The sequence below is a fragment of the Shewanella mytili genome (assembly GCF_046765975.1).
GTDB classification, from domain to species: domain Bacteria; phylum Pseudomonadota; class Gammaproteobacteria; order Enterobacterales; family Shewanellaceae; genus Shewanella; species Shewanella mytili.
The window spans coordinates 1-56,836 of the sequence record NZ_JBKOUD010000009.1; the positions used below are offsets into that span (position 1 = coordinate 1).

56 protein-coding genes are annotated in these 56,836 nt (G+C 55.2%); 40 read left to right on the forward strand and 16 right to left on the reverse strand.

Annotated features, from left to right (window positions below):
* Positions 1 to 328 precede the first annotated feature (328 nt).
* Genes ACIDEJ_RS09895 through ACIDEJ_RS09910 form a run of 4 tightly spaced genes read right to left on the reverse strand, consistent with a single transcriptional unit; the run spans position 329 to position 3,975 of the window.
* The gene (locus ACIDEJ_RS09895; RefSeq protein WP_411987908.1) at positions 329 to 928 is read right to left on the reverse strand and encodes a TlpA disulfide reductase family protein; all 600 of its coding nucleotides are present in this window, start codon (positions 926 to 928) and stop codon (positions 329 to 331) included.
* Positions 925 to 1,401, reverse strand: a complete 477-nt coding sequence (gene nrfF, locus ACIDEJ_RS09900) for a heme lyase NrfEFG subunit NrfF (protein ID WP_411987909.1) — start codon at positions 1,399 to 1,401, stop codon at positions 925 to 927. Before nrfF ends, ACIDEJ_RS09895 begins: the two co-directional genes overlap by 4 nt.
* Positions 1,398 to 1,976 (reverse strand): DsbE family thiol:disulfide interchange protein, encoded by a 579-nt coding sequence (locus ACIDEJ_RS09905; protein WP_411987910.1) that lies wholly within the window; start codon positions 1,974 to 1,976, stop codon positions 1,398 to 1,400. The genes nrfF and ACIDEJ_RS09905 overlap by 4 nt, the downstream gene beginning before the upstream one ends.
* 16 nt (positions 1,977 to 1,992) lie before the next feature.
* Positions 1,993 to 3,975, reverse strand: a complete 1,983-nt coding sequence (locus tag ACIDEJ_RS09910) for a heme lyase CcmF/NrfE family subunit (protein ID WP_411987911.1) — start codon at positions 3,973 to 3,975, stop codon at positions 1,993 to 1,995.
* A 458-nt stretch (positions 3,976 to 4,433) separates the two neighbouring features.
* Here ACIDEJ_RS09910 and ccmI point away from each other — a divergent pair, with 458 nt between their 5' ends.
* Entirely contained in the window at positions 4,434 to 5,708 is a 1,275-nt protein-coding gene (gene ccmI, locus ACIDEJ_RS09915; RefSeq protein WP_411987912.1) for a c-type cytochrome biogenesis protein CcmI, read from the forward strand.
* Between the two features lie 65 nt (positions 5,709 to 5,773).
* Here ccmI and ACIDEJ_RS09920 read toward each other — a convergent pair whose 3' ends face one another.
* Positions 5,774 to 6,073 (reverse strand): c-type cytochrome, encoded by a 300-nt coding sequence (locus ACIDEJ_RS09920; protein WP_411987913.1) that lies wholly within the window; start codon positions 6,071 to 6,073, stop codon positions 5,774 to 5,776.
* Positions 6,074 to 6,396: 323 nt separating this feature from the next.
* On the opposite strand from ACIDEJ_RS09920, the gene ccmA reads away from it, so the two are divergent.
* From ccmA to ccmE, 5 genes are read left to right on the forward strand one after another with little or no spacing between them, the layout of a single operon-like run.
* A complete protein-coding gene (gene ccmA, locus ACIDEJ_RS09925) occupies positions 6,397 to 7,044 on the forward strand; it encodes a cytochrome c biogenesis heme-transporting ATPase CcmA (protein ID WP_411987914.1) in 648 nt (215 codons plus the stop codon).
* A 9-nt stretch (positions 7,045 to 7,053) separates the two neighbouring features.
* Complete coding sequence (gene ccmB / locus ACIDEJ_RS09930) at positions 7,054 to 7,740, forward strand: heme exporter protein CcmB (protein WP_411987915.1); 687 nt, start codon at positions 7,054 to 7,056, stop codon at positions 7,738 to 7,740.
* A gap of 1 nt (position 7,741) precedes the next feature.
* Entirely contained in the window at positions 7,742 to 8,485 is a 744-nt protein-coding gene (locus ACIDEJ_RS09935) for a heme ABC transporter permease (protein WP_411987916.1), read from the forward strand.
* Positions 8,482 to 8,691, forward strand: coding sequence for a heme exporter protein CcmD (ccmD, locus tag ACIDEJ_RS09940; RefSeq protein WP_411987917.1), 210 nt, complete (start codon positions 8,482 to 8,484; stop codon positions 8,689 to 8,691). Before ACIDEJ_RS09935 ends, ccmD begins: the two co-directional genes overlap by 4 nt.
* Positions 8,688 to 9,179: a cytochrome c maturation protein CcmE gene (gene ccmE, locus ACIDEJ_RS09945; RefSeq protein WP_411987918.1), complete on the forward strand. Its 492-nt coding sequence runs from the start codon at positions 8,688 to 8,690 to the stop codon at positions 9,177 to 9,179. Before ccmD ends, ccmE begins: the two co-directional genes overlap by 4 nt.
* Positions 9,180 to 9,273: 94 nt before the next feature.
* Here ccmE and ACIDEJ_RS09950 read toward each other — a convergent pair whose 3' ends face one another.
* Positions 9,274 to 10,377 (reverse strand): phosphotransferase enzyme family protein, encoded by a 1,104-nt coding sequence (locus ACIDEJ_RS09950; RefSeq protein ID WP_411987919.1) that lies wholly within the window; start codon positions 10,375 to 10,377, stop codon positions 9,274 to 9,276.
* 3 nt (positions 10,378 to 10,380) lie between these two features.
* On the reverse strand, positions 10,381 to 11,610 hold the full coding sequence (locus tag ACIDEJ_RS09955) for a hypothetical protein (protein WP_411987920.1): 1,230 nt from the start codon (positions 11,608 to 11,610) through the stop codon (positions 10,381 to 10,383).
* A gap of 166 nt (positions 11,611 to 11,776) precedes the next feature.
* Between ACIDEJ_RS09955 and gmk the strand changes: the two genes are divergently transcribed.
* From gmk to ACIDEJ_RS09975, 4 genes are read left to right on the forward strand one after another with little or no spacing between them, the layout of a single operon-like run.
* Complete coding sequence (gene gmk / locus ACIDEJ_RS09960; RefSeq protein WP_411987921.1) at positions 11,777 to 12,400, forward strand: guanylate kinase; 624 nt, start codon at positions 11,777 to 11,779, stop codon at positions 12,398 to 12,400.
* A gap of 58 nt (positions 12,401 to 12,458) precedes the next feature.
* Positions 12,459 to 12,740, forward strand: a complete 282-nt coding sequence (rpoZ, locus tag ACIDEJ_RS09965) for a DNA-directed RNA polymerase subunit omega (protein WP_133040421.1) — start codon at positions 12,459 to 12,461, stop codon at positions 12,738 to 12,740.
* A 32-nt stretch (positions 12,741 to 12,772) separates the two neighbouring features.
* Entirely contained in the window at positions 12,773 to 14,893 is a 2,121-nt protein-coding gene (gene spoT / locus ACIDEJ_RS09970; protein ID WP_411987922.1) for a bifunctional GTP diphosphokinase/guanosine-3',5'-bis pyrophosphate 3'-pyrophosphohydrolase, read from the forward strand.
* 19 nt (positions 14,894 to 14,912) lie between these two features.
* The gene (locus tag ACIDEJ_RS09975) at positions 14,913 to 15,296 is read left to right on the forward strand and encodes a RidA family protein (RefSeq protein ID WP_411987923.1); all 384 of its coding nucleotides are present in this window, start codon (positions 14,913 to 14,915) and stop codon (positions 15,294 to 15,296) included.
* Positions 15,297 to 15,360: 64 nt separating this feature from the next.
* Here ACIDEJ_RS09975 and ACIDEJ_RS09980 read toward each other — a convergent pair whose 3' ends face one another.
* A complete protein-coding gene (locus tag ACIDEJ_RS09980; RefSeq protein WP_411987924.1) occupies positions 15,361 to 15,852 on the reverse strand; it encodes a hypothetical protein in 492 nt (163 codons plus the stop codon).
* A gap of 220 nt (positions 15,853 to 16,072) precedes the next feature.
* Between ACIDEJ_RS09980 and ACIDEJ_RS09985 the strand changes: the two genes are divergently transcribed.
* The 21 genes from ACIDEJ_RS09985 to ACIDEJ_RS10085 all read left to right on the forward strand — a co-directional run bounded on the left by ACIDEJ_RS09985 (position 16,073) and on the right by ACIDEJ_RS10085 (position 37,409).
* A complete protein-coding gene (locus tag ACIDEJ_RS09985; protein ID WP_411987925.1) occupies positions 16,073 to 17,731 on the forward strand; it encodes an AMP-binding protein in 1,659 nt (552 codons plus the stop codon).
* Between the two features lie 141 nt (positions 17,732 to 17,872).
* Entirely contained in the window at positions 17,873 to 18,802 is a 930-nt protein-coding gene (locus tag ACIDEJ_RS09990) for a calcium/sodium antiporter (RefSeq protein ID WP_411987926.1), read from the forward strand.
* 90 nt (positions 18,803 to 18,892) lie between these two features.
* Positions 18,893 to 20,971 carry an ATP-dependent DNA helicase RecG gene (gene recG, locus ACIDEJ_RS09995; RefSeq protein WP_411987927.1) on the forward strand — a complete coding sequence of 693 codons (2,079 nt, stop codon included), beginning with the start codon at positions 18,893 to 18,895 and terminating at the stop codon, positions 20,969 to 20,971.
* Between the two features lie 171 nt (positions 20,972 to 21,142).
* On the forward strand, positions 21,143 to 22,015 hold the full coding sequence (locus tag ACIDEJ_RS10000) for a DUF3014 domain-containing protein (RefSeq protein ID WP_411987928.1): 873 nt from the start codon (positions 21,143 to 21,145) through the stop codon (positions 22,013 to 22,015).
* A gap of 197 nt (positions 22,016 to 22,212) precedes the next feature.
* Positions 22,213 to 22,941, forward strand: coding sequence for a beta-ketoacyl synthase chain length factor (locus ACIDEJ_RS10005; protein ID WP_411987929.1), 729 nt, complete (start codon positions 22,213 to 22,215; stop codon positions 22,939 to 22,941).
* Positions 22,925 to 23,716, forward strand: coding sequence for a lysophospholipid acyltransferase family protein (locus ACIDEJ_RS10010; RefSeq protein ID WP_411987930.1), 792 nt, complete (start codon positions 22,925 to 22,927; stop codon positions 23,714 to 23,716). The genes ACIDEJ_RS10005 and ACIDEJ_RS10010 overlap by 17 nt, the downstream gene beginning before the upstream one ends.
* Entirely contained in the window at positions 23,703 to 23,957 is a 255-nt protein-coding gene (locus ACIDEJ_RS10015; RefSeq protein WP_411987931.1) for a phosphopantetheine-binding protein, read from the forward strand. The genes ACIDEJ_RS10010 and ACIDEJ_RS10015 overlap by 14 nt, the downstream gene beginning before the upstream one ends.
* A 9-nt stretch (positions 23,958 to 23,966) precedes the next feature.
* A complete protein-coding gene (locus ACIDEJ_RS10020) occupies positions 23,967 to 24,215 on the forward strand; it encodes an acyl carrier protein (RefSeq protein ID WP_411987932.1) in 249 nt (82 codons plus the stop codon).
* A complete protein-coding gene (locus ACIDEJ_RS10025; protein WP_411987933.1) occupies positions 24,215 to 24,763 on the forward strand; it encodes a COG4648 family protein in 549 nt (182 codons plus the stop codon). Before ACIDEJ_RS10020 ends, ACIDEJ_RS10025 begins: the two co-directional genes overlap by 1 nt.
* 9 nt (positions 24,764 to 24,772) lie before the next feature.
* Entirely contained in the window at positions 24,773 to 26,146 is a 1,374-nt protein-coding gene (locus ACIDEJ_RS10030; RefSeq protein ID WP_411987934.1) for an AMP-binding protein, read from the forward strand.
* Positions 26,139 to 26,498, forward strand: a complete 360-nt coding sequence (locus ACIDEJ_RS10035) for an ApeI family dehydratase (RefSeq protein WP_411987935.1) — start codon at positions 26,139 to 26,141, stop codon at positions 26,496 to 26,498. Before ACIDEJ_RS10030 ends, ACIDEJ_RS10035 begins: the two co-directional genes overlap by 8 nt.
* On the forward strand, positions 26,495 to 28,189 hold the full coding sequence (locus ACIDEJ_RS10040) for a glycosyltransferase family 2 protein (RefSeq protein ID WP_411987936.1): 1,695 nt from the start codon (positions 26,495 to 26,497) through the stop codon (positions 28,187 to 28,189). The genes ACIDEJ_RS10035 and ACIDEJ_RS10040 overlap by 4 nt, the downstream gene beginning before the upstream one ends.
* Positions 28,186 to 29,721: an HAL/PAL/TAL family ammonia-lyase gene (locus ACIDEJ_RS10045; protein ID WP_411987937.1), complete on the forward strand. Its 1,536-nt coding sequence runs from the start codon at positions 28,186 to 28,188 to the stop codon at positions 29,719 to 29,721. The genes ACIDEJ_RS10040 and ACIDEJ_RS10045 overlap by 4 nt, the downstream gene beginning before the upstream one ends.
* Positions 29,718 to 30,158, forward strand: coding sequence for an acyl-CoA thioesterase (locus tag ACIDEJ_RS10050; RefSeq protein ID WP_411987938.1), 441 nt, complete (start codon positions 29,718 to 29,720; stop codon positions 30,156 to 30,158). The genes ACIDEJ_RS10045 and ACIDEJ_RS10050 overlap by 4 nt, the downstream gene beginning before the upstream one ends.
* A complete protein-coding gene (locus tag ACIDEJ_RS10055) occupies positions 30,155 to 30,823 on the forward strand; it encodes an outer membrane lipoprotein carrier protein LolA (RefSeq protein WP_411987939.1) in 669 nt (222 codons plus the stop codon). Before ACIDEJ_RS10050 ends, ACIDEJ_RS10055 begins: the two co-directional genes overlap by 4 nt.
* Entirely contained in the window at positions 30,823 to 33,177 is a 2,355-nt protein-coding gene (locus ACIDEJ_RS10060) for an MMPL family transporter (protein ID WP_411987940.1), read from the forward strand. Before ACIDEJ_RS10055 ends, ACIDEJ_RS10060 begins: the two co-directional genes overlap by 1 nt.
* A complete protein-coding gene (locus tag ACIDEJ_RS10065) occupies positions 33,174 to 33,752 on the forward strand; it encodes a DUF3261 domain-containing protein (RefSeq protein WP_411987941.1) in 579 nt (192 codons plus the stop codon). Before ACIDEJ_RS10060 ends, ACIDEJ_RS10065 begins: the two co-directional genes overlap by 4 nt.
* A 30-nt stretch (positions 33,753 to 33,782) precedes the next feature.
* On the forward strand, positions 33,783 to 34,973 hold the full coding sequence (locus ACIDEJ_RS10070; protein ID WP_411987942.1) for a beta-ketoacyl-[acyl-carrier-protein] synthase family protein: 1,191 nt from the start codon (positions 33,783 to 33,785) through the stop codon (positions 34,971 to 34,973).
* The gene (locus tag ACIDEJ_RS10075; RefSeq protein ID WP_411987943.1) at positions 34,970 to 35,461 is read left to right on the forward strand and encodes an ApeP family dehydratase; all 492 of its coding nucleotides are present in this window, start codon (positions 34,970 to 34,972) and stop codon (positions 35,459 to 35,461) included. The genes ACIDEJ_RS10070 and ACIDEJ_RS10075 overlap by 4 nt, the downstream gene beginning before the upstream one ends.
* Positions 35,458 to 36,183 (forward strand): 3-ketoacyl-ACP reductase FabG2, encoded by a 726-nt coding sequence (locus ACIDEJ_RS10080; RefSeq protein ID WP_411987944.1) that lies wholly within the window; start codon positions 35,458 to 35,460, stop codon positions 36,181 to 36,183. Before ACIDEJ_RS10075 ends, ACIDEJ_RS10080 begins: the two co-directional genes overlap by 4 nt.
* The gene (locus ACIDEJ_RS10085) at positions 36,180 to 37,409 is read left to right on the forward strand and encodes a beta-ketoacyl-ACP synthase (RefSeq protein WP_411987945.1); all 1,230 of its coding nucleotides are present in this window, start codon (positions 36,180 to 36,182) and stop codon (positions 37,407 to 37,409) included. The genes ACIDEJ_RS10080 and ACIDEJ_RS10085 overlap by 4 nt, the downstream gene beginning before the upstream one ends.
* Positions 37,410 to 37,495: 86 nt before the next feature.
* On the opposite strand, the gene ACIDEJ_RS10090 is transcribed toward ACIDEJ_RS10085, so the two are convergent.
* The 4 genes from ACIDEJ_RS10090 to ACIDEJ_RS10105 all read right to left on the reverse strand — a co-directional run bounded on the left by ACIDEJ_RS10090 (position 37,496) and on the right by ACIDEJ_RS10105 (position 40,507).
* Positions 37,496 to 38,089, reverse strand: coding sequence for an FMN-dependent NADH-azoreductase (locus ACIDEJ_RS10090; protein ID WP_411987946.1), 594 nt, complete (start codon positions 38,087 to 38,089; stop codon positions 37,496 to 37,498).
* 150 nt (positions 38,090 to 38,239) lie between these two features.
* Complete coding sequence (gene dtd / locus ACIDEJ_RS10095) at positions 38,240 to 38,677, reverse strand: D-aminoacyl-tRNA deacylase (protein ID WP_411987947.1); 438 nt, start codon at positions 38,675 to 38,677, stop codon at positions 38,240 to 38,242.
* Positions 38,674 to 39,630, reverse strand: coding sequence for an alpha/beta fold hydrolase (locus ACIDEJ_RS10100; RefSeq protein WP_411987948.1), 957 nt, complete (start codon positions 39,628 to 39,630; stop codon positions 38,674 to 38,676). The genes dtd and ACIDEJ_RS10100 overlap by 4 nt, the downstream gene beginning before the upstream one ends.
* Positions 39,605 to 40,507, reverse strand: coding sequence for a virulence factor BrkB family protein (locus tag ACIDEJ_RS10105; protein WP_411987949.1), 903 nt, complete (start codon positions 40,505 to 40,507; stop codon positions 39,605 to 39,607). Before ACIDEJ_RS10105 ends, ACIDEJ_RS10100 begins: the two co-directional genes overlap by 26 nt.
* 125 nt (positions 40,508 to 40,632) lie before the next feature.
* On the opposite strand from ACIDEJ_RS10105, the gene ACIDEJ_RS10110 reads away from it, so the two are divergent.
* Together ACIDEJ_RS10110 and ACIDEJ_RS10115 are read left to right on the forward strand one after the other, a co-directional pair.
* A complete protein-coding gene (locus ACIDEJ_RS10110) occupies positions 40,633 to 40,851 on the forward strand; it encodes a hypothetical protein (RefSeq protein WP_411987950.1) in 219 nt (72 codons plus the stop codon).
* 15 nt (positions 40,852 to 40,866) lie between these two features.
* Complete coding sequence (locus ACIDEJ_RS10115; protein ID WP_411987951.1) at positions 40,867 to 41,511, forward strand: DUF2959 domain-containing protein; 645 nt, start codon at positions 40,867 to 40,869, stop codon at positions 41,509 to 41,511.
* Between the two features lie 26 nt (positions 41,512 to 41,537).
* Here the strand turns inward: ACIDEJ_RS10115 and ACIDEJ_RS10120 are convergent, their stop codons facing one another.
* Entirely contained in the window at positions 41,538 to 42,911 is a 1,374-nt protein-coding gene (locus tag ACIDEJ_RS10120) for a diguanylate cyclase (protein ID WP_411987952.1), read from the reverse strand.
* A 256-nt stretch (positions 42,912 to 43,167) separates the two neighbouring features.
* On the opposite strand from ACIDEJ_RS10120, the gene ACIDEJ_RS10125 reads away from it, so the two are divergent.
* On the forward strand, positions 43,168 to 44,379 hold the full coding sequence (locus ACIDEJ_RS10125; protein WP_411987953.1) for a 4Fe-4S binding protein: 1,212 nt from the start codon (positions 43,168 to 43,170) through the stop codon (positions 44,377 to 44,379).
* Positions 44,380 to 44,714: 335 nt separating this feature from the next.
* Positions 44,715 to 45,692: an SLAC1 anion channel family protein gene (locus tag ACIDEJ_RS10130; protein ID WP_411987954.1), complete on the forward strand. Its 978-nt coding sequence runs from the start codon at positions 44,715 to 44,717 to the stop codon at positions 45,690 to 45,692.
* Positions 45,693 to 45,794: 102 nt separating this feature from the next.
* On the opposite strand, the gene typA is transcribed toward ACIDEJ_RS10130, so the two are convergent.
* Positions 45,795 to 47,618 carry a translational GTPase TypA gene (gene typA, locus ACIDEJ_RS10135; RefSeq protein WP_411987955.1) on the reverse strand — a complete coding sequence of 608 codons (1,824 nt, stop codon included), beginning with the start codon at positions 47,616 to 47,618 and terminating at the stop codon, positions 45,795 to 45,797.
* Between the two features lie 759 nt (positions 47,619 to 48,377).
* Here typA and glnA point away from each other — a divergent pair.
* From glnA to glnG, 5 genes are all read left to right on the forward strand, one after another.
* Positions 48,378 to 49,790 carry a glutamate--ammonia ligase gene (glnA, locus tag ACIDEJ_RS10140; RefSeq protein WP_411987956.1) on the forward strand — a complete coding sequence of 471 codons (1,413 nt, stop codon included), beginning with the start codon at positions 48,378 to 48,380 and terminating at the stop codon, positions 49,788 to 49,790.
* A gap of 227 nt (positions 49,791 to 50,017) precedes the next feature.
* Positions 50,018 to 51,949: an FUSC family protein gene (locus ACIDEJ_RS10145; protein WP_411987957.1), complete on the forward strand. Its 1,932-nt coding sequence runs from the start codon at positions 50,018 to 50,020 to the stop codon at positions 51,947 to 51,949.
* A gap of 128 nt (positions 51,950 to 52,077) precedes the next feature.
* Complete coding sequence (locus ACIDEJ_RS10150) at positions 52,078 to 52,608, forward strand: DUF4124 domain-containing protein (RefSeq protein ID WP_411987958.1); 531 nt, start codon at positions 52,078 to 52,080, stop codon at positions 52,606 to 52,608.
* Between the two features lie 117 nt (positions 52,609 to 52,725).
* The gene (gene glnL / locus ACIDEJ_RS10155) at positions 52,726 to 53,790 is read left to right on the forward strand and encodes a nitrogen regulation protein NR(II) (RefSeq protein WP_411987959.1); all 1,065 of its coding nucleotides are present in this window, start codon (positions 52,726 to 52,728) and stop codon (positions 53,788 to 53,790) included.
* Positions 53,791 to 53,809: 19 nt separating this feature from the next.
* Positions 53,810 to 55,213: a nitrogen regulation protein NR(I) gene (gene glnG / locus ACIDEJ_RS10160; RefSeq protein ID WP_411987960.1), complete on the forward strand. Its 1,404-nt coding sequence runs from the start codon at positions 53,810 to 53,812 to the stop codon at positions 55,211 to 55,213.
* Between the two features lie 76 nt (positions 55,214 to 55,289).
* On the opposite strand, the gene fieF is transcribed toward glnG, so the two are convergent.
* Positions 55,290 to 56,177, reverse strand: a complete 888-nt coding sequence (fieF, locus tag ACIDEJ_RS10165) for a cation efflux pump FieF (protein ID WP_411987961.1) — start codon at positions 56,175 to 56,177, stop codon at positions 55,290 to 55,292.
* A gap of 47 nt (positions 56,178 to 56,224) precedes the next feature.
* Entirely contained in the window at positions 56,225 to 56,797 is a 573-nt protein-coding gene (locus ACIDEJ_RS10170; RefSeq protein ID WP_411987962.1) for a Spy/CpxP family protein refolding chaperone, read from the reverse strand.
* Positions 56,798 to 56,836: the final 39 nt, after the last annotated feature.

Genomic DNA, 56,836 nt, shown 5'->3' on the forward strand with positions numbered 1-56,836 from the left:
GCTTGTCTCATTAATTGTTAAAGAGCAGGTTCAGGGTTTGCCCTGAACAGGGATGTGCATTCTACACTTTCCCGCTTTGGCGTCAAGTGGCTTGGCCACTCTTTTTTAACGCCGCTGATTAAGCTGCGTTTACGCTGTTTAATCAACCCTGTCACACCGTTAGCGTGTCGCTGTTGCCGTGTCAGTGGGTGCGCATTATAGGGGGCTGAAACTTTTGTGCAAGGGGTATTTTAAAGAAAAAAGATCGCTTGCTGATCTTTTAATCAGAAGCGATCTTTTCAAGATCTTGCTTATTGCCTGGAAACAGCCTTCAGGCCGCGGTTTGAAGCTATTTGGCTAGGGCTGCAACCGATGCCTGGCGCTGCTGCTCCTTGGCAATAAAGCCCTCGATTAACTCCACAGCCTGTGGGTCATCCCAATCAACAAAACTGCGCACGAACGCAATCAAGGTGCCTTGTCCATCCAGAATGAAGGTGGCAGGGATTGTATCCAGCGGGAAGATGGCGTCCAATGCCATCTGCGGATCATAGAAACTGCTAAAATCCGTTATCCCCCTGTCAGCAAGAAAGGCATCTACTTGCGGTTTACCGCCCTGGTCGATGGAAATCGGTAGCATGACAAATTGGCTTGGGTCAAATTTGTGGGCAAAGCGCTGCAATGCTGGCAGCTCTCGTACACAAGGCGGACACCAAGTAGCCCACATGTTGACGAGGACAATTTTGCCATGGTACTGCTCAAAGGTATGAGGCTGCCCTTGGCCGTCGGCAAACGCCACCTGCTGCAAGGGAAAACCATGAGCCAAGACATTAATCTTGTCAATGGTGGACTGGGACGCTGACGAGACTTTGGGCTGCATCCCCGGATAGGCACTGCTGGCAAATGCCAGCAGTGAAAATCCTACAATACCCAGTACTTGGATTAATTTCATTTTTGCTGTTTCAACAATTCTGCGATTTTCTGCTCGTCTTCAGCAGACAGTTCTGCGGGTTTGGCGGCACTTTCTCGCTGTTTACGCAGGAAGAAAAAGGCTATCAGCCCGCCCAGCAGCAATAATGCCACCGGCCCCAGCCACAGAACGTAGGTTTTTGTTTCCAGCCGGGGTTTGTACAGGACAAATTCGCCGTAACGACTGGTCATGAACTCGATAATTTCATTATCGGTTTTCCCTTCATCCACCATCTGGTACACCTGCATGCGCAGATCTTTGGCCACAGGGGAGTTGGAGTCCACAATATCCTGGTTTTGACATTGGGGGCAGCGCAGACTGCGGGCCAAGTCCATGGCATGTTGCTGGTTGGCTTCGTTTTTAAACTGATAGGTATCCACGGGTGTGGCATTCACCTGGCAAACCATTGCGAATGCCAGTACCGCGCTGCTGATAAACGTAAGCAGTGTTTTCATGACGCTTTTCCTTCTGTCACGGCACCCTGCTTCGCTGTTGCGGCTTCTTGCTGCAACTGTTTCACTAACGGGTAGAGCGTGTTATTCCAGGCATTCATATCCACCGGGCCGGCGTAGCGAAAGCGGATAATGCCGTTATGATCCACGATAAAACTTTCCGGGGCGCCGTAAACCCCCAAATCCAACCCCAGCTTTCCGTCCGGGTCAAAAATGTTAAGGGTGTAGGGATCGCCCTGACGGGTGAGTTCCCGCATGGCCAGTTCCCGTTGATCCCGGTAGTTAATCCCGTAAATCGGGACAATATCCTGTCTTGCAAGACGCAGCAGGTAGGGATGTTCATATTTACAGCTGGGGCACCAGGTGGCCCAGACGTTCATCATGTACACCTGCCCTTTCAGATCATGATTGCTGATCATGATCTGTGCATCTTCCAGACTCGATAGGCGGAATTCCGGAACGGGTTTACCTTCCAATGCCGAGTCCAGTTGCTGGGGATTCAGGTACAGACCCCTGTACAGGAAAATCCCCATCACCAAAAACAGCGCCAGTGGAATAAACAGTATTAACTTCTTCATACTTGCATTATCCGTATCAAGCCGATGCCAAATTGGCTTTCTTTTCACCATTTACTGTATCAGTGGCTTTCTGCTTAATCCGATAACGTTTATCGGAGGCTGCAAAAAAGCCGCCAATCATCATGAATACACCACCAAACCATATCCAGCGCACAAAAGGTTTGTAATTCAGGCGCACGGCAAATTCAGTACGACTGACAGGGTCGCCCATGGTGATATACAGATCCCGGAAGAAGCCCCAGTCAATGCCCGCTTCGGTCATATCCATGGTACGCACGTTATAGATGCGGCGATCAGGTTTCAGGAAGGCGATTTCCTTGCCATCTTTGGTCACCTGCACTTGCCCCTGCTTGGCGGTATAGTTGGGGCCAACCACATCTTTGGTTTCCAGGTAATTAAAGGTATATCCCGCCAGCTCCTGTGAAATGCCAGGGCCCATGCGGACACTTTTTTCCTGGGAGTAGTTAGACACCATGGTGGCCCCCACTACCGACACGGCAATGCCAAAGTGCGCAACCAGCATCCCCAGTTGGCTACGGCCGATACGCGTCAGGCTAAAGGCGGCATCCTTGTTGGGTTTTGCCATATTGTAAGCGGCACGCAAGGTGGCCAATGTCACCCACAAAGCCATGCCCAAACCAAACATAACCCAAGGATTAAACTCTCCATCAATCACGAACGGCATTACCAGGCCGAACACCAAGGCGATGGCAGCGGGGATCAGCAGTTGGCGTCTCAGCTCACCCTGTTTGGCTTTTTTCCAGCGGATGATGGGACCAATCCCCATAAAGCCGAACAGCACCAACACGATGGGGACAAACACGGCGTTGAAGTATGGAGGACCTACGGAAATCTTGCCCATGTTCAGCGCGTCAATCAGCAATGGATACAGGGTACCGAGCAACACGGTACCGGCAGCAACCGTCAGCAGCACGTTACACACCAGCAACATGGTTTCTTTGGATAACAGCTCAAAGCGGGCCGGGCTGCTCATTTCACTGGCACGGAAGGCAAACAGCGTAAGCGAACCGCCGATGGTCAAGCCCAGCAGTAACAGGATGAACATACCGCGGCTAGGGTCTGCTGCAAATGAATGCACAGAGGTCAACACACCGGAACGCACAATGAAGGTACCCAACAGGCTCAGGGAGAAGGCGAAAATGGACAGCAACACCGTCCAGTTACGAAATGCCCCGCGTTTTTCGGTCACAATCAATGAGTGCAACAAGGCGGTACCCACCAGCCATGGCATGAAGGAGGCGTTTTCTACCGGATCCCAGAACCACCAGCCACCCCAGCCGAGCTCGTAATAAGCCCACCAGGATCCCAGCGCGATACCGCCGGTCAGGAAAATCCAGGCTGCCAGCGTCCATGGACGGGTCCAGCGGGCCCAGGCAGAATCCAGGCGACCGCTCAGCAGCGCCGCAATGGCAAACGCAAAACTTACGGAAAATCCCACATATCCCAAGTACAGCATGGGGGGATGGAAAATCAGCCCCACATCCTGCAGCATGGGGTTCAGGTCACGGCCTTCCATCGGTGCGGGCGACAGGCGCTCGAACGGACTGGAGGTCAGCAGCATGAACAGGCTGAAACCAATGACGATAACGGCCAAGATTGCCAGCACCCGCGCGGTAAAGATCTCTTCCAGACCCTTACTGAAAAACGCGACGGACGCAGTCCAGATGGACAAGGAGAACACCCAGAATAACAGCGAACCTTCATGTCCGCCCCATACGGCGGCAACCTTGAAGAAAATAGGCAGTTCAGAATTGGAATGATGGGCTACGTAGGCAACCGAGAAATCATCCACGGCAAAGCTGTATCCCAGAGAAATAACAGCCAGCAGAATAAATAATGTCATACCGTAGCTGAGCGGCCAGGCATAACGCACTAAATACGGATCTTTTCGGGCAACACCAATCAATGGCACCGTGGCAAGCAAAACGGCAAAGGCCAGCCCGATAATCATTGAGAGATGTCCAAGTTCTGGAATCATGGTTTTTCCTCGGTTCTACATTCTGCATCATTCCAATCAGGAATAACGGCCACACACAACTTAAGCGCTCACAAGTCTTAAGATAATGATTTTTGTAACAATAATAACACCAGTCACCTAGTGTATCTTATTTGAGCTTTGACGCATTTTAGTATTTGCTTTTGTTCCTGTCTGCCATTTTGCACAAAATCTGGGTGACGGCTCTCATTCTGCTACAACACTCGGATTTTCTTCATATATTAGGCAAGACTCTTTGCTGTGACCTAGGTGGCACACATAAGTTTCATAACTTTTTTTAATAGAAATGGGAACTGTGAACCAGTCCCCAACTATGGTTATAAACTCCCAACGCCTTGGTTATATTACTGTTCAATGAAACATCTTTACGTATAATTTGCGCTCAAGGCTTGCGGTAGGCGACTTTCCGCTTTATCTCCAACCAAAGTGAAACAAAGATAATGACCACATTCTGGATATTCATCGCAATCGTTGTACTGATCAGCCTGGCGCTGATTTGGGTTCCACATTTCCGCCAGAAGAAGTTTCTGGCAGCCGGGGAAACCGAAGTACGCAAAAAAACCAATCTGGAACTGTTCAATGAGCGTCTGGCCTCACTGGAAAAAGAACACGGTGAAGGATTACTGGATGAGCAAGAATTTGCGTCCTTGAAAAAAGAACTGGAAATCAGTCTGCTGCAGGATATGAAGCAGGCCGATGACGAAGAACTCCAGGTATCCAGCAAACCTCGCAGCATTCTGTGGCCGGGGCTGATGTCCGTGGCCGTATTCGCCGTGGCCGGATACGCTTATTATCATCTGGGGGCATATCAGGAAATTGATACCGTTGTTGCGGCCTCCCCTGCCAATCCCCATGCCGGCATGACCCAAGAGCAGTTAATGGCCAAACGGGTTGAAATGCTGGAAGCTGCCGTCAGTAACGAACCCGACAATAGCCAGGCATGGTTTAGCCTGGGCCACGCCTATATCTCTGCTGGCCAGTACGACAATGCCATCAATGCCTTTGACAAGGTCATCGCGCTGGTTGGCGAACACGCTGAGCTGCTTGGCCCTAAAGCCACCGCGCTGTATTACAAGGCCGGCCAGCAGATGATCCCCATCGTGCAGACCCTCATCGACAAAGCGCTGAAACTGGATCCTAAAGATCCTTCCACACTGTTACTGGTGGGCATGAATGCGTTTTACACCGCCGATTACCAAACCGCCATTAACAGCTGGCAAACCATCCTTGATAGCGACCGTAGTGACGTGGATCGCGCCGCACTGATTGATGCCGTTAATACCGCCAAAATGCGCATGCAGGCAGATGGCATGACCATGCCGGACGATGCCACCCACAGCAAGGTGAAACAGGAAGCCATGACACAGCCCGCAGCAGGTACTGTCACAGTGCAGGTTTCCATTGCCCCTGAGCTGGCCGGGAAAGTGAGCGGTACGGACATGGTATTTGTTTTCGCTCGCCCGACTGAAGGGCCAAGCGTACCGGTAGCCGCCACCAAGGTCAGTGCCAAAGCCTTGCCGGTTACCGTCACGCTGGATGACTCCACCAATATGGGGGGCAATATCAAGTTGAGTGACACTAAAGCCGTGGAGATTATTGCGGTATTGTCCAAACACGGCACGGTAAAACCCCAAAAAGGCGATCTTCAGGGCAAGCTCATGAGCGTCAATGTGGGTGGCAACGGGACGTTGGTGCTGGACACTGAAGTGCAATAACAAAACATCAGTAAACAAAAAACCGGCAATTGCCGGTTTTTTTTGAATTTACGGTTACTTGATGTTTATTTTTTAGTGGCCATGAACTCAATGGCCTGTTTCAGCTGTGCATCTGAACAGCTGCTGCACATGCCGCCTGCGGGCATGCTGCCTTTACCTTGCCGGACACTTTTAATCAGGGTGTCCATGCCTTGGTCCATCAGCGATTTCCAAGCGGCTTCCTGATGAGTGCGGGGAGCACCGCCCACCCCATTGGCATGGCAGAACATACAAGATTTATTGTAAACGGCTTCGCCGTCCTGGGCTGCCACACTGGTGGTGAAGGTCAGCGCAGCAACTGCGGCAATGGCAAAAAATTTTTTCATATACTTCGTTCCTAAAGCTATGACTTGTCAGTAAACAGGTGCCTTTTGTAAGCGGCGAACCTTTTATGTAATGCCCCATCAGACTACAGTAAAGTGCCGGGAAACACACCATTTTGTGACAGGAATCTCATGTTAATCCGCCAAGCCAATACCGTTTCTTACATCACTAATATATTATTCACTGAAGAAAAAGTTCCCAAAAAATCGGTTTTATTGGAAGCGCATCAAATTGCTGAAACTTAGTCAAAAGCAGATGTAAATCCAATACTGGCTTTATGTTAGGATAATTGACGTTTCGAAAGTAAATGTTTATCGAGGGTTAAGTGACCGCACAAATCAACCCAGCATTACTGTCTGCAAGCCATCTCACCTGCATCCGTGAAGAACGGGTTTTATTTGATGATCTCAGCTTTGAGATCAACAGTGGCGATATCGTGCAAATTGAAGGCCCCAATGGCGCAGGCAAAACCAGCCTGCTACGCATTCTTGCGGGCTTGTCCCGTCCTTATGGCGGCGAAGTGCAATTTCAGGGCGAACCCATTGTCCGTTGCCGCGACGAATTCAATGAAGAGTTGTTATATCTTGGACATCTGGCGGGTGTAAAAAGTGAGCTGACCGCTGAAGAAAACCTTAATTTCAACTTAAGGATCAGTGGCTACGATGCCTTTGATACCACAGCCATTCTTGCCAAGGTGAACCTTACCGGATTTGAGGATGCACTGGCCGGCCATTTGTCTGCCGGACAACATCGCCGGACGGCATTGTCGCGCCTTTGGCATACTGCCTGTAAAATCTGGATCCTTGATGAACCCTTTACGGCCATCGATAAGAAAGGTGTTGCGGAACTTGAAGAGTTATTCATTGCTCATGCCCAACAGGGCGGTTGTGTCATCCTGACCACCCACCAGGATATGGGAATTATCTCAGATGACAGATTACGCAAGATCCGTTTGGATTATCGCTTCGTATAGGGAATAAGAATGAACAGAGGCATCAGTTACACCCAGGCATTTTTCACCCTGCTAAAGCGCGATCTGAAAATTGCGGTACGTCATCGTGGTGACATCTTCAACCCACTGCTGTTTTTCATCATTGTGGTGACCCTGTTTCCGTTAGGCATCGGCTCTGAAGCCAAGATTCTCAGCCGTATCGCCCCGGGCATCATCTGGGTGGCGGCGTTATTGGCCTCCATGTTGTCACTGGAGCGGCTGTTCAAGGCGGATTTCGCTGATGGCACGCTGGAACAGATGCTGCTGAGTCCCCAGCCATTGCAGTTGCTGGTATTGTCCAAGGTGCTGGCCCATTGGTTACTGACAGGTGTGCCGCTCATCATCATTGCCCCCTTGCTGGCGGTATTGCTGCATATGGACACCAATGCCTATCCTGCACTGATTGAAACATTGTTATTGGGAACGCCGGTACTCAGTTTGCTGGGTGCCATTGGCGTGGCACTTACTGTGGGTTTACGTAAAGGAGGGGTGTTACTGAGTCTGCTGATCCTGCCGCTGTATATTCCGGTACTGATTTTTGCAACAGGTGCCATTGAGTTTGCTGCAACCAAACAACCCTATGATGGTCAGCTAGCAATTATTGCTGCATTACTGATCGGTTCCTTAGTATTGGCGCCCTTTGCCATTGGCGCCTCATTACGTGTGAGTACAAACTGATATGTGGAAATGGTTACATCCTTATGCTGAGCCCCAAAGGGCATACCGGTTAGCCGGGAAATTCATTCCCTGGCTGTCTATTCTTGCCATGTTGATGCTGCTTGCAGGCACCACTTGGGGCATGGTCTTTTCCCCTACGGATTACCAACAGGGCGACAGTTACCGCATCATCTTTGTGCATGTGCCAGCAGCCTCCATGTCCATGAGTGCTTATGTGGCCATGGCCATTACCGCCTTTATCGGGCTGGTGTGGCAACTCAAGCTGGCTGACTGGATGGCTGCATCCATTGCGCCAGTGGGCGCGGTTATCACCTTTATCGCGTTGGTGACCGGTTCTACTTGGGGCAAGCCGATGTGGGGCACCTGGTGGGTATGGGATGCACGCCTGACCTCTGAGCTGGTGTTGCTGTTTCTGTATCTGGGGGTTATCTCCCTCTATTCCTCCTTCGAAGATAAAGTCCTGGCCGCACGGGCAGCGGGTATTTTGGCCATTGTGGGGGTGATCAACATTCCCATCATCAAATATTCTGTGGATTGGTGGAACTCTTTGCACCAGGGATCCATCAAAATGACCGGAAAGACCGCAATGCCACCGGACATGCTGGTGCCATTAGTGATTAACATTCTGGGCTTTGGCGTCATGATTGCCGCGCTGAGTTTGATCCGGTTCCGCGCTGAGATATTGGCCCGTAACGCAATGCGTCCCTGGGTAAGGGAACTGGCACAGGCTGAAGGAGTCAAATGATGCAAGCACAATTCCAGTCCATGGCAGAATTTTTCCACATGGGAGGTTATGCTTTCTATGTATGGTTATCTTACGGTGTCGCCTATGGTGCGCTGGCCGTATTGATTGGTTTCTGCATGACCCGCAAAAGCCGGGTGCTTAAAGAGATTGCAGCAAAGGTCAAGCGTGAAGAACGCCTGGCGCAACATCGGAGTAACAGACAGTGAACTCAAGACGCAAGAAAAGATTAGTTTTAGCCAGTGCATTGGTAGGTGGTGTGGCCGCAGTTGCCTCATTGCTGCTGTACGCACTGAATTCTAACCTCAACCTGTTCTATACCCCGTCTGAAATTCTCAACGGTAAAGTGGATACCGGGGTTCGCCCGGAAATCGGCGACCGTATCCGTATTGGCGGCATGGTGACTGAAGGCTCGGTTAACCGCGACCCTACCAGCTTGCACGTGACGTTTGCCGTGCATGATGCCGGTGGTGGTGAAGTGACCGTGACTTATGATGACCTGTTGCCCGACCTGTTCCGTGAAGGACAGGGGGTTGTGGCCCAGGGGGTACTGGTAGCCCCAGGAACACTGGAAGCCACCGAAGTGTTAGCCAAACACGATGAAAATTACATGCCACCCGAAGTAGCCGCCGCCATGGGTAAAAACCATGAGAAAATGGAATACACGGAAGAGCAGATGTCTGGCGGCAGTAAATAACCGCCATCCTCATTGTGACAAAAGGCGCTTTGACAGCGCCTTTTTTGTGTCCTCATGAACGAGCGGTTGCATGCCTGCCAAGGCAGGACGGCCATTACTGCGCCAATATTGCCGTTAACCGCGCTTCTTGGGCCAACAGGCGCTGATACAGGGTAAACTGATTGGCAGCCCGCTGCAGATTATGCTGCGGATGGCTTATGCGGAAATACCGGTCGCCATCAAGATAATCCGTCAAAAAACGCACCGCCAGCATTAATGTCACCACCCGTGTGCCCAACCACAGACTCTGGCGCTCCTCAGTGGTCATGATGCCGCCCAATGCCTGTTGCCAGCCTTCAGCTATGGCAGCGAAATAATCCGGCAACAACTGCACCTGTGCCAACGCGGTGTCATCTTCGGCCACCGCAGCGCAGCAGCTACGCACCATGTCACCAAAATCATACATCAGGTATCCCGGCATGCAGGTATCCAAATCCACCACGGCCAAAGGGGTACACCCGTCTTCAGAAAACAACAGGTTGTTGATTTTAGTATCATTATGGCAAATGCGCTGGGGCAGTAATGGGATTGTTGCCGCCAGTTCGGCCACTAACGGCTGCTGCGCCATGGCCAACGCATACCACTGCCGACATGTGGCCAGACGCTGCAACTTATCCTGCTTGGCCGCATGTTGTAATGCCTGCAAGCGCTGGGGTAACGCACGAAATCCCGGGATCACCTCATGAAACTCCCCGGGAGAGGCATCCGCCAAGGCCGCCACAAAGCGGCCAAAGGTCAATGCCACTTGTCTGGCCTGCGGTGCAGCGCTCAATCGCTCCAGTGCACAGCTCTGGGGCACATAACTGATGGCCCGCCAGAAGCCGTTTTCCCCAAAATCCAGCGCCCATTGTCCGCTGAGGGTCATCACAGGCTCGCTGATGCGCAAGGCATATTGCCCTTGGCACTGCTTTTGCCGCAAGTGCCGGGCAATGACCACCGCATTGTTGACCAGTTGCCAGGGCGTGGTAAACACCTGGGTATTGAGCTGTTGCAGCACCCACGGCCCGCCGGGGCCATCCACCCGCCAGGTTCCGTTAATATGGCCGTTACCCAAGGGCGTGACCCTCGCTAATGGCACGGCTTCTCCGGTAAGGTAATGAGGCAACACCAGACGATAGATGATGTCTTCAACTCGCTGTTTTGACTGCAATGCATCCATTTTTTATTCCAGATAACGGCTAAATGCAGCATCACTTTGCAACACGGCCAAACTGCCTTTGAGGCTAAAATCGTAACCACAGAGTTTGATGCTGCCGCGCATGGCAACGTTTTGAATCACCGCTTGTGTATCCAGCGGACTGAACACTGCCTCTACCTGACCATTGGCATTGACAATATTCACGGTCATGGGCCGAAACTGGCTGCCGTCATTAAACAGCAACTGGGCACAACGCTTATCCCCTTTCGCCGTTGCCAGCGTCCAGATGCTGCCAGGCTGCAAACTGTCGCCTAACCAGCTTAACGACAGTACATCCTGCCTGAGCGACAAACTGAAATTATCCGGTAATTTAACGGTGATGGTATCTGCCGGATGGCCGGTTTGCGGCGCCGATTGCGCAGGGGCTGGCAGCTTATCCGCTGGCGTCTGTGGACTAAGCCACCACACCAGCCCCACCACCAAAACAAGCAATACAGCGGCAAAGCCGCCCAATAGTTTCCGGTATTGCCAGGCCTGCTGTTGCAGTTCAATGAGCGCATCCCGCCAGCCACCCAGCATGGCGGATAATGACCCCAATTGGGGCTCATCCCGCCACACGCTTTCGCCAAGAGCGGCATCACGGCCATTGTCATCCACATGACCCTGCACCATATCATCTGCCGTTTCGTCCGCCGTTTCATCCGTAGATTGGGCAGAAAAAGCCGCTGCGGGAGACTGCGCCTGACACAAAGGCGTGCCTTCCTCTGCTGGCTTCATTGGCATCCCATCGGCACCGCCCATGGTAGGTTCAACCCGGTGGCTTTTAACGTGATGTTTCATTTGCGCAACCCGTGCTACCGGCCCCCAATAACCATAATCATAAGTACGCCGGTTGACCGCGCCTTTATTGGCCGGCCCCGGTAAAAAGGCCAGGCCCAGATGCAACAACCCCGCCAGCAACAACCCCATCATCAGATAAATGCGGCCATCGCTGGCCGATAATGCAGCCAACACCAACAACCAGGGCAATAACGCAGGCAAGGCCATCAGCAAAGGCCGACCGGCATCCCTGACACGCCGCAATGCGCTGGCCAACATGACAGCTGCAAGCAACAGGCCCGGTAACCAAATAAAATATCCATGTCCCAGCAGCAACCACAGCAACAGCAGCAGCGCATACCCCAACAGCGCAATCACCAGGTGGCGCCAGCCCTGGTCACATCCCTGGAAACAGATAAGCGATTTAAACAGCACGGGATCCTCTTTTTTTGCCTGTCACGACCGTAAAATGATGTGAGACAGACTAACGAATTTGCACACAAATGTCAGTGGTGCTGGTAAGGCTGGCACCACAGTCTTATAATACCCGCCCTATTTTTCCATCAATCACCTACAACTGGCGTTATCCGGATATCAATTTATGAGTGCCCGCGGAAATCTATTTATTGTGTCAGCCCCCAGCGGGGCAGGGAAATCCTCACTGATTGCAGCTTTGCTCAACGGCAACCCAGCCGACATGCAGGTATCAGTATCACATACCACCCGCCAGCCTCGTCCGGGAGAAAACCACGGAGAGCACTACTATTTTGCCTCAGTGGAACAGTTCAAGGCGCTGATTGCCGAGGGCGCGTTTCTTGAGTGGGCGGAAGTGTTTGGTAACTACTACGGCACGTCCCGCAAGGTGATTGAACAGGCGCTGGACAACGGCATCGACGTGTTTCTGGATATTGACTGGCAAGGCGCCCAGCAGATCAAGCAGCAGATGCCGCAAGCCATAGGCATTTTTATCCTGCCCCCATCCCGCGCAGAGCTGGAGCGGCGCCTGAACGGCCGCGGACAGGATTCGGCTGACGTGATTGCCTCGCGCATGGCAAAAGCCGTCTCTGAAATGTCACACTACAATGAATATGATTACATTATCGTAAACGACCAGTTTGAACAGGCACTCGCTGATTTGCGGGCAATAATCCACAGTCAGCGCCTGACACAAACTAGTCAAATCCACACCCATAGTGATATGCTTAAAGGTCTATTGGCAGATTAGCTGTCATCGTGTACACTTTTGCGTCATTTTTTCACCGAACACACTGGAGTTTCAACACATGGCTCGCGTAACTGTAGAAGACGCCGTAAAGCAGATCGGCAACCGTTTTGACATGATTATGGTTGCGGCCCGACGCGCACGTCAGATCGCCGTTCAGGGTAAAGATCCCCTGGTGGAAGAAGAAAACGACAAACCCACCGTTATCGCCCTGCGCGAAATCGAACAGGGTCTGGTAAACGCGCAAACACTGGAAGCCGACGAACGCCAGAGCGTGCGTGAACGCGAAGCTGCTGAAATCGCAGCAGTGGCAGCCATTGCCGAAGGTCATCAGTCGCTGTAACGCAACATCATTTGAAGTAGGAGTATCACCACTTGTATCTGTTTGAAGGACTCAGGGAGGCAGCGGCCGCTTATCTGGAGCCGGAGCAGGTAGAATTACTCAAACAGGCTTATCAGGTGGCGCGGGATGCCCATGAAGGGCAGATGCGCACCAGTGGTGAACCCTACATTACCCACCCGGTTGCCGTCGCACACATACTGGCGGACATGCGTCTTGATCATGAGACGCTAATGGCCGCACTGCTGCACGACACCATTGAAGATACCCATGTGACCCATCAGGATCTGGCGGAGAGGTTCAGCGAATCCGTGGCGGAACTGGTGGAAGGGGTCTCCAAGCTCGACAAAATCAAATTTCGCGACAAGAAAGAAGCCCAGGCGGAAAACTTTCGCAAAATGATGATGGCAATGACCCAGGATATCCGGGTCATTCTCATCAAGCTGGCAGACCGTACCCACAACATGCGCACCTTGGGCGCCCTGCGGCCGGACAAACGCCGCCGTATTGCCCGGGAAACCCTGGAAATCTACGCCCCCATTGCCAACCGGTTGGGTATTCACAACATCAAGACCGAACTGGAAGATCTGGGATTCCAAGCATACTACCCCATGCGCTACCGGGTGCTGAAAGAAGTTATTCGGGCAGCAAGGGGCAACCGCAAAGAGCTGATCCAAAGCATTGAAGCCGCCATCCATACCCGGCTGGAAGACACTGGGCTCCATGGAAAAGTCAAAGGCCGGGAAAAAAACCTGTACTCCATCTATAACAAGATGCGCAGCAAAGAGCTGCAATTCCAGGAAGTCATGGACATCTATGCCTTCCGGGTCATTGTGGACAGCGTGGATACCTGTTACCGGGTGCTGGGGGTGATGCACGGCCTTTACAAGCCCCGCCCCATGCGCTTCAAGGATTATATCGCCATTCCCAAAGCCAACGGTTACCAGTCGTTGCATACCTCGCTGTTTGGCCCCCATGGCGTACCGGTGGAAATTCAAATCCGTACCGAAGACATGGATCAGATGGCTGACAAAGGGGTCGCGGCCCACTGGATGTACAAAAGCGGCCAAAGCACCGCGGCGCCGGGTACCAGTGGCACCACTACCCAGCTGCGGGCCCGCAAATGGATGCAAAGCCTGCTGGAGCTGCAACAAAGTGCCTCGTCGTCTTTTGAATTTGTGGAAAGCGTTAAAACCGAGCTGTTCCCGGACGAGATTTACGTATTCACCCCTGAAGGACGCATTCTCGAGCTGCCGGTAGGCGCCACCGCCGTGGACTTTGCCTACGAAGTGCATACCGACGTGGGCAATACCTGCGTGGGCGCCAAAGTCAACCGGATGTCTTACCCTTTAAGTCAACCATTGATCTCGGGTCAGACGGTGGAGATCATCACCGCCAAGGGCGCCAAGCCCAATGCGGCCTGGCTGAACTTTGTGGTCACCGGCAAAGCCCGCTCCAAAATCCGTCAGGTACTGAAAAACCTGAAAAAGGATGAAGCCATCGCCCTGGGTAAACGCTTGCTGAATCACGCATTGGGTGACAGCAAGCTGGAACAGTTCAGCCAGGCTCAAATCGACAAGGTCATCACCGACACCAAGCATAAAGACTTCAATGAACTGCTGACGGAAATCGGCTTGGGCAACGCCATGAGTCTGGTGATTGCCCAGCGTCTCAAGGGAGATTCCGTCACCGAACAGATGGGTGATGACGACACCAACCTGATGCCCATCCGCGGGGCGGAAGGCATGCTGGTTTCCTTTGCCAATTGCTGCCGTCCAATTCCGGGCGATGCGGTGATTGCCCATGTCAGTCCGGGTAAAGGCCTGGTGGTGCACATGGAAAACTGCGCCAATATCCGCGGCTATCAAAGTGAACCGGACAAATACATCCCTGTGCAATGGGATGCGGTGGACAACACCGAGTTCCAGGCCAATGTCCGCATTGAAATCGTCAACCATCAAGGGGCACTGGCCAAAATCACCAACATCATTGCCGCTGAAGGCTCCAACATTAACAATATCAACACGGAAGAGCGCGATGGCCGGGTGTACCTCATCCACTTGCGCGTGTCCGTTCGTGACCGGATACATTTGGCAAATGTGATGCGGCGCATCCGGGTGTTACCGGAAGTGCTGCGAATTTCCCGTAACCGTTAACCAAGGAGTTACCAAGCATATGGCGGAAAAAGTGATTATTGCCACCGACAAGGCCCCGGCCGCTATCGGCACCTATTCACAAGCGGTTAAAGTGGGTTCAACCGTTTACCTTTCAGGCCAGATCCCGCTGGTTCCGGCTACCATGGCACTGGCCGGGGATGACTTTGAAACCCAGGTGGTGCAGGTCTTTGAAAACCTCAAGGCCGTATGTCAGGCCGCCGGTGGCGATTTGAATGACATTGTAAAACTCAATATCTACATGGTGGATTTAGCCAATTTTGCCAAGGTAAATGAGCTGATGGGACGCTATTTTCAACAGCCTTATCCCGCCAGGGCCGCCATTGGCATCAACCAGCTTCCAAAAGGGGCACAAGTGGAAATGGACGGCGTGGCCGAGCTGTAATCCCGCTATCCCCCACAAAAAAAGGCGCTGCAAGCGCCTTTTTGCTGTCAGTCACCCCATGGAGTTACGGGTTAACCGCGTTATTTGCGCCTTGCATGCCCGCCTTCTTGAACCAGGTTTGTGCCCGCAGTTTTTCTGCTTCGGTAGGCACGTATTCCACCCAGTTATCCCGCTCTGATTTGCGGTATTTCAAGGATTGATTTGCCACATCAAACTGATAATGGGGAAAGACTTCCCGCAAGTTAAAAAACGCTGCCGGTGCGAAAAAGATGATGTCGGTAGCCAGATATCCACCATTGAATTTGAGCGGCAACACACCATAAAACGGTTGTTGATCCCCGTTTACCGCCATAAATTCATACTGGCCAAAACTGGTGGTGGACAAGGTTTCGGTACGCGGCGCATCCTGCCCTTTCGCTTCTTTAATGTAGATTTTGGTGTCGGGATGCATGGCGGTGAGCGATGTCGTTGCTGAACATGCCGCCAACAAGGTGGCCATGCCCATGCAAGCGGCCAGTTTTATGTATTTCAGTTCCATGAATTTACTCTGATTCATTATCGAGGCCGTAGCATACCCGCAGACAAGCCCAAGTCACAATAGTCCGTCATAATCCAGTGCAAATAGTGATGCCTCAGTTCCAGATTGGATTTGTGTCGTGGTCAATTGCCCGGCATAATCAAACGAGTGTTTTATATTTTTATAAAACAGTAAGTTTCAGCTTATTGTTGTACTTAGGGGCAATATTGCCAGCCGTTCATCTATAGGGGAAAGGCCTATGTCCGTATCTTATAAAAGCCCGATAGCCATGCTTACCCAGTGGGCCTCCGTTCAAGGCGATGCGGTTTATCTTCGACAGCCAGTGAATGGCAAATACCGCGATTACAGCTGGCAGCAGGTACTGCAAACCGTGCAGCAACTGACCGGGGCACTGCGCCATCTGGGGTACCCGCCCGGCAGCAAAATTGCGCTGCTCTCGAAAAACTGCGCGGAGTGGTTCATTACCGACTTGGCATTGATGTATGGCGGCTATATCAGCGTTCCCATCTACCCAACCGCCAATGCGGACACCATCCGCTATGTGCTGGAGCACAGCGAATGCAAGGCGATATTCATCGGCAAACTGGATCATTGGGCGGAGCAGGAAGCAGGCGTTGGCGGTGAGCTGCTGCGACTGGCCCTTCCCTACGACACCATGCCAGCCCAATACCAATGGTTACAACTGCTGAACATGGGGCAACCGTTGCTGGAAGCACCCGAACCGACGCCAGAGCAGGTGATGACGCTGATTTACACCTCAGGCTCCACCGGCAAGCCAAAAGGGGCAGTGCAAACCTTTGGCAGCTATAGCTGGACCTGCAATGCGGTGGTGCGTGATGTCAAGGCCAACCCGGAAGACAGGCTGCTGTCCTATCTGCCGCTGGCGCATATCACTGAGCGGGTGGCCATTGAAGGCTCCTCTTTTTATGCCGGTTGTCCGGTGGCCTTCGTGGAAAACCTGGAAACATTTGTGACTGACGTCCAGCGCATGCAACCTACGGTCTTTTTCTCCGTGCCCCGTTTGTGGACGCTGTTCCAGAAAAACATCATCGATAAAGTGGGCGGCTTTAAAAAACTCAACCTGCTGTTGAAAATCCCCCTGCTCAGTTGGCTGGTCAAACGCAAAATCCACCAGGGGCTGGGGCTGGAAAAAGCGCGGCTGCTGGGTTCGGGCTCAGCGCCAATTCCAGCATCGCTGGTCCAGTGGTACCACCGCATTGGCCTGGATATTTGCGAAGCCTGGGGCATGACGGAAAACAGTGCCTACTCCATCATCAACTATCCGTTTGATCCCGCAAAAATCGGTACCGTGGGCAAACCCATTGTGGGGTGCAGCATCAAACGCTCAGCAGAGGGCGAGCTGCTGGTTAAAAGTCCGGGACTAATGAAGGAATACTATAAAGCGCCGGAGGCCACCGCAGCGGTCTTTGATGATGAAGGCTTTCTGCATACCGGCGATGTGTGCGAAATCGACAAGGACGGCTGCGTCAGCATTACCGGCCGCATGAAAGACAATTTCAAAACCGCCAAAGGCAAATACGTGGCGCCAGTTCCCATCGAGCGCAAGCTGGCACAAGACCCCCATGTAGAGCTGATTTGCGTTATCGGCTCCGGCCTGCCCCACCCGGTAGCGCTGGTGCAGCTGTCAGAAGGCGCCACATTGCAGCCCCGGGAAGAGGTGCGGGCCTCACTGCAAGCATCGCTCAATGCCATCAACCCCCATCTTGAATCCCATGAGACCGTGGATGCCATTATTGTGGTGAACGAACCCTGGACGATTGAAAATGATTTGTTAACGCCAACCCTCAAGATAAAACGCTACATGCTGGAGCAGCGCTATACCGCCAAGGCCGAAGGGCTGCGGGGGGCCGTCGTGGTCTGGGAGGATGAGCGCTAACAACGCCTTGTGCATCAAATCCCGGTAGCCACCGGGATTTTTTTGACATATTCTGTCAAAAAACTTGCTTTGTGTGTCAAAGCTCTTATGCTGGCCCCCTTGGCAAGTACAACCCCCATCAATCTACGAGCAGTAATAAACATGTTGATTTTTCTGTCAATTCTAGGTGGTTTCCTAATTCTTACCCTAGGCGCGGAAGCGTTAGTACGCGGAGCCAGCGCCATCGCCTTGCGTTTAGGTGTCACCCCTTTGGTTATCGGCCTGACAATTGTGGCTTTCGGTACCAGCGCACCAGAACTGGCAGTGAGCGTGAAATCGGCGCTGGCCGGTAGCCCCGGCATTGCCCTGGGCAATGTGGTGGGCTCCAACATTGCCAATATTGGCCTTATTCTGGGACTGACAGCCCTTATTCGTCCCATCGGCGTGCAATCCCAAATGTTGCGCCGCGACATTCCCCTGATGATTGTGGCCTCCGTATTGGTATGGCTGTTGCTGATTGATAATGTACTGGGCTTGTGGGACGGGGTGTTGCTGTCCGGGTTGCTGGCGGCTTACCTGCTGTATAACTACTACATTTCCAAGGATAATGATGTAGAAGAGATTGAGGAAGGCCCCCGCAATCCGCTGTTGTCAGTGCTATTTGTCATCTTTGGTATCGGTTGTCTGGTGGGCGGCGGCGTACTGTTTGTCAATGGTGCCGTGGATCTGGCCCGCACCTTTGGCATCAGCGAGGTCGTCATCGGCCTGACCATCATCGCCATCGGCACCAGCATGCCTGAGCTGGTCACCTCCATGGTGGCCGCCATGAAAGGGCAAAGTGACATTGCCATTGGCAACGTGGTGGGCTCCAACCTCTTTAACCTGTTGGGGATCCTGGGGGTTACCGCACTGGTGCATCCAATAAGCGCTGCAGGTTTCAGTGCCCTGGATTTTGGCGTTATGCTGGCACTGACCGTATTGGTACTGCCGCTGGCGCGCACCGGTTACCGCATCGGCCGCCGGGATGGTTTGCTGCTGCTTGTGGCCTATTTGGGCTATATGGCCTGGCTGGTCAATCACGCCGTGATGTAAGGCGCAAATTACCGCAACCGGCAGCGGTGGATTGTCAAAGAGGTAATCTTTGATAATATATGTATAAATTCACAGTAATCTGGTACTAACGTGGCGCAGAGACTGGATCTTATTCCCATCACCGAGCTCAAGGGTGTGGCCGCCAAAATGGCCGGCAAACTGAATAAGCTGGGAATTCACACCGTACAGGATCTGCTGTTCCACCTGCCGCTGCGCTATGAAGACCGCACCCGCATTTACGCCATTGCTGAACTGTACCCCGGCGAATACGGCACCATTGAGGCTGAAATTCAGTCCAGCCAGATAATCAATGGCCGCAAGCGCATGCTGCTGTGCCATGTACGCGACAGTAGTGGCACCATGAGCTTGCGTTTCTTCAATTTTTCCGCTGCCCAGCGCAATGCCATGCAGCCCGGGCTCACCATCCGTGCCTATGGTGAAATCCGTCATGGCAGTCATCAGGCAGAAATTATCCATCCCGAGTACAAAATACTGCATCCCGGCGAGCAGCCAACACTGAGTGACAGCCTGACCCCCATCTATCCCACCACCGAAGGGCTGAAACAGGCCAGTTGGCTGAAACTCAGCAATCAGGCGCTGGCGCTGCTGGAAGAAGGCGGGCTGCAAGAGCTCATTCCCGAAACGCTCCGCCCCAATGCACTGAGTCTGGCCGCTGCCGTGCGCTTGCTGCACCGGCCACCCGCCGATGTGGATTTGCAGGCCCTGACCCAAGGGCTGCACCCGGCACAGCAACGGCTCGTGCAAGAAGAGCTGCTGGCCCACAACCTCAGCATGTTAAAACTGCGACAACGCAGCAATCACGATAAAGCCGTATCCCTGCCAGCCACCGGGCAGTTACTGCAACCCTTTTTACACGCCCTGCCGTTTCAGCCCACCGGCGCCCAACAACGGGTGGCAGCCGACATCGGCCAGGACATGAGCCAACACCAGCCCATGATGCGACTGGTGCAGGGGGATGTGGGCTCTGGAAAAACCCTGGTGGCGGCCATGGCCGCATTGCAGGCCATTGAAAACGGCTATCAGGTGGCGATGATGGCCCCCACCGAGCTGCTGGCAGAGCAGCACGCCCTTAATTTCAGCCACTGGTTTGAACCCTTGGGGCTGAAAGTGGGCTGGCTCGCCGGCAAGCTCAAAGGCAAAGCCCGGGAGCAATCACTGCAAGAGATTGCCAGTGGCAGTGCCCAAATGGTGATTGGCACCCATGCCATCTTCCAGGAACAGGTGCATTTTCAGCAGCTGGCCCTGATCATCATCGATGAGCAGCACCGCTTCGGGGTGCACCAGCGGCTGGGGCTGCGGCAAAAAGGCGCCGTCCAGGGTTATTATCCCCATCAGCTGATCATGACCGCCACCCCCATACCCCGCACCTTGGCCATGACCGCTTATGCGGATCTGGACACCTCCATCATTGATGAATTGCCGCCGGGCAGAACCCCGGTCACCACCGTGGCCATCAGCAACGGCCGCCGTCAGGAAGTCATCGAACGGGTGCGCCACGCCGCCTTGCATGATGGCCGCCAAGCCTACTGGGTATGCACCCTGATTGAAGAATCTGAAGTGCTCCAGTGCCAAGCGGCGGAAGACACCTGGGAAGAGCTTAAAGTGGCACTGCCCCAGTTGCAGGTAGGGCTGGTGCATGGCCGCATGAAAAGCAGCGACAAACAGCAGGTCATGGAACGCTTCAAAAATGGCGAACTCAATTTGCTGGTGGCCACCACGGTGATTGAGGTGGGGGTGGATGTGCCCAATGCCAGTTTGATGATTATTGAAAACCCGGAACGCCTGGGGCTGGCACAGCTGCACCAGCTGCGGGGGCGGGTAGGACGCGGCGCCATTGCCAGCCACTGTGTGCTGATGTATCAGCCGCCGCTGTCGGCAACCGCCACCAAACGGCTGGGAGTGCTCAGGCAAAGCAATGACGGCTTTGTCATCGCCCAACAAGACTTGCAAATTCGCGGGCCGGGTGAAGTATTGGGCACCCGGCAAACCGGGCTGGCGGAGATGAAAGTTGCCGATTTGGTACGGGATCAGGCATTAATTCCCCATATTCAGAAACTGGCGCAGCATCTCATGCAGCAGGCCCCCCAAAACGTGGATGCCATCATTCAACGCTGGCTGGGTGATCGCCAACAGTACATTCAGGCCTGATCCCGCCGCATTGCGTACTGCCATTACTTCTCAGGTTGGGCACACAACAATGCCACAGGCATACGATGATACAATTTTCCCGGCGAAGCGGGACAAGCTTAGTAGACAATCACGTTAAATTTTGCAGAATGAGGAAAGCGCTCCTCACACGTTGTGAAGAAAGGATATCCTATGCAAGTCAATGAAGAAGACAGAATTGCGCCCGGCAAACAAACCGCGGGCAAGAGCAACCTCATCTGGGCCCTGGCGCTGCTGGTGATTGCACTGATAGCCGGGGTCTGGTATTTCCTCAGCCAGAAACCCGCACCAGAGCCAAGCCCCCAAACGGCCCCCATGACCCTGCCGGAAACAGCGCCGGAGCAACCACTGCAAACCGAAGCCCCGGTTCCTGAACCTGCGGCCACAGAAACCCCAACCGAGGCAGCGCCGACACCTGCAGCGCCGACACCGGTTGCCCAGCCCCTGCCCCCACTGGCTGAAAGCGATGGTTTTGTCCACGAAAAAGTGGTGCAAATGGCTGACGGCATGAAAGTGGCTCCCCTGTTGAACGACAATAACATGGTGCGCCAATTCGTGGTTTTTGTGGACAACCTCGCCCAAGGGGAACTGGCCCGCAAAACCAGCCCCATGAAGGCGCCCACACAACAATTCACCGTTTCCGACATCACCAACAAGACCTATCTCAATCCGGACAGCTATCACCGTTATGACGTGTACGCCGATTTCCTCAGCGACCTTAATGACGAGCAGCTGCTCAACACCTATAACCAACTGTCTCCCCTGATGAACGAGGCTTTTGCCGAATTGGGTTATCCGGACATCAGCTTTAACCAGCGGTTGCAGCAAGCCATCAAGGTGCTGCTTGCCACACCGGTGGTGGAAGAGCCCATAGAGCTTTATTCCATCAGCGTTAATTACAAGTTTGTCGACCCACAGTTGGAAGCCCTGCCCAATGCCCAGAAACTGCTGCTGCGCATGGGGCCGGATAACACCCGCAAACTCAAGAAGGTATTACGGCGTTTACAAACCCTGCTGCCCCGGTAGCAGGCAATGCCAACGCCTTAAGCGGGCAGGTGGACGGCACTGGTTGACAGGCCGTTCACAAATGCCTGCTGCGAGCAGGGTAATTCCGTGTAAAATATCAAGTACTACCGAATGCAAACACGGGAACAGTGCTTGTCACAAGCCATGGTTGGCTTAGCGATCCAAACGGAATGGGCAGGCGGTTCAGAGGCCATAACGTGCAATTAACATTTAGCCTGCTTCGCTGGGGAGCCTGGGCTCCCGATTATCAACAACCACAGGACTGGCAGCACTGGCCAGCGGTGACGGCCGCCCCGTCTTCCCCCTCGCCCAAACTGCCCCAAGTGCCCGCCATGCAAAAACGCCGTTTCAGCCATTTGACCAAAATGATGCTGGAAGCAGCGCTGCAAACCCGGGCACCGGCACAATGCCGCTCGGTTTTTGCCTCCCGCCATGGCGAGCTGCACCGCACCGCCACCTTGCTGGCCGACGTGTTACAGCAGCAACCCCTTTCCCCCATGGGATTCAGCCAGTCGGTGCACAACACCGCCAGCGGTGTCTTTGGCATTGTCACCCAGAATCAGGCAGCCACCACCTCCATTGCCGCTGGGGAACACAGCCTGAGCCAGGCCATGATGGAAAGCTGGGGGCTGCTGACAGAAGATCCGGCGCCGCTGCTGTTGGTCTTTGGTGATGAGCCGGTTCCCGAGGTTTATCAGTCTTTCACCAATGAGCCAGAATACCCGCTGGCACTGGCATTACTGCTGGCACCCACAACCCAAGAGGGCATGGCCCGCATAACCCTGACGCCCTGCCGCCCCGACAGTACGCCACTGCGCTATGGGCAATTGTTACATGCGCTTGCCAGCCAGATGCCCCTGTCAGGACACCTGGCCGGCATGCACTGGCAACTGACTGTGGAGAAGCCCCATGGCGACACCCAGTAAGGGGCTCGGTTACCTGCCCCGCTGGCTCGCGGGCATGGGCTGCTACATCGCCTTTGGTCTGGGAGGATTGCTGAGCTCCGTGACCCTGTTACCCCTGCTCCGGTGCTGGCCTGGCAGCGCTGATGCGCGTATTCAGCGGGTGCAAAAAACGGTGCATCTGATGTTCCGCTGTTTCGTGAAAATGCTCACCTGGGCAGGCGTTATCCGGCTGGATGCCAACCACAGCCTGCCACTGCAACAGGCCCGCGGCATGGTGGTGGTGGCCAATCATCCCACACTCATTGACGTGGTGGTGCTCATCAGCCTGATGCCAAATGCCGGCTGCATCGTCAAACAGGGGATATGGCGCAACCCGTTCATGCGCGGCGTGGTATCCGCCGCCGGCTACATTCCCAACCGCGGCGCAGAACTGCTGCTGGAAGATTGCCAACAATTGCTGGCACGAGGTACCAATCTGCTGATTTTCCCTGAAGGCACCCGCACCGTAAAAGGCACGGTTGTGAATGACTTTGCCCGCGGAGCCGCTAATATTGCATTACGCTGCCGGGCACAATTGTTACCCGTGGTGCTGCAAGTCACCCACCCCGGGTTAACCAAACAGGACCCCTGGTATGAAATTCCCCGTCAGACCATGCACATCAAGGTATGCCTCGGGGCACCGTTTCACACCGAGGCGGCACTGCCGGACAGCAGTGCCAAGCAAGCCCGCAAGCTCACACATGAGCTGGAAATTTACTATAAACAACAATTAGATGAACACTATGAGCTTACATGACGAAATCAAGCAATTGATTATTGATAGCCTGGATCTGGAAGATGTCAGTCTTGCGGATATCGATACCGACGCGGCACTTTTTGGCGACGGTCTGGGGCTGGACTCCATTGATGCCCTGGAATTGGGGCTGGCCATCAAAAAACAGTTCGATATTAAAATCGAGGCCAACTCTGACGCCACCCGCGACCACTTTTACAGTGTGGCCACCCTGGCCAAGTTTATCGAGTCGCAACGCGCATAGGAGAGGCCCATGGAAAATAAAGAGCAGATCCTGCAGATGCTGAGCCGCATCCTGCAAGAGGAGTTTGAGATTGACGCCGCTGACATCACGCCTGAAGCCACCCTGTATCAGGATTTGGATCTGGACAGCATTGATGCGGTGGACCTGGTGATAAAGCTGCAGCAACTGACCGGCAAAAAAATCCAGCCGGAAGCGTTTAAAGCCGTGCGCACAGTGGATGATGTGGTCAACGCCATTGCGCAACTGGTCAAGGATTAATGGCAACACTGGCCCGGGCAGTCACCTTCATCCTGCTGCTGGGCTATCCGCTGGCGGTCTACCTGGGACTGAACTACCTGCCGGGGAATGTGCTGGCGCCGTTGCTGGCACTGTTGTTGCTGCTGCGCCTGCTTACCCAGAAACGGCAACTGCGGACACTGGCACTGCCGCTGTTGTTGGGGCTGATGCTGGCACTGGGCAGTTTTATCGCCCGCCAGCAACACTGGCTACTGTACTACCCGGTAGTGATGAACCTGTGCATGCTGGGCCTGTTTGGTTCGTCACTGTTACAGAAAACCAGCATGGTTGAGCGGCTGGCCCGCATTGCCGAGCCCCAGTTGCCAGACAGTGCCCGGGGCTACTTGCGACGGGTCACACTGTTGTGGTGCGTGCTGTTTGTCATTAACGGCACCATGGCCGCATATACGGCACTGTATGCCAGCCTTGCCACCTGGACCCTATACAACGGCCTTATCGCCTACCTGCTGATGGGAATATTGGCGGGGGGCGAATGGCTATACCGCCACTTTTGGCTGACAAAATCGTAAGAGACGGTTATGACAGAGTTACTGAAATCCTGGCTGGTCCAGGGCCCGTCAGGGCAGCAACTGATCAGCTTCAATCACCATGACATTGTCACTGGCGGATTGTTTGCCACCCAGGTCCATCACCTGCATCAGCAGCTGCTGGCCTGTGAGCAGCCGCGCTGGTTGCTGGCCTGTGACAGCAGCGATCAGTTTGCCGTCGGATTATGTGCCGCCCTGCTGGCAGGCAAGCAGTTGATACTGCCAGCCAACATCCAGCCGGGCACCCTTGGCGAACTCAGTGACGAATTTGACGGAGTGCTCTCCGATCAGCCATTGTGGGATGCCAAACCCTATATCCCGCTGAAAAAAGAGCTGGGACTTACGCCCATGCCCTGGCCCCAGGTCTCAGCGCAGCACGCCTTTGGCGAACTCTTGCTGTTTACCTCAGGCTCCAGCGGTCACCCCAAGGCCATACGCAAAACGCTGCGGCAACTGGATGCAGAGGTCAGCGTGCTGGAGCAGACCTTTGCCAAACACCTGCCCCATTGCAGCGTGATTTCCACCGTCAGCCACCAGCATATTTACGGATTGCTGTTTAAAATCCTCTGGCCGCTGGCAGCCAGCCGCCCCTTTTTGTCTGACATGGTGGAGTACCCGGAAACCTTGAGTTACTACACCGCCCTGTTTCCCAAACTGTGTCTTATCAGCAGCCCGGCCCAACTGTCGCGCCTGCCCGAAGCACTGGGCTTTGAGCGGCAATTGCATACCCCCAGCCTGATTTTCAGCTCCGGTGGCCCGCTGTCGCTGGATGCCGCCCTTGGCATTCGCCAATGTTACGGCAGCCTGCCCATCGAGGTGTACGGCAGCACCGAAACCGGTGGCATCGGTTACCGCCGTCAGCACTGTGCCGACACCCCTTGGCGGGCATTTGCCCCCATGGTGCTGAACACTGACCCTGACGATGGCGCCCTGCTGCTGCAATCCCCTTATCTGGAAAACGATGAGGTGTTGCGCTGCGAAGACAAAATCACCCTGCTGGACAACAACCTGTTCCGCCTTGAAGGCCGGCTTGACCGCATTGTTAAAATTGAAGAAAAACGCCTGTCCCTGACCCAAATGGAAGCGCTGCTGAACCGGCACCCTTGGGTACAGCAAAGTCATCTGTTGTTGCTGGAAAGCCCGCGCCAACAGCTGGGGGCGGTGGTAGAGCTGTCAGCCTATGGCAAACAGCAGCTGGAAACCGAAGGCAAACTCAGCATCAATAACGGCCTGAAAGCCCACCTGTTAAGCCAGTTTGAACGGGTCACGCTGCCCCGCCGCTGGCGTTATCCAACGCAGATGCCCATGAACGCCCAGGGAAAACTGCTGCAACACGAGATAGTGCAACTATTTGATCATGATTGAATCCTTATTACCGCCCGTGCTGGCACATCACATGGATGGCAACACCGCCAGCTGGCAGCTGCAAGTGGCTGCCGATTACCCGGCATTTGCCGGCCATTTTCCCGAGCATCCGGTATTGCCAGGCGTGGTGCAGCTGGACTGGGCCATCCGTTTTGGCAGTGAACACTTTGGCTATGATGGGGCGGTAGCCCAGCTGGAAGTGTTGAAATTCCAGCAACTCATCCGCCCCGGCATGGAAGTGACCCTCCGCATCGAGCAGCTGGCCAGCGGTAAACTGCAGTTCAGCCTGAGCTGTGACACCCAGCGGTTTGCCTCCGGGCGCATCGTGTTTACCGAGGAAAGCGCCGCATGAAACCGGCACTGGTGATCCCCAATTACAACCATCGCAATTACATTGCCCAGACCTTGCAACGCCTGCAACCCCTGGGCATTCCCTGTTTTCTGGTGGATGACGGCAGCGATGAAGCCACCCGCCACCTGCTGCTGCAACTGGCCCGCGAACATCACGACTGGGTGACCTTGCTGACCCATCCCTACAACCGTGGCAAGGGGGCTGCGGTGATCACCGGCCTGCGCCACGCCTGGGCCCAGGGATTTTCCCATGCCTTGCAGGTGGATGCCGATGGCCAGCACAACCTGCAGGACATCCCCCAACTGCTGGCACTGGCCCAACAGCACCCCAGCGCCTTGATAAGCGGCCTGCCCCAATACGATGACAGCATTCCCAAGGCACGCTTGTATGGCCGTTACATCACCCATTTCTGGGTATGGCTGGAAACCCTGAGCCTGAGCATTCGCGACTCCATGTGCGGTTTCAGGGTGTATCCGCTGGCGGCCTGCGAGGCGTTGCTGCGCTGCGAAACCGTGGGCGAGCGCATGGATTTTGACACCGAAATCATGGTGCGTTTGTACTGGCGCGGCACCCCGACCTATCATCTGCCGACCCGGGTGATCTATCCGCCGGACGGTGTCAGCCATTTTCAGGGCTGGGCCGACAACTGGCGCATCACCAAAATGCATACCCGGCTGTTTTTCGGCATGCTCAAGCGCAAGTTGACCGGCCATAGACTGGGGCCCGATGCCGCAATGACACCCCGCCACTGGTCCAGCATGCGCGAGCGCGGCAGCCTGCTGGGACTGCAGTTCCTGTTGGGCTGTTACCGGCTGGGGGGCCACTGGCTGGCCCGGGGATTCATGTATCCGGTGATTGGTTATTTCTTTCTCAGCGGCCGCGATGCCCGCCAGGCATCTATGGCGTTTTTGCAGCGCATTGCAAAACAGCAGCCCCGACATCCGGCGCTGCACCATCCCTGTGACTGGCGCGACAGCCTGCGGCACTTTTTCAGCTTTGGCAATGCAGCGCTGGACAGGATTGATGCCTGGTGTGATCGCATCACCCTGAGCCAGGTGGATTTTCCGGACAAGCAACGGCTGGCCGAGCAGCTGGCAGGCGGCCGCGGCGCCGTACTGCTGGTATCGCATATCGGCAATATCGAATTATGCCGGGCCATTTCCATGCACCAGCGCCACATCAAGATCAACGTGATGGTGATGACCGAACATGCAGCCAATTTCAATCAATTGCTCAAACAGCTCAACCCTGACAGCCAACTGAACCTGTTGCAGGTGTCGGAGCTGAACCCGGCCACCGCCATAATGCTGCAGGACAAGATTGATGCCGGCGAGCTGGTGGTGATTGCGGCCGATCGCACCTCGCGTAACAGCGAAAGAGTGTGCTATGTGCCGTTTCTCGGCGCCCCGGCGCCATTGCCCCAGGGGCCGTTCATTTTGGCAGGGCTGCTTGACTGCCCGGTATTTACCATGTTCTGCGTGCAGCAATCCGGCCGCTACCACGTCATGCTGCAGGCGTTTGATGCCGCACTCAGTGGCCCCCGCACCACACGCCAGCAACGCTTACAACAGGCAGCGGAGCTGTACGCCCGGCGCCTGGAAGCGGTGGCATTGCAAGTGCCGCTGCAATGGTTCAATTTTTATGATTTCTGGCGCAGGGATGAAGCCTCTGCCCGCAAGGAGCTACCATGACCGAGACGATTCCTTTTGGTCGTCACACCTTAACCCTGGAACACGTGACTGCCGTGGCCAATGGCGCCCGGGTGGCACTGGATGACAGCCCGGATTACCGCAACTACATTGAACGCGGCGCCCGGTTTATTGACAAGCTACTGCAACAGGACGGCGTGGTGTATGGCGTCACCACCGGTTATGGCGACTCCTGCACCGTGGCCATTGCCCCCGAGTTGGTGCCGGAACTACCACTGCACCTGAGCCGTTTCCATGGCTGTGGCCTCGGGCGGCATCTGGATGAAATCCAGGCGCGGGCGGTGCTGGCCTGCCGCCTCAATTCGCTGGCACGGGGCAAATCCGGTGTCAGCTATGCGCTGCTGGAGCGGATTGCCCTGTTACTGAACCGCGACATCATTCCACTGATCCCGGAAGAGGGCTCGGTGGGCGCCAGCGGCGATCTCACGCCGTTATCCTATCTGGCGGCAGTGCTGGTCGGTGAACGCCAAGTATACTTTGACGGAAAAATTCAGGACACCGCAGAGGTGTACCGGCAATGCCGGATCACGCCGCTGCGCCTGCGGCCCAAAGAGGGGCTGGCGCTGATGAACGGCACCGCGGTGATGACCGCGCTGGCCTGTCTGGCCTGGCAGCGGGCAGAATACCTGCAGCGCTTGTGCGCCCGCATCACCGCCATGGCCTCCCTGACCTTGCAAGGCAACAGCAACCATTTTGACGAACTGCTGTTTGCGGTAAAACCCCATGCCGGGCAAAACCAGGTGGCTGCCTGGATCCGTGATGATCTCAATCACCGTGAACATCCGCGCAATTCCGAGCGCCTGCAGGACCGCTACTCCATCCGCTGCGCCCCCCACATCATCGGGGTGCTGAGTGATGCCCTGCCGTTCATGCGGCAATTTATTGAAAACGAACTCAACAGCGCCAACGACAATCCGATTATCGATGGCGAAGGCGAGCACGTGCTGCACGGCGGGCATTTTTACGGTGGCCATATCGCCTTTGCCATGGACGCCATGAAAAACGCCGTGGCCAATCTGGCAGATCTGCTGGACCGGCAGATGGCGCTGGTAATGGATCCCAAATTCAATAACGGCCTGCCCGCCAACCTTTCCGGGTGCGATAACGCCAGGCGCTGCATCAATCACGGTTTCAAGGCGGTGCAAATCGGCTGCTCCGCCTGGACGGCCGAAGCCCTGAAGCTGACCATGCCGGCCAGCGTGTTTTCCCGCTCCACCGAATGCCACAATCAGGACAAGGTCAGCATGGGCACCATTGCCGCCCGTGACTGCCTGCGGGTACTGGAGCTCACAGAACAAGTGGCTGCCGCCGCACTGCTGGCCATGAGCCAGGGCATGCGCCTGCGGCTGCGCCAGGGGCAACTGCAAGAAGCCGGCCTGACACCCTCACTGGCCAAAACCCTGACACAGCTGAGCGCCCAGTTACCGCTGCTGGAAGAAGACCGGCCACTGGAAGCCACCTTGCGTGATACCCTGCTTAAAATTCAGCAGGGTTTTTGGGAGGTGTGCCGATGAAGGCACTGCTTAGCGCCAGCGTGACACTGGAAATTCCGTTTTTTGATGTGGACTCCATGGGGATCACCTGGCATGGCAATTACCTGCGTTACTTCGAAATCGCCCGGTGTAAGCTGCTGGAGAAAATAGATTACGGCTACCGCCAGATGCTGGACTCCGGCTACAGCTGGCCGATTGTGGATGCCAGGGTCAAATATGTGAAACCCACCACCTTTGAGCAGCACATCCGCGTGATTGCCCAGCTGGTGGAATGGGAACACCGCCTGAAAATCGATTATCTGATTGAAGATGCCCAAAGTGGCGAGAGGCTGACCAAAGGCTATACCATTCAGGCGGCCGTGGAGATGCACAGCAAAAGTTTGTGCCTTGAAACCCCAGTGGCATTTCGCCGGCAACTGCAGCCTTGGCTGACAGCCGCAGGTGAGGAGGTGTCATGAAGCGTATACTGCCGCTGCTATTGTTGCTGCTGACAAATCTGGCCATGGCCGACCCACGCCCTCAACTCAGTGACTATGCAGCGCTGTTTGCCAGCCCTGCCAACAACGCCCAGTTGCAGCAATTGCAGCAGCAACTGCTACTGGATGAAGCAAGCCGCGGTGAGTTTCAGCAAACCCGCTGGCTGCAGGTGCTCAAGCAACCCCTGCAAAGCCACGGCCGCTTTATTTTTGCCGCCGATGAAGGGATGTTATGGCAGCAACAGCAACCTTTTGACAGCACCCTGATCCTGAAACAGCAGCAGCTCATCCAGATAGACAGCCAGGGGCAGATGACCATACAGAGCGCGGATAACGGCTCCCCGCTCAGCAGTCTGTTACCGCGGCTGATGCAGGCATTACTCAGCGCCGACATGGCCTATCTGCAGCAGCATTTTTCCCTGTATCTGCAATCGGGCAATCCTTGGCAGTTGGGGCTTATCGCCAAAGATGCCCAACTGCAAACCCTGCTGCCCAAACTGGTATTGCAAGGCAATGCCCAGCCGCAGCAATTACTGATGCTGACCAGCAACGGCGACATCAGCGACCTTCGTTTCAGCCACATTCGCCAAGGCCCGCTCAGCGACGATGAACGCCGGGCACTGGCCGTTACCCGCGAGCCCCGCTGATGAACACGCCCGGTTGCTGCCATAAATTCACCCCACGCCTGGGGCTACTGCTGTGGCTACTGCTGTTGATTGGCATCAGTGCCGCCGGGCTATGGCAGTGGCAACAGGGCGCCCGTATTGAAACCGACATTCTGGCACTGCTACCCAAGGTGGAAGAAGCGCCCCTTACCCAAGCGGCACTCAACCGGGTGGAGCAACAGTTTGGCGAACGACTCTATCTGGCACTGGTGGCAGACACCCGGGAACAAGCCATCAGCGCCGCTAGGCAGGTGCGCAGCGCCCTGCAGCATTCCGGGGCCTTTACCCAGGTGCGCAGCGGCGATGAAGGCAGCTTGCAAGCCCTTGGCCATTTTTACTTTCCCTACCGGATGCAACTGCTGAGCGATCGGCAACGACAACTATTGCAACAACAGCAGCTGCAACCCCTGGTGCAGCAATTACGCCAGCAGCTTTACAACCCGTTTGGCAACGCCAACAGCGAGCTGCTGCAACAAGACCCGCTATTGCTGTTCCCTGACTGGTTGCAACAGCTGGCTCAGGGGCAAAAATTGCAGCAGCAGCAAGGCATTCTATTCACGCGCAAGGGCACGCAAACCGCGGCCATCATCATGGCCAAAGGTGTGGGCAGCGCCTTTAATCCGCAACACCAGCAACAGCAATTACAGGCATTGCAACAGGCACTTGCCCACTTGCCGTCTTCGGTCTCGGTATTACGGGCTGGCGCACTGTTTCATGCAGCGGCCGCCACGGCCAGTGCCCAGCAGGAGATAAGCCTGATTGGCGGCATGTCACTGCTGGGGGTGATGCTGCTGGTGCTTCTTGGTTTGCGCTCACTGCGGCCGCTGGCCGTGGCGCTGCTGACCCTGAGCAGCAGCTTTGTGGTGGCGCTGGCCGTCACGCTTATCTGCTTTAATGGCCTGCATCTGTTAACACTGGTGTTCGGCACCAGTCTGGTGGGCATTGCCATTGATTACAGCTTCCATTTTTATTGTGAAAGGCTGCAATCCCCCCATACCAGCGTGCGCCAAAGCCTGCGTCATATCGCCCCCATACTGACGCTGGCACTGAGCTCCAGCGTGATAGCCTACGGGGCACTGGGGCTGACGCCCTTCCCGGGAATGCAGCAGGTAGCGGTATTTTGCGCCGCCGGACTCATTTTTAGCTGGTTGACGCTGCTGTTGGCATACCCGGCGCTGGCTGCAACGCCGTTGCCAAACGGCCAGGCGCAACTGCAATGGGCCCAGCGTTGTCATTACCTGGCCCAGCAGCTGTTTGGCCGCTGGCGCTGGCTGCTGGGTGGCATGTTTTTGCTGCTACTCACCGGATTAGTGCACCTGCAGGGGGATGATGACATCCGCAACCTGCAGCAAAGCCCGGACAGCATCACCCAAGAGGAGCAACAATTGCGCCAGCTGCTCAGCGGCGGCACCGACAACCAGTTTTTACTGGTGCAGGGAGCGGATGAACAGCAGTTATTGCAGCGACTGGAGCAGTTGACGCCCAAACTCGCCCAGTTGCAGCAACAGCAACTGCTGGGCAACTTTGTCTCGCTGTCACGCTTTGTGCCCAGCGCGCGGCAACAGCAACAGGATTACCAGCTGCAGGCACAGGTGTACCAACAGTTACCGGCGCTGCTGCCACAACTGGGGCTGGATGACACCCTGGCTACCGCGCTGCAGCAGCAATACCTGGCCGCCGCAGGTGTGCAGCTCAAGATGGACGACTGGCTCGGCACAGCTGCCGCCCAGGAAAACGCACTGGCACAACTGTGGCTGCCCCCCTCTGCCACACACCCCCAATATGGCAGCATTGTATTGCTGGGCGGCATCAGGCAATTGGCCACGCTGCAATCACTGGCCGCTTCACTGCCCGGTGTCACTTTGGTGGACAAGGTGGCGGATATTTCTGCCGTCATGAGCCATTTTCGCCAACTGACACTATGGCTACTGGGACTGTCACTGGGGCTGGCAGCACTGCTATTCATCTGGCGTTATGGCCTGCGCCGTGGCTTGAGCATTGCGCTGGTGCCGATGATGGCGGCGTTGCTGACGCTGGCCACACTGGGCTGGGCGGGTGCCGGGCTCACCTTGTTCCATGCACTGGCACTGCTGCTGGTATTCGGTATCGGGGTGGATTACAGCCTGTTTTTTGCCAGCGCCGGACGCCACGCCGCTGCGGTAATGCTGGCCGTGTTGCTGTCAGCCAGCTCCACGTTATTGGCATTTGGCCTGCTGGCGTTTAGCCAGACCCATGCCATTGCCGTCTTTGGCCAGACACTGGCACTGGGCATTCTCTTTACCCTGTTACTGGCGCTGTTGCATACGGCCACCATTTCCAAGGAGCCACACCCGTGAGAAGTCTGATATGGTGCTTGCTGCTATGGTGCTGTACCGGCTGCCAGCATACCCAAAACCTGTCCCAAAGCTGTGTCACCTTGACTGCCGGGGTGGATTACTGCCTGACCCCACTGCCCTGGCAACAGGGGCGAGCCGCCCAGCCCGATGATATGGCGCAACAGGTGCGGTTCTCGCAGCACCAGCAAACCCGGGAGCTATTGCTGCAGTTACAGTTCAGCCCAGACAGTGAACTCATGGTGGGGCTGGCGCCCCTTGGGCAACCCCTGTTTACCCTGCATTATGATGGTCACACCTTGGCAAGCCAGCACAGCGGCTTTATGGCCGGAACCTTTCGGGGGGATTACCTGCTGGCGGTGCAGCAGCTGATTTACTGGCCCGCTGCCATGGTGCAGCAAGGGCTTGCCAGTGCCACCGTGAAGGATTTTCGCTGCGGGATGCAACATTGCCGGGAAATCCGCCGTGGCGATGCACTGATTGCCCGTATACACTACGCTGAAACGCCGGGCTGGCAAAGCCCGGTGACGCTGGAGCTGCCCCAAGCCGCGGTGCAGCTCAGCATCACCCCCATGTAACACCAGTCATGGAGATAAAGTAGGGATATCATGCCAATAGCCATTAACCATGCCGGATTTTGCACCCCGCTTGGTCATGAGCCCCAAACCATATTGCGGGCACTGCTCTCAGGCGACACTGCGGCAATGGTGCGCCGCGAAGAACTGCTGTTTGAGCGTCCTGCCACCGTGGGTGCGGTGAGCGCCCCTTTGCCGTCATTACCCGCATCACTGACAAGTTTTGCCTGTCGTAACAACGCGTTGCTGTTAAAAGCCGTGCAGCCGCTGCAGCAGGCGATTAGCGCCGCCCGCCGCACCTACGGCGCCGAACGCATTGGCGTGGTACTGGGCACCAGCACATCGGGCATTGCCAAAGGGGAGCAAGCGCTGGCCTATCGGCAGCAACACGGGCAATTTCCCGATGACTACCATTATGTACAGCAGGAGCTGGGCAGCCCCGCCCTGTTTTTGCAGCAGCTATTGCAACTGCAAGGCCCGGCCTACACGGTGTCCACCGCCTGCTCCTCCAGTGCCAAAGTGTTTGCCAGTGGCCGCCGGTTATTGCTCAGCGGCCTCTGTGACATGGTGATAGTGGGCGGGGTGGACAGCCTCAGCCAACTGACCCTCAACGGCTTTGATGCGCTGGAGTCCATTGACGATGACCGCTGCAATCCCTGCAGTGCCAACCGGCGCGGCATCAACATAGGCGAGGGTGCCGCAGTGTTTACCCTGGAGCGCGGCAATGGCGACATTCTGCTCAGTGGCTGCGGTGAATCTTCCGATGCCCATCACATATCCGCCCCCCATCCCCAAGGGCGCGGTGCGGTGGCAGCCATGCAGGCGGCACTGACGCAGGCAGGGCTCAACGCTATCGACATTGATTACGTGAACCTGCACGGCACGGCCACCGAGAAAAACGACGCCATGGAATCCATTGCCATGGCGGCGGTGTTTGGCCGGGAAAGCATCCCGTTTTGCAGCTCCACCAAACCCCTTACCGGCCATGCATTAGGTGCAGCGGGCGCCATCGAAGCGGCATTTTGCTGGTTGCTGCTGTCCCGTTACAATGACGGGCAATTACTGCCACCCCATCAATGGGATGGCGTGGTGGATGAGGCCCTGGTGCCCTTGCCGCTGGTGCAAGCGGGAGACAGTACCCGCCTGCAGCACCTGATGAGTAACTCCTTTGCCTTTGGCGGCAGCAATGCCAGCCTGATTTTCAGTCGCGGAAACCTTGCATGAAAGCACCTTTACGGCAGCGAAACATTGCCGATTTTCTGGCCCACCGGCCACCGATGATCCTGATTGACCACATAGAGCAGCACAGTGACAACTACCTGTTAACCTGTGTTGCCATTACCCGAGACAGCCCGTTTTTTGATAGCGCCCGTGGCTGGGTACCCAATTATGTAGGCATTGAATACATGGCCCAGAGCATTGCCGCGCTGGCGGGGGTGGAAGCCGAACGCCGGGGCGATGCGGTGCAGCTCGGGTTTTTACTGGGCAGTCGCAAATTGCAGTTGCAACAGCCGGGCTTTCTGCCGGGCCAGCAATACCATGTTGCCGTGCAGCGGCTGTATCAGGAAGACAGCGGCCTGGCCGTATTTGATTGTGAAATCCTCCATCAGGGCACCCGCATTGCCAGTGCCCATGTGAATGTTTTTCAGCCCCGTGATGTTGCCGCTTACATGGCAGACAGCCACGGGTCATCCCAAGGAGAACCTGCATGAACCGACGCATTTTGGTGACCGGCGCCAGCCGTGGCATTGGCCGGGCCATTGCGCTGCGCTTGGCCGCCTCCGGCCATGATATCGCGCTGCATTTTCACCGGAACCAAGCGGCAGCGGCCGCCACAGCCGCCGAACTCGCCGCACTTGGCTCCGAGGTGAGCTTGCTGCAGTTTGATGTGGCCGACCGAGCCGCCTGCCGCGACATCATCGAAAGCGACATTGCCGCTCACGGTGCCTATTACGGCGCCGTGCTGAATGCGGGCATCGCCCGTGATACCGCTTTCCCTGCCATGACAGACGCCGAATGGGACGGCGTTATCCAAACCAATCTGGATGGTTTTTACAATGTGCTGCAACCGCTGCTGATGCCGATGATCCAAACCCGTCAGGGAGGCCGCATCATCACCCTGTCATCGGTTTCCGGGCTGGCGGGCAACCGTGGTCAGGTAAACTATAGCGCGGCCAAGGCCGGCATCATCGGTGCCACCAAAGCGCTGGCGCTGGAGCTGGCCAAACGCAAAATCACCGTCAACTGCATTGCACCGGGCATTATTGAAACCGACATGGTAGACCACATCCCCCAAGAGATGGTGCAACAACTGGTGCCCTTGCGGCGGATGGGCAAACCGGAAGAGATTGCCGGGCTGGCCAATTTCCTGATGTCGGACGACGGGGCATACATCACCCGTCAGGTGATTTCCGTCAATGGAGGCATGCTATGAACAAACGCGTGGTGATTACCGGCATGGGGGGCATCTCCTCCCTGGGGCAAGACTGGCCCGCCATCAAACGCCGTCTGCAATCAGGGCAAAATGCCGTGCAATACATGCCGGAATGGGATCGTTATGACGGACTGAATACCCGTTTGGCCGCCCCGGTGACCGATTTTGTGGTACCCGCTCATTATTCCCGCAAGAAAATCCGCTCCATGGGGCGGGTGTCGCTGATGGCTACCCGGGCCAGCGAACTGGCATTGACCGATGCCGGCTTACTGAATGCCCCAGAAGTCAGCTCCGGCGCCATGGGCATTGCCTATGGATCCTCAGCAGGCAGTCCCAATGCCATTATCGGCTTTGGCGACATGCTCAAGCACGGAGACATGAGCGGCATAGATGCCACCAGTTATATTCGCATGATGGGCCATACCACCGCCGTCAATGTGGGCGTTTTTTTCGGTCTCAAGGGGCGCACCATCACCACCAGCAGTGCCTGCACCTCTGGCAGCCAAGGCATTGGTTACGCTTACGAGGCCATCAAGTATGGCCGCCAGCTGCTGATGCTGGCGGGCGGTGCAGAGGAGCTGTGCGCCACGGAAGCGGTGGTGTTTGACACCCTGTTTGCCACCAGCACCCGCAATGACAGCCCCAAGCTGACACCGCGCCCGTTTGAGCAGCAGCGCGACGGGCTGGTAATTGGTGAAGGTGCCGGCACGCTGGTACTGGAAGAGCTGGAACACGCCAAGGCCCGGGGTGCCACCATCTATGCCGAGATAGTGGGATTTGGCACCAATGCCGACGGCGCCCATATCACCCAACCCAATGCCACCACCATGGAAGCGGCCATTCGTCTGGCGTTGGCCGATGCGGGGCTGCAGCCCCAGCAAATCGGTTATGTGAATGCCCACGGCACCGCCACCGACCGGGGCGATGCTGCCGAAACCCAAGCCACTCACGCGGTATTTGGCGAACAGATGCCCTTTTCGTCCCTGAAGAGTTTTACCGGTCATACACTGGGGGCCTGTGGTGCGCTGGAAGCCTGGTGGAGCGTGATGATGATGCGCGATGGCTGGTTTGCCCCCACCCTGAATCTGGAACATGTAGCCGATGACTGCGCGCCGCTGGATTATATCCGCGGTGACGGACGCGCCCTGCAAGCCCAGTGGGTCATGAGCAATAACTTCGCCTTTGGCGGCATCAACACTTCACTCATCTTCCGCCGCTGGCCCTGATAGTCTCACGGCCAGTAAAAAGCCCCGGTCAACCTGGAAGGGTTGACCGGGGCTGATGCCATGGCAGGTGTCAGTTAAACTGCAACTTACTGCTCCAAGCGGTCAATCTGGGCCTTGGCTTCATTCAGGCTCTGATCACGCAGCTCATCTCCCATGCTCAATCCCTCGCTGTACACCACCTCAACCTGGGTAATACCGATAAACGCCAGAAAGGTTTTCAGGTACGGCGCGACAAAATCATGTTCGGTGTCTTTGTGAATGCCGCCGCGGGTGGTCACAATCACCGCCCGCTTGCCGGTGATCAGGCCTTCGGCGCCCGTATTGGTGTAACGGAATGTCACGCCGGCTCGAGCCACCAGATCAATCCAGGTTTTCAGCTGTACCGGCACGGTGAAATTGTACATGGGCGCGGCAATCACCAACGTGTCGTTATCCTGCAGCTCCTGCACCAGCTGATTTGACAGCGCCAGCGCCTGTTGCTGCCGAGGACTCAGGTTATCCCCGCCCTGCAACCCGACGGCCAACTCGCCGTCCAATACGGGTAATGGCTCGGCGGCAAGATCCCGCACGCTTATCTGGGCATGGTTTGCCTGCCAACGCGCTATCAGATAGTCCACCAGCACTGCCGATTGCGAATAGTTGCCGAGGATACTGGATTTCAGCACTAACACCTTGTTCATAGGTTACTCCACTGCATGTTAATCTTGCTTTATCGGGTTATGTCCATTAAACGGCATCAGTTTATCGCCCTACAAATTAGATAAAAAGCGGAATATTTATCAATTATTGTTCGATTTTTTAGAATAGTTTAAGGGTGAACCACCGCGATTTCACGCCTGCAAACTGAATGTCACCGGGCCATCGTTAATCAGCGCCACCTGCATGTCGGCGGCAAAACTGCCGGTTTCCACCACCATTCCCGATTGTCGGCACTGCGCAATGAATGCCTGATACAGGCTATCGGCCTGTGCCGGGGTGGCGGCACTGGAAAAACTGGGGCGTAATCCCCGGCGAGTATCCGCCGCCAGGGTAAACTGGGACACCACCAGCAAGCTGCCGCCCACCTGGGACACATTGAGATTCATCTTGCCCTGCTCATCGCTAAACACCCGGTAATGCAGCACCTTGTGGGCCAGTTTCACCACCGTATCCGCATCATCTTGCTGCTCCACCCCCAGCAATACCAGTAATCCTTTATCAATACTGCCGATGATCCGGTCATCCACCGTCACACTGGCCTGCTTAACCCGCTGAATAAGTGCTATCACAGCCTGTTTCCTGTTTTGGTTGGCGATGGGACATTTTCAGCCATTTGGGCAATGGCGGCAATCACCGCCTGGCACATCCGGCCATCGGCCAGTGAGTGATGCCCGCCCGGCACCAGTTGCAACGATGCCGGTTGCCGTTTGTCCGCCAGCAGTTGCTGCAGCAGCCACGGTGGGCATACCCAGTCCCATTCCCCTTGCAGCAGTTGGGTCTGCTGCGGCCAGTGGTTCAATGTGGCGCGCATCAGGGTATAAGCATTGAAGTAATGGTTGCAGGCATAGTGGTTTTCAATCCGGGCGCTGCCGGGACCACTTGCCAGACGCTCGCCGGGTTCAGGATGCCAGGGAAAGGCCAGAATGCGCTCCCAACGCCCCCAAGCGGCCGTCAGCTGCCGTGTCGGCCATTGCAGGGCGCTGGCATAGGCTGCCAGCACTGCATTCTCAGTGTCACCGGGCACGGTGTCACACCAACGCTGATAATCCACCGGAAAACGCTTGGCGGCGCCGCTGCTACCGTAAAGCCAGCTGCGCCCTGCCGCCGAGGGCACAAAAACCCCCCAGTAACATTGGGCCAGTATCCGCTGTGGACAAAGCCCGCCATAAATCAGCCCCAATGTGGCGCCAAAAGAGCCGCCTGCCACGCACCAGCGCTCCAGCCCCAGCCAATGGCGCAAGCGTTCGATATCCGTCAGCAACGCCAGTACGTCATTATGGCGAAGGCCGCCGGCCGGATGGGACTGACCGGCGCCGCGCTGATCCAGCAACAGCACCCTGAATTTTTGCAAATCAAACAGCTGCAAATCACTGACATGGCAACCGCTGCCGGGGCCACCATGCAAAAACAGCACGGGGATCCCCGCCGGATTACCGTATTGGGCCAAATGCAGCACATGGCCATCGCCCACATCCAGCCACTGCTGGGACAGGGCGTCAACGGTGCTGGGCTGAGGCTTCATCTGCGGTATCATGCTCATCTGTTCCCTGCGGCAGGCCCGCCAGATATTCTGGCAAGGATGCGGTAATCTCCGCCCCCAGCAACACAATCATCCATGACAGATACACCCATAAAAATAAAATGGGTACGGTGGCCAATGCCCCGTATATGGCCTCATAGCTGGGGAAGTTGGTCACGTAAAACGCAAATCCCTTTTTGCCGGCTTCAAACAGCAAGGCAGCCACCACCGCCCCCAACAATGCATGTAACAGATGCACTTTCTGATTGGGCACCACGGTGTAAAGCAGCAAAAAGGTGGCCACCGAGAACAAAAACGGCAATTGCCCCACAAAAAAAGCGCCCACGCCATAGGTATCGGCTTCATTGAATATTTTCAGCGAGACCACATAAGAGGTGGCGGCAAGACTGGCGCCAATTAAAATCGGCCCAAGCGTCAAAAACATCCAGTACATGGAAAACGACAGCACCAGCGGCCGTTTGCTGCGGTTTCCCCAGATGTAGTTCAGCGCCTTGTCGATGGCGGAAATCAGCAGCAGAGCCACCACCATCAGTGCGCCAATCCCGATGGCCGTGCCCTTGGAGGCGTTACCCACAAACTGGTTGATGTAAACCTGCACCGTATCGCCTGCGGCCGGCAGGAAATTCTGATACACAAAGTTTTCAATTTCCTGGCGAATGCCCTTAAACACCGGAAATGCCGACAGCATGGACATGGTCACCGCCACCATGGGCACCAGCGACAACAGGGTGACGTAAGCCAGATGCCCGGCACGAATGTTAATCTGATCATTTAGCACCCGGCTTTTCACATGCAGGATGTAACACCAGATACTGCGGCTAATGGCCAACAGCCGTTGTAAATTCAATTGAGATTTCATGGGAATCATGATTGCCGGATGACTTATGCTGATATCTTCGTACAATAACAAACAGATTACAAAATACCGATACCCTCTGAGACAAAAAGCGCCCGGTTTCAGGGCGAAAACTAAGGAGAATTCACATGGCACAACAAGGTTCTGCCGGTAACGTCATTGCTGCGCTGGCAAGTGTCTTTTTCCCAGGATTGGGGCAACTTATTCAAGGGCGCGTGCTTGCAGCCTTGCTGTTTTTCGTTATTGTGGTGGTGGGCTACGCCCTCTGGTGGCTTATCATTCCGCCGGTGATTGGCGCCATCGTCCACTTGTGGTGCATCATTGATGCCGCCAGATTTCGTTGTTAAAAAAAGGAACAATCAATGAAGATGTTATTCACCAGCAGTGTGATATGCCTGTCGCTGATATTGGGCGGCTGTCAGACCGCTTACTACGGAGCCATGGAAAAAATAGGCTACCACAAGCGCGATATCATGGTGGACCGGGTCAAGGATGCCCAAGAGTCGCAACAGGATGCGCAGCAGCAATTCAGCTCGGCATTGCAGGAAATGCAGCACTTGCTGCAGCATGATGGCGGCGATCTTGAGCAAGCCTACAATAAGGCCAAGGATGAATATGAAGCCGCCCAGTCAGCGGCGGATCAGGTCAGTGAGCGCATTGACAAGGTGGAAAGCGTGGCAGACGCCCTGTTTGATGAATGGCAGGATGAAATTGGCCAGATAAGCAAGGCAAGCCTGCGCCAACAGAGCCAGAACAAGCTGAAGCAAACCCAGCGCTCCTACCAGCAGATGCTGAAAAGCATGCGCCGGGCAGAAAGCAAAATGCCGCCGGTGCTCACCGCCATGAAAGACAACATGCTCTACCTTAAGCATAATCTCAATGCGCAAACCATTGCCGCCATTAAGGGCGAATTCACCAGTTTGCAAACCGACATTTCATCCCTGATTAAAGAGATGAACCGCTCCATTGATGAATCCAACAAGTTCATCGCCCATATGGAACCCTAACCCCGCGCATACTCGGGAGGCAGGCTTCAGTCTGCCTCTTGTGCCGAGATGTTTTCCTGCCGTTGCCGCTTTTTTTCCATGTACATGGCCCTGTCAGCCACATGCAACAACTCTTCGATGGTGTGGGCATCCGCCGGATAACAGGCATAGCCCAGACTCAAATCCACCGGCAAGGCAATACCACGCCAGATGAAGGCGGGGGCGCACACCTGCTCCTGAATTTTCGCTTTCATGGCCACAATGCCAGCTTTGTCGGTGATCCGCGGCAAAATCAGCAAGAATTCATCACCGCCGATACGGGCCACCATGTCGCTGCCACGCAAGGTGCGCTCCAGCCTGGCCGCCACTTCTATCAGCAAGGCATCGCCGGCCATATGGCCATAGGTGTCATTAATCAGCTTGAAGTGGTCCAGGTCGATACTCACAATGCAAAAATGCGAACCGTGTTTTTGCAGTTTCTCCAGCAGCAACATGGCCCGGCGCCGGTTGTGGCTTTTGGTCAGCACATCCTCGTAAGAGTAACGATGGGCATTGCGGTACGCGTTCAGCAGCTGCATGAAGGCCATGAACACCGCCGCCGACAGGGCATACCCCAGCAGGCGCACCACGTTTGCATGCCACCAGTTGGACAACTGCTGACCAGGCTGCATCCGTATGCCCAGTTGCCAACTGCCGCCCAACAGGTTAACGGTTTCGGTGCGCAGCGGCTTGGCAAAAACCCAAGGGTCGCCATAAAACACCGCCCCCTTGGCGCCCTGCCCGTCAACACCGCGCATGGCCAGTGCCACATCGGTTGGAAACGAGTTGCTGCCGGCATCCAGCAACAGCTGCGGCCAGTCCAGCACCATGCTGCAAAATCCCCAATAGTCGCGGTTGTTTGGCGGATCGACAAAAATGGGGATCCGCACGATGATGGCTTCGCCGCCCTGCACCAGGGTTAACGGCCCGGCCACCACCGCCGCTTGCAGCTCCCGGGCCAATTGTACTGACCGTTGCTGTTGCGGCAGTTTTTGAAAATCCAGCCCCAAGGCTTTTTCATTGCCCTTGAGCGGATAGACAAAACGGATGACATCATCTGGCGCCACGGTAATGTTGCGGACATGGCGGGCTTTATGGCGAATATTGATGGCCAGGGTGCGCCATTGCTCGGGGGTGGAGTGGGGCCTGACGGCAATATAGGATGCCAAGGCATTTACCTGAAAAATCTCAGACATCACTGACGCTTCCAGCCGATAGCGCATCAGTGCCAACTGACGGGACAGATCATCGGCCCGGTCTTCTGCCATGTCATGGCTATAGCTGCGCTGCTGATATTCCACAACCTCATAGGTGGCCGCAAAATACAGCAATGCCAGAAAACCCCAAATGACGTTACGTTTGACTCTCCAGTAATTCCGCATCCATACCCCACAGTGTTGTTAATATGGTTCCAGCAAGCCACGGAATATTGCCAGGCGGCTGCACGCTGACAGGCATTTTTATGGTTTATTTTAGCTGTTCATTGAGCAAATCACCGTGTGAGCAAGTACACGATTTTACCTTAAGCCACTGAAATTATTAGATCTGACGCACAAAATGCGCAGGGGTAATAAAACTATTTTAGTGCGATGTTTTCACAATACACATCCATTGCCATCAACCGATGTGGGAAATCCCATGACAATTACCGAATCCGTTACCTTGATGTTGGCGCTGCTCTATGGTGCCAGTCAGTTGTGGTGGGCGGGGAAACGCTACGGTGCCATCGTGGCCGTAATCTCATTGTTTGCGGCGCTGATTATCAGTGCCAGTCCGGTATTACTGGTTGCCACATTGCTGGCGGTCATGCTGTTAGCCTTGTTGCAGTGGCGCCAACCGGAGCTGGCCAAAGGCAATGTGCGCATCAATCAGTTACGCTCAGGCTGTCAGCATCTTATCGCACTGGCATTACTCATCGTCGCCGTGCAATACACCATGAACACCTTGATGCTGAAAGCCGGTATGGAACCCTGGGTCAGCCGCCCCAATGTGGTGGATGCCTTTTTACCCATTGCCGGAGCCATTGAAATCAAGGGCATTGCCGCACTGGGATTATGGGATCAAACCCATCCTGCCGCAGCGGTGATGCTGGCGGTGGTACTGCTGACCGGCATTCTCTGCAAGCGGGCCTTTTGCGGCTGGGCCTGTCCTATCGGGCTGGCAGGGGAACACTTGTATCAGCTGCGCAAACGGCTGATAAAAGAGGAGCTGATGCCCCCCCGCTGGCTCGACTGGCCACTGCGGATGCTGAAATACCTGTTACTGGCCGCCTTTGTGTATCTGGTGGCAGGCATGCCGGCCATGGGCATTCCCGGATATTTGCAGGGCAATTACCATAAGATTGCCGATGTTAAGATGGCGCTGTTTTTCCTCACGCCGGGGCTTATCACCTTATGCTGCTTTGCCCTTATCCTGATCATCGCTGCCTGGCGACGGCAGGGGTTTTGCCGGTATTTATGCCCCTATGGGGCGATTTTGGGGCTGCTGAGTTTCCTCAGTCCCCTCAAAATCCGCCGAAATCATGAAGCCTGTCTGCTAAGCCAAGGGCTCAAGTGCGACAAATGCACCCGTGCTTGTCCGTCCAATATCATTGTGCATACCAAAACCACTGTGCTGAGCGATGAGTGCCAGGCCTGCATGCGCTGCGTAGCCGCTTGCCCCAAAAAAGCGGCGCTGGGGCTGAGCTTACCTGGAAACCGCCATGTCAGCGCCCGGACATTGATGCTGACCGTGCTGGTGATTATGTTCTTCCTGCCCATGCTTGCCTGGTTATTGGGCTATTGGGAGAGCCAAACCCCCGAGGCCATGCGCATGCAACTGCTGCAGATGATAAACCACGTGGGTCATTAACCCGGCTGGCGCAGGTGGTGCCTTGCCCCTGCGCCCTGCCCACCCCAGGCATCGGGCTGTGTTGCCGACGATGCCCTTTCACCCCATTCCCTGACGCCATTGGCCGCCCTTAAATAACGGCCGCCAATAACAGCGCCAATAACGGTTCACCACCACGAGACATTACCAGCCATCTGCAGGCTTGAAAAATCCCCGCCACCAAACCATTAGATTTATTGCATATAAAGAAAATCCCTATATACTTGGCCTATGCTATAAAAATAAACGCCACACCCCAACGCGAAGGAATCGGCCAGGTGTTGCTGTAATTTACTTTTTTTTTGGTGATCCTACTCATGCATGACATATCAGAACCCGTTGCCCACATCAGCCACGGCTCCCGCCTGCAATACTTTCCCATCTCCTTTTTCGCCATGATTATGGGGCTAAGCGGCTTCAGTATTGCTTGGCGCGCGGCCGGCACCGATTTAATTCCGCAAATGTCCGCCATTTTGGGGGGCATTGCCAGCGTGCTGATGGCGCTGGTCACCCTGTTATATGCCATCAAGGCGCTACGCTATCCGTCGGCACTCAAGGAAGAGTTTCAGCATCCTGTCAGACTGAATTTTTTCCCGGCATTTTCCATCAGCCTGATGCTGCTGTCGGTGGTATGGCACGACTATCCCTCATTGTGCCAATGGTTGTGGTTAACCGGGGTAACGCTGCATGTGGTGCTCACCCTGTATGTGATGGGCAGCTGGATCCATCACACCCATTACACATTGGCACACGCCAATCCCAGCTGGTTCATTCCGGTGGTGGGCAACATTATTGCACCCATTTCCGGTACTGCCCTGGGGTACGGAGAGCTGAGCTGGTTTTTGTTCAGTATCGGCATTGTGTTTTGGCTGATTCTGCTCACCATTGTGCTGTACCGGCTGTTTTTCCATGATCCGCTGCCGCTGCGCTTAACCCCCATGCTGTTCATCCTGCTGGCGCCGCCGTCTGTGGGCTTTATCTCTTACACCGCGCTTGCGGGTGGCTTGGATAATTTTGGCCGGGTACTTTATTACATTGCGCTGTTTCTGGGGATGCTGCTGGCGTCCAATATCCTGCGCTTTATCAAGGTGCCGTTTTTCCTGTCCTGCTGGGCCTATTCCTTCCCGTTGGCCGCGCTGACCATTGCCACCGCCAAAATGGGCAAACTGCTGCCCGGCAGTATTTTTTACGGGTTGTCCCAGATGCTGTTGATACTGCTGTCGGTGATTATCCTGTGGCTGGCGGTCAAAACGTTGCGGGCGGTGATGGCAGGCAAAATCTGCAAGCCGGAATAAGCGTGATGCGAGGATTCCGCCAAGGATTGCAACAATCGCACAGATAAAAAAATCCCCCGAAAACGGGGGATTTTTTATGGAACGTTACCGTGCGAGCAACACTTAGCCCTGACGATGAGCGCGTTTGCGATCCATCTCGGTCAGGTACTTTTTGCGCAGACGGATGCTCTTTGGCGTTACTTCCACCAGTTCGTCATCATCGATGAATTCCAGTGCCTGTTCCAGCGTCATGATGATGGGAGGAGTCAGCGTCTGGGCTTCATCAGTACCAGAAGCACGTACGTTGGTCAGCTGCTTGCCTTTAAGGCAGTTCACGGTCAGGTCGTTGGAGCGGCTGTGAATACCCACGATTTGGCCTTCATAAATCTCAGCGGCATGGCCGATGAACAAACGACCCCGTTCCTGCAGATAGAACAGTGAGTATGTCAGGGCCTTACCGGTGGCGTTGGAGATCAACACCCCGTTGGCACGCTGACCAATATCACCCTCTTTGAGCGGGCCGTAGTGGTCAAAGGTGTGGTACAGCAACCCGGTGCCTGAAGTGGACGTCATAAAGTCGGTCTGGAAACCGATAAGACCACGGCTGGGGATCATGAAATCAATGCGCACACGGCCTTTGCCGTCTGGCTGCATGTCTTTCATGTCCGCTTTGCGAACGCCCAGTTTTTCAATCACGCCGCCCTGATGCTGTTCTTCCACATCAACAGTCAGCTGTTCATAGGGTTCACATTTCACGCCGTCAATTTCTTTGACGATAACTTCTGGACGGGATACCGCCAGCTCATACCCTTCACGGCGCATGTTTTCAATCAGGATGGACAGGTGCAATTCACCGCGACCAGAGACCTTGAAGCGGTCCGGGCTTTCGGTTTCTTCTACACGCAAGGCCACGTTATGCACCAATTCGGTCTGCAGACGTTCCAGGATGTTACGGGAAGTCACAAACTTACCTTCTTTACCGGCAAACGGAGAGGTGTTTACCTGGAAGGTCATGGTCATGGTTGGCTCATCCACTGTCAGTGCGGGCAGTGCTTCCACATTGCCTACGGCACAAACGGTGTCGGAAATTTTCAGCTCACCCAGGCCGGTAATGGCCACGATGTCGCCGGCGTCGGCTTCGGCCACTTCGTTACGATCCAGCCCCAGGTAACCCAGTACCTGACCCACTTTACCGTTACGGGTTTTACCGTCAGCGCCAACTACGGTTACCTGCTGGTTGGTTTTCACGCTGCCGCGCTTGATGCGGCCCACGCCAATCACCCCAACATAAGAGCTGTAGTCCAGCTGGGAAATCTGCATCTGGAACGGACCTTCGTCATCGGCATCCGGCGCGGATACCTTGTCAACGATGGTCTGGAACAACGGAGTCATGTCATCACTGTGGGCATCTGGGTCCAAAGTGGCAAAACCATTGAGTGCAGAGGTGTAAACAATGGGGAAGTCCAGCTGTTCATCAGTGGCGCCCAGGTTGACAAACAGGTCGAATACCTGATCGATTACCCAGTCAGGGCGGGCACCCGGACGGTCGATTTTGTTGATGACCACAATGGGTTTCAGACCTTGGGCAAACGCTTTTTTGGTCACGAAACGGGTTTGAGGCATGGGGCCGTCAACCGCATCCACCAGCAGCAATACCGAGTCCACCATAGACAGTACACGTTCTACTTCACCACCGAAGTCGGCGTGCCCGGGGGTATCCACGATATTGATGCGATAATCCTGCCAACGAATCGCGGTATTTTTCGCCAAAATGGTGATACCACGTTCTTTTTCCAGATCGTTGGAGTCCATTACACGCTCAACCGCTTCGCCGCGGGACGCTAATGTGCCAGATTGAGACAGCAGTTTGTCCACCAGGGTGGTTTTGCCATGGTCCACATGCGCGATGATCGCGATGTTTCTTAATTTATTGAGTTCACTCGACATTTTACTTGTGACGCCTTTGTTTGCATCGGGGACAGCATTGCCAGCGGGCAAAGATTTTGTCGCCGCCGGATACGTTAATTCTTGCGGAAAGGCGGCGATTATACACTGAGCTATGTTTCATTGATATTAATTTATACAATATCCCGCCGGGAAATTCGGATGGCTAACGCCGCCGGATAACCGCACCATAGCCTTTAGCATGCCATGTCACCAACTTGGGGCGCTGCCGCTGCACCATAATAATATGGGCATGACGCTGATGACCCCGTTGCAAGGGATGGCAGCGCATCGCCGCGCCATCATGGTGCCAAGCGTTCGTTTTAATGAAAAGCGATTTTCATTCTCGACATGGTTGCCTTTCTGCTTTATCTAGGATCATTTCAAAAACATCATGTTACGTGTCAATTGGCCGCTGTTTTAAGGTTTTCACAACAATACGATAACGGTTGCTTTACCCGTAATCGAGCTCTAACCTAGTAGTGCAGGTAACAGTGTAAGACGCCATCTTTCCGGGAATTTCAGATCTGCGCAGGAGAGTTGCGGCACAGGAGTGCACCAAGATATGGCAACAACGCACCAAAAAAGTGCATTCTTAACTGTTTTATTTGCCCCATATTCGAACATACCCTTTTATTTCAATATGTTAAAAATCTGGCATAACTCTCGCTTAGGTTATTTCAATTATAGGCAGAGCCCGGCGCAGAGCTTATACATCGTTGACAAAGGGAATAAAACCACACCCTATCCGGAGGCTTGAGAATGTCATCAGTTGAATCCGTTTTAACCCAGCTCGAAGAGTTGGAAGTAAAGTTTGTTGATTTGCGTTTTGTAGATACCAAAGGCAAAGAACAGCACGTGTCTGTACCTGCCCATCAGGTAGACGCTGACTTTTTTGAAGATGGTAAGATGTTTGACGGTTCTTCCATTGCCGGCTGGAAAGGCATTAACGAATCCGACATGGTGCTGATGCCAGATCCAACAACGTTTGTGCTGGACCCATTCACTGAAGAAACCACCGCCATCATCCGCTGTGACATTCTGGAACCTGCCACCATGCAGGGTTATGACCGCGACCCGCGCTCCATTGCCAAAAGAGCCGAAGATTACCTGAAGGCTACCGGTATTGCCGACACCGTATTGATTGGCCCGGAACCTGAATTCTTCGTGTTTGACGACGTGCGTTTTGGCGCAGACATGTCTGGCAACTTCTACAAGATTGGTGCCAAGGAAGCTGCCTGGAGCTCAAAAGACGAATTTGAAGACGGCAACACCGGTCACCGTCCCATGGTAAAAGGCGGTTATTTCCCAGTGCCTCCAGTGGATTCTTCACAGGACTGGCGTAGTGCTACCTGTCTGGTACTGGAAGAGATGGGTCAGGTGGTTGAAGCTCACCACCACGAAGTGGCCACTGCCGGCCAGAATGAAATCGCCACCCGTTTTAACACCCTGACTGCCAAGGCGGATGAAATCCTCACCTTGAAGTATGTGGTACACAACATGGCACACGCCTACGGCAAAACCGCTACCTTCATGCCAAAACCCATCATGGGCGATAACGGTAGCGGCATGCATGTGCATCAGTCACTGTCCAAAGACGGGGTTAACCTGTTTGCAGGTGACAAATATGCCGGCCTGTCTGAAACCTGCCTGTACTATATTGGCGGTATCATCAAGCACGCCCGTGCCCTGAACGCCTTCACCAACCCAAGTACCAACTCTTACAAGCGTTTGGTGCCTCATTTCGAAGCCCCTGTCATGCTGGCTTACTCAGCCCGTAACCGTAGTGCTTCCATCCGTATTCCGGTAGTGCCATCACCAAAGGCTCGCCGTATCGAAACCCGCTTCCCTGACCCGATGGCCAACCCATACCTGGCCTTTGCGGCACTGATGATGGCAGGTCTTGACGGTATCCAGAACAAAATCCACCCTGGCGATGCCATGGACAAGGATTTGTACGACCTGCCTGCAGAAGAAGCCCTGGCCATTCCAACTGTGGCCGAGTCTCTGGATGTGGCGCTGGAAGCGCTGGATGGGGACCGTGAGTTCCTTACCAAAGGCGGTGTATTTACCGATGACTTTATCGATTCATACATTGCACTGAAAACCACTGAGTCTGAAAAAGTGAACCGCACCACTCACCCTGTGGAATTTGAGCTGTACTACAGCCTGTAAGTATTGCCCTGCAATCAACCCGATGAGTCAAGCCATCGGAGTATAATAATAAAGCCCCGGGTATATCCCGGGGCACTCATTTTATCCCCATGCCGATTGGTGCATGTCCTGCGGCGCTTTTGGCCCGCTGCCTATCCCATAAAAAATATCTGGTTTTTACCCTGAAATCCCCCGGCAGAATGGATTAAAATAGCCACTCGTTATTCCATCCCGCTTATTCACTTCTGATGTTGTCAAAATTAGTCAAACTGGTGCTGCACTGGTTACCGGATCGTTCCGAGCTGCCTGAAGGGTTGCGTATCGGCCTGCCCATGATGGCCGGCTTGCTGCTGTTTTCCGCAGTGGGGGATACTGCCAGTGGGGTCAATGCGCTGATCTGTGCCTGGCTGGTGGGCGTACAAGGGCGAAATCTTGCCTATCCCAAGCGCCTGACCATGCTCAGCTTGTCGGCACTGCTGTGTTGTATCAGTGCCGGCTTGGCCATGTTCCACCTCATCCAGCCACTGTTGGGGATAGCCATCCTCATGCTGATAGGACTGTTGTATGGCCTGTGTTCCAACCAGCGCAAATACATCCAGCTATTAACCTACAATGCCGGTTTTTCCCTTATCTGTGCCATTCACCTGCTGGAAACCGACACTCCGTGGCTGATGGTGCTGCTGTCCACCACCTTTGGCAGCTGGAGTGCCATGCTCAGTGCGGTGATTGCCGGGCCTTGGCTATCCATCCGCCAGGGGCAGCAGCTTCTGGCCAAAGTCACCCAGCCGTTCGTGAACTGGTGCGCCATTGTGGGGCATTCAGATGCAGCCAATGTGGGCAAGCGACTGGCCTTGCGCGAACAGCTGGACGATGCCATCGCAGTGCTGGCGCACTGGTTACAGGAAATGCCCGATACCGCCGCGGTCACTCGCATTGCCAGCAGTTTGCGCACACATATGCTCTTGATTGAAGCCATGGAAGAGATTGGCCGCATACGCCAGCATGAAACCTCCACCGCCAATGCCGCCAGCCTGCAGCACTATCTGCACCGGTTTGCCACCGGCTTTGATGACTTTTTAACGAAAAATGCGCCCTTGCCTACCCTGCCACAGGGCACCGGACAGCACCCAACGCTGGTGATCATTGAGCAACAAATCCAGCAAGCCCTGCAAAAGAGCAATCCGTTACCGGAAAACTGGCGGGCCACACTGAAACTCATCTGGCCCTCCGATGCAGACAGCATCCGCACCCAGTGGCGCAAGGCCTTGCAAAAAGGGTCCCGGGAGTGGCACCACGGCCTGCGGATCCTGTTCACCCTGTTATGCTGTCAGCTGGTGGTGGCGCTGTTGCCGTTTCAACAGGGGTACTGGGTCACGCTGACCGCTTTTATCGTGCTGATGACCGCTCCGCTGGGACAATTGCAACTGCGCATCTGGGGGCGGTTTTACGGCACCTTGCTGGGTTCGATACTGGCGCTGGGGTTGGTGTGGTACCTGGGCAGCGGTGCCTGGCTGCTGCCTGCCACCTGCCTTACCCTGTTTCTGGCGTTTGCCACCTACTATAAAGCCCGTTATGAAATCCATGTGTTCTGGCTGACGGTCATGATGGTGTTCGCCATTACCCTGTTGCTGCCCGCCGAACCCTACATCGCATTTTACCGGGCGCTGGACACCCTGACCGGGGTGGTACTGGCGGTGCTGGCCATGTACCTGTTCATTCCCAGCTGGACCCGCCGCTGGCTGGATAACTATGTATGCCATTTTGTCACGCTGGAACAACAATGGCTGCAAAGCATTGCTGATGGCGAAACCGGCAGTGCCCTGCGTTGGCAAGCCCATGCCGCCCTGCGCCAGCTCAGCATGGAAGTGAGCTACATGAAGCTGGAACCCAACACCTCCGCCCGTGAGCTGCAGGATTGGCAAAGCTTTTTATGGCTGGGGCTGACACTGCACTGCACCCTGGTGGTGCTGGCACGCCAGGGACAACAGCCCCAGTTGCTGAGTGCCAGCCAGCAGCTGGCCGCCTGGCCGATGCTGTTCCGCCAACGGCTGCAACCCCAATGGTCAGAACTGCCCCATACCCTGACCATCAGCGATGAAGTGCATCAATGGTTGGCGCAAGACATCACCCAGCTATATTCCTGGCTGCATTGGCAACGGCCTTTCCAGCTTACGCCATAGCAAGGTTATCCCCCCCTGAAAACCGTGGCGCTTTCCACGGTTTTTTGCTGGGCAAGCCCCAGGTAACAGGCTAGGCTTAACAGAATAATAACCAATCACAGGAACAGGTTATGCGCGGTTTGCTGATAATGTTGTGTCTATTATCCATGGCGGTACAGGCCACGGTATACAAATGGGTGGATAAGGACGGCAACGTCCATTACAGCGACCAGCCCCACACCAACGCCCAACAGGTGCAGCTTGGCAGTAATACGGACAACCAACTGTCCATGGCGCCCGTGCCATCCATCCCGGCAGCCACAACAACATCCACGGAAAACAAGCCCCGGTATCAGGTGAGCATTATCTCCCCGGAGCATGAACAAACCATTCGCGACAATGCCGGCGACTTTACCGTTAGCGGCACGGTGCAGCCATCGCTGGCCTCGGGACATTACCTGCAGCTTTACATTGATGGCGTTGCCACCACCGATGCCCAGCACTCCACCGTTTTTGCATTGAACAACATTGACAGGGGTGAACACCGGCTGCAGTTAAAGGTGGTTCAGCAAAACGGCAAAATCCTTGCATCCAGCTCAGAGATTACTATTTTTTTGCACCAAGCCGGGTTGATTAAACCCGCATTTCCTGCGCCAGGGGTTAAAAACAGAAAAGGATAACTGTTATAATTCATATAGTTATTTATTCTTTTTTAATCACATTGACACGCGGCTGCCACTTGCGGCTAGCACCAGAATGGCGCACTATTATGGTGCAAGCGAGCGGGGAATATGCCGATGGACACCAATTTACTGCTCAATCATCTACTGACAGCGGTACTCGTTATCGACGAAAAACTGCAGCCCACCTATGTCAACGCGGCAGCGGAGCAACTACTGGGGCTGTCAGCGCATAAACTGCAAGAGCAGCCACTCACCGAAAACCTGCACAGTCTGGGCATCGATCCCAAGGTGCTGAAAAACGCCATTGCGGCGCAGCAGGGGCTGACGGTAAACACCGCCCAGCTGATGGTACTGGATGGACAACACCATACCGTGGATTTAACGCTGGTGCCCATGGAGCATGAGCCAACGCAGCCGCTGTGCAGCCTGCTGGAGCTGCGGCAAGTGGACCAACAACGGCGCATCCACCAACAGTTGAGCCTGGATGCCCAACAACAGGCCGCACAGTTTTTAGTGCGAAATCTGGCTCATGAAATCAAAAATCCACTGGGCGGATTGCGCGGCGCTGCGCAGCTGTTGTCCCGAGAGCTGAATGACGCACACCTGCAGGAATTCACCACGCTGATCATCGAACAGGCGGATCGCCTGCGTAACCTGGTAGACCGCCTGCTGGGACCGCAAAGGCCGTCCCAGCATCAGGTACTGAACATCCACATGGTGATCCAGAAAGTGCTGAACCTGATAAGCGTGACACTTCCGCCCCACATTCGCCTACGCCAGGATTATGACCCTTCCATTCCCGATTTGCCGATGGATGAAGACCAGCTGCAACAGGCCATTTTGAACGTTGTGCAAAATGCCATTCAGGCACTGGAGCAGCAGGAAAGCGGCGAAATCATGATCCGTACCCGCACGGCCCACCAGGTGACCATTGGCACCCAGCGCCACAAACTGGCATTGCAATTATCCATTATTGATAACGGCCCGGGCATTGCCCCGGCTCTGGTGGACACCCTGTTTTATCCCATGGTCACTGGCCGCAAGGACGGCAGTGGTCTGGGGTTGTCCATCGCCCATAACATTGCCCGGTTACATGGCGGCCGCATCGACTGTAACTCCGCCCCGGGACACACCGAATTTACCCTGACCCTGCCCATTAACCTGGATCAGGACAACTGATTGCCAAAGAGAGTACATTATGAGCGAACAAGTATGGATCCTTGACGACGACAGCTCCATTCGCTGGGTACTGGAACGGGCGCTGAGCGGCGCCAAAATCAGCTGTGCCAGTTTTGCCGCCGCCGAATCCCTGTGGGAAGCGCTGCAAATCGCCCAACCCCGGGTGATTGTGTCGGATATCCGCATGCCGGGCACCGACGGCTTAACCTTGCTCGAACGCATCAACGTGCATTATCCGCACATTCCGGTCATTATCATGACCGCCCATTCAGACTTGGACAGCGCGGTCAGTGCCTATCAGGCAGGCGCCTTTGAATACCTGCCAAAACCCTTTGATATTGACGAAGCCATTACACTGGTGGAGCGTGCCATCACCCACGCTACCGAACATTCGCCGATTGCCGCCGAACCCCAACTGAAAACGCCGGAAATCATTGGCGAAGCCCCTGCCATGCAGGAGGTATTCCGGGCCATTGGCCGCTTGTCCCGCTCTTCCATCAGCGTACTCATCAATGGCCAGTCCGGCACCGGCAAAGAGCTGGTGGCGGGTGCCCTGCATAAACACAGCCCCCGCCGGGAACAGCCCTTTATCGCCCTTAACATGGCGGCAATCCCGAAAGAGCTGATTGAATCCGAACTGTTCGGCCATGAAAAAGGCGCCTTTACCGGCGCCGCCAATGTACGCCAGGGGCGCTTTGAGCAGGCCAACGGCGGCACGTTGTTTCTGGATGAAATCGGCGATATGCCGCTGGATGTGCAAACCCGCCTGCTGCGGGTACTGGCCGATGGCCAGTTTTACCGGGTTGGCGGCCATTTGCCGGTGCGGGTTGATGTGCGAATTATTGCCGCCACCCATCAGGATCTGGAATCCCTAGTGCAAAAAGGCCAGTTCCGGGAAGATCTGTTTCACCGCCTCAACGTGATCCGCATCCATCTGCCACCCCTGTCACAGCGGCGGGAAGACATCCCCCAGTTGGCACGTTATTTCCTGAGTCAGGCCGCCAAAGAGATTGGCGTAGAAGCCAAGCTGCTGACCAAGGAAACTGCCGGCAAATTGCAGCAATTGCCCTGGCCCGGCAATGTAAGGCAGCTGGAAAACACCTGCCGCTGGCTGACGGTAATGGCATCCGGGCAAGAAATCCTGCCACAGGATCTCCCCCATGAGCTGTTCAAGGAGCCCAGCCAACTGAGCGCCACCAATGGTGGCTCCCAAGACTGGCAAAGCGCGTTGCGTTTATGGCTGGATCAACGGCTGTCACAGGGTGAAAATGACCTGCTGACCGAAATACAGCCGGCGTTTGAACGCATTCTGCTGGAAACCGCACTGGCGCATACCCAAGGCCACAAACAGGAAGCGGCCAAGCGTCTCGGATGGGGGCGCAACACGTTGACCCGAAAACTAAAAGAGCTCTCAATGGATTAATGCCAGGCCAAAGGTGCAGCATGCCCCAAGGATACGTTTACCCTGGGGGCATGCACGTCCCGTTAAAGGCCATACACTAACGGGCTTCCACCACGTCATCAGGGTCCTGATGAATAATCACTTCAGCGCTGGGAAACGCCTGCAAGATGCGGTTTTCCGCATCCACGGCAATATCATGGGCTTCGTGCAAAAGCAGATGGCCGTCAAGTTCCAGATGCAACTGAATGAATACGGTCTGCCCCGACTGGCGGGTGCGCAAATCGTGAATGCCCTGCACCCGCGGGTCCTGGCAGGCAATATGGGTAATCTGCCGCCGGGTTTCTTCATCCAGCTCCCTATCCAGTAGTGCCTGTATGGAGCGATAACCCAAGCCCCAGGACTGATGACCGATATAAAGGGCAATCAAAGAGGCAAACAGGCCGTCAGCCCACCACCAGCCATACTGGGCCAGCACCAAGGCCAACAAAACAGCAGCATTTAAAAACAGATCGGATTTGTAATGCAGGGAGTCCGCTTCCACCACGGAGCTAGATGTGGCTGCCAAGGCTTTTTTCTGCAGCAGCACCAGGGCCAGTGTCAGCACAATGGCGATAATCGAAACCACAATGCCCACGGTGGCACTATGCATGGGCTCAGGGCTAATCAAGCGGCCACCGCCGTGGAGCAGCAGTAAAAAGGCACTGCCCATGATAAATGCTGCCTGTGCCAGTGATGCCAGGTGTTCTGCCTTGCCGTGACCATAGCGATGGTCATGATCAGCGGGCACCAGGGCATAACGAATGGCGACAAAGTTCACCACAGACGCCATCACGTCAGCCACGGAGTCGGTCACTGAGGCCAGCATACTGGCAGAGCCGGACCATAACCACGCCACCAGCTTAATGATAATCAGCGTGGTGGCGGTGGCAATTGCCGCACGGCTTGCCAGTTTTACCCAAAATGCATAATGGGAACTCGATGTCATCTCATAGGCTCAATAGATCCGGTTCATTGCGCCTATGCTAACAGAGTTTAATAATCTTGGGGTGCATTCCACATGGGCATTTTTTGCAACTGGGCTTTGAATTTGGCTTTTTGATCATCCGTCAGCAACTGATAAATCTCATTGTGTAATTTCATCCGCTGCAACTGATGCTGCATCCGCAATTGCTGGCGCTGTTCAATGAGTTGCTTGGCTTTGGCTTCATCAAACTTGGCCGCGGTCATCAGAGCCTGCATCTCTTGGCGACGCTCGCTGCGCTGGGCCATGCGGCTTTCACGCTGGGCAGCAAATAACTTCTGCATGGCAGTTTCCTGCTCGGCCGTCAGATCAAGCTGGTGCAGAGCCATCAATCCCATGCCGCGGTGTGCCATGCCCATGCCATGGTAGCCGCCCTGCATGCCATGATAACCGCCTTGCATTTTCATCCCCTTACCCGGTCCCATACGCTGACCGCACGGCCGCTGCCCCTGATGGGGACACTGGCAGGCGGGTTGCGCCGCAGGTGCTGTAGCATTATCACTGGTAGCGGCCATGGCGCCAGTGGCCCACAGGCCAGACACTGTTGCCATCATTAACATGCCTGTTTTCAGATGTTTAACCATTATGCTCATCCTCGGTTGTTGTAAACAGATAGCGAAATA

Bases quoted from the DNA above. Each gene is read 5' to 3' on its own strand.
- ACIDEJ_RS10015 (WP_411987931.1), top strand. From the start codon at position 23,703: ATGAGCTTACATGACGAAATCAAGCAATTGATTATTGATAGCCTGGAT.
- ccmB (WP_411987915.1), top strand. From the start codon at position 7,054: ATGAACAGAGGCATCAGTTACACCCAGGCATTTTTCACCCTGCTAAAG.
- ACIDEJ_RS10025 (WP_411987933.1), top strand. From the start codon at position 24,215: ATGGCAACACTGGCCCGGGCAGTCACCTTCATCCTGCTGCTGGGCTAT.
- ACIDEJ_RS10110 (WP_411987950.1), top strand. From the start codon at position 40,633: ATGGCACAACAAGGTTCTGCCGGTAACGTCATTGCTGCGCTGGCAAGT.
- ACIDEJ_RS10115 (WP_411987951.1), top strand. From the start codon at position 40,867: ATGAAGATGTTATTCACCAGCAGTGTGATATGCCTGTCGCTGATATTG.
- ACIDEJ_RS09975 (WP_411987923.1), top strand. From the start codon at position 14,913: ATGGCGGAAAAAGTGATTATTGCCACCGACAAGGCCCCGGCCGCTATC.
- glnG (WP_411987960.1), top strand. From the start codon at position 53,810: ATGAGCGAACAAGTATGGATCCTTGACGACGACAGCTCCATTCGCTGG.
- ACIDEJ_RS10080 (WP_411987944.1), top strand. From the start codon at position 35,458: ATGAACCGACGCATTTTGGTGACCGGCGCCAGCCGTGGCATTGGCCGG.
- ACIDEJ_RS09910 (WP_411987911.1), bottom strand. From the start codon at position 3,975: ATGATTCCAGAACTTGGACATCTCTCAATGATTATCGGGCTGGCCTTT.
- ACIDEJ_RS09895 (WP_411987908.1), bottom strand. From the start codon at position 928: ATGAAATTAATCCAAGTACTGGGTATTGTAGGATTTTCACTGCTGGCA.
- ACIDEJ_RS10170 (WP_411987962.1), bottom strand. From the start codon at position 56,797: ATGGTTAAACATCTGAAAACAGGCATGTTAATGATGGCAACAGTGTCT.
- nrfF (WP_411987909.1), bottom strand. From the start codon at position 1,401: ATGAAAACACTGCTTACGTTTATCAGCAGCGCGGTACTGGCATTCGCA.
- ACIDEJ_RS09990 (WP_411987926.1), top strand. From the start codon at position 17,873: ATGTTGATTTTTCTGTCAATTCTAGGTGGTTTCCTAATTCTTACCCTA.
- ACIDEJ_RS10100 (WP_411987948.1), bottom strand. From the start codon at position 39,630: ATGAAGCCTCAGCCCAGCACCGTTGACGCCCTGTCCCAGCAGTGGCTG.
- ACIDEJ_RS09985 (WP_411987925.1), top strand. From the start codon at position 16,073: ATGTCCGTATCTTATAAAAGCCCGATAGCCATGCTTACCCAGTGGGCC.
- glnA (WP_411987956.1), top strand. From the start codon at position 48,378: ATGTCATCAGTTGAATCCGTTTTAACCCAGCTCGAAGAGTTGGAAGTA.
- ACIDEJ_RS09905 (WP_411987910.1), bottom strand. From the start codon at position 1,976: ATGAAGAAGTTAATACTGTTTATTCCACTGGCGCTGTTTTTGGTGATG.
- ACIDEJ_RS10055 (WP_411987939.1), top strand. From the start codon at position 30,155: ATGAAGCGTATACTGCCGCTGCTATTGTTGCTGCTGACAAATCTGGCC.
- ccmI (WP_411987912.1), top strand. From the start codon at position 4,434: ATGACCACATTCTGGATATTCATCGCAATCGTTGTACTGATCAGCCTG.
- ACIDEJ_RS10070 (WP_411987942.1), top strand. From the start codon at position 33,783: ATGCCAATAGCCATTAACCATGCCGGATTTTGCACCCCGCTTGGTCAT.
- ACIDEJ_RS10035 (WP_411987935.1), top strand. From the start codon at position 26,139: ATGATTGAATCCTTATTACCGCCCGTGCTGGCACATCACATGGATGGC.
- ACIDEJ_RS10010 (WP_411987930.1), top strand. From the start codon at position 22,925: ATGGCGACACCCAGTAAGGGGCTCGGTTACCTGCCCCGCTGGCTCGCG.
- ACIDEJ_RS10045 (WP_411987937.1), top strand. From the start codon at position 28,186: ATGACCGAGACGATTCCTTTTGGTCGTCACACCTTAACCCTGGAACAC.
- ACIDEJ_RS09950 (WP_411987919.1), bottom strand. From the start codon at position 10,377: ATGGATGCATTGCAGTCAAAACAGCGAGTTGAAGACATCATCTATCGT.
- ACIDEJ_RS10090 (WP_411987946.1), bottom strand. From the start codon at position 38,089: ATGAACAAGGTGTTAGTGCTGAAATCCAGTATCCTCGGCAACTATTCG.
- typA (WP_411987955.1), bottom strand. From the start codon at position 47,618: ATGTCGAGTGAACTCAATAAATTAAGAAACATCGCGATCATCGCGCAT.
- rpoZ (WP_133040421.1), top strand. From the start codon at position 12,459: ATGGCTCGCGTAACTGTAGAAGACGCCGTAAAGCAGATCGGCAACCGT.
- ACIDEJ_RS10105 (WP_411987949.1), bottom strand. From the start codon at position 40,507: ATGAAATCTCAATTGAATTTACAACGGCTGTTGGCCATTAGCCGCAGT.
- ACIDEJ_RS10050 (WP_411987938.1), top strand. From the start codon at position 29,718: ATGAAGGCACTGCTTAGCGCCAGCGTGACACTGGAAATTCCGTTTTTT.
- ACIDEJ_RS10130 (WP_411987954.1), top strand. From the start codon at position 44,715: ATGCATGACATATCAGAACCCGTTGCCCACATCAGCCACGGCTCCCGC.
- ACIDEJ_RS10120 (WP_411987952.1), bottom strand. From the start codon at position 42,911: ATGCGGAATTACTGGAGAGTCAAACGTAACGTCATTTGGGGTTTTCTG.
- ACIDEJ_RS10020 (WP_411987932.1), top strand. From the start codon at position 23,967: ATGGAAAATAAAGAGCAGATCCTGCAGATGCTGAGCCGCATCCTGCAA.
- ACIDEJ_RS10085 (WP_411987945.1), top strand. From the start codon at position 36,180: ATGAACAAACGCGTGGTGATTACCGGCATGGGGGGCATCTCCTCCCTG.
- ACIDEJ_RS10030 (WP_411987934.1), top strand. From the start codon at position 24,773: ATGACAGAGTTACTGAAATCCTGGCTGGTCCAGGGCCCGTCAGGGCAG.
- ACIDEJ_RS09920 (WP_411987913.1), bottom strand. From the start codon at position 6,073: ATGAAAAAATTTTTTGCCATTGCCGCAGTTGCTGCGCTGACCTTCACC.
- fieF (WP_411987961.1), bottom strand. From the start codon at position 56,177: ATGACATCGAGTTCCCATTATGCATTTTGGGTAAAACTGGCAAGCCGT.
- ACIDEJ_RS10000 (WP_411987928.1), top strand. From the start codon at position 21,143: ATGCAAGTCAATGAAGAAGACAGAATTGCGCCCGGCAAACAAACCGCG.
- ACIDEJ_RS10125 (WP_411987953.1), top strand. From the start codon at position 43,168: ATGACAATTACCGAATCCGTTACCTTGATGTTGGCGCTGCTCTATGGT.
- ACIDEJ_RS10075 (WP_411987943.1), top strand. From the start codon at position 34,970: ATGAAAGCACCTTTACGGCAGCGAAACATTGCCGATTTTCTGGCCCAC.
- ACIDEJ_RS10040 (WP_411987936.1), top strand. From the start codon at position 26,495: ATGAAACCGGCACTGGTGATCCCCAATTACAACCATCGCAATTACATT.
- gmk (WP_411987921.1), top strand. From the start codon at position 11,777: ATGAGTGCCCGCGGAAATCTATTTATTGTGTCAGCCCCCAGCGGGGCA.
- ccmD (WP_411987917.1), top strand. From the start codon at position 8,482: ATGATGCAAGCACAATTCCAGTCCATGGCAGAATTTTTCCACATGGGA.
- ACIDEJ_RS10060 (WP_411987940.1), top strand. From the start codon at position 30,823: ATGAACACGCCCGGTTGCTGCCATAAATTCACCCCACGCCTGGGGCTA.
- ACIDEJ_RS09935 (WP_411987916.1), top strand. From the start codon at position 7,742: ATGTGGAAATGGTTACATCCTTATGCTGAGCCCCAAAGGGCATACCGG.
- ACIDEJ_RS09980 (WP_411987924.1), bottom strand. From the start codon at position 15,852: ATGAATCAGAGTAAATTCATGGAACTGAAATACATAAAACTGGCCGCT.
- ACIDEJ_RS10145 (WP_411987957.1), top strand. From the start codon at position 50,018: ATGTTGTCAAAATTAGTCAAACTGGTGCTGCACTGGTTACCGGATCGT.
- ACIDEJ_RS10150 (WP_411987958.1), top strand. From the start codon at position 52,078: ATGTTGTGTCTATTATCCATGGCGGTACAGGCCACGGTATACAAATGG.
- glnL (WP_411987959.1), top strand. From the start codon at position 52,726: ATGGACACCAATTTACTGCTCAATCATCTACTGACAGCGGTACTCGTT.